Below are 56,719 nucleotides of genomic sequence, written 5' to 3'. Positions count from 1 at the left end.
GTCTCGCCCAGGTCCCAGAGTTTCTGGGTGCGCTGCATCCACCGAATCCGCTCGACCCACTTCTCGCGGTCGAAATGACTTTGCAGAATCAGCTTGCTGCTGTGGCAGACGGTGCATTGGCCTTTCACCAGAATCATGTTCTCGCCCAGGGCTAGCCCCGTTGCTTCATCGACCACCACGCCCTGCGCATTAAGGGCCGTCGCGTCCATCGGGGCCGTTTCGGTGGCTACCACAGCGGCTGCTTTGGCTTTAACGGGCTTTTTTGTCGTCGTGGTTCGGCGGACCGGAGCCGCCGTGTGCGCTTTGGCCGGGGCTTTCTTCGCCGGAACCGGCTGCTGGGCTATCCAGGCACAGAGCAACCACACGCACAGACTGGCCAGTAGCCAGCGGAACTTCGCCGTCCGCCGGGTATTCCCGGTTTCTTTATACATGTCTTTCTGTTTCATAGTATTTTTCCGTTTGTCCCTCTCGTCCTTTCTCCTTTTCTAAACCACCTTCACCGCAATCCGGTGGCAGGCGTTGTTGAGGTAGCCTTCGGGGTTCCACTGCGGCATCACCATCGGCTGCGATACGCCCTTGTCGTCGGTGGCCCGCGCCCACACTTCGTAGTAGCCCTGTATCGGGAAGTTCACCTCGGCGCTCCATTGCTGCCAGGCCAGCCGGTTTTTCGGGGCCTTCAAATCAGCCTTCTGCCAGGTTTCGCCAAAGTCAATCGAGACGTAAAGTTCTTTCACGACACGGTCGCCCGCCCAGGCGTGGCCGCGCAAGGCGAGGGGTTTGCCCATCGGCGTTTCCAGTCCCGTCTGCGGGAAGGTAATTACCGATTTGACGGGCATCGACTCGATAATCTTGAAATCACTATCCGGCGGATCGACACCCGGTACCACCGGATGGATGGGGACGCGGTAGCTTTTGCCCGTCATCTTGGCCCCGTCGTGCACCTTGTTGCGGATGGCAATCGTGTGCAGCCACTTGCCCGACACCGACGCGGGCCAGCCGCCAATTACCAGCCGCAGCGGGTAGCCGTGCACCAGCGGAATGTCCTGCCCGTTCATGGCCCAGGCTACCAGCGTTTCGTCTTCCAGGGCTTTGGCGATGGGGACGCCCCGCGAGATGACCGGCTGATTGGGGTCGCCACTCAGGTGCAGGTCCTGCCCGTAGTAGCCGATGTATACCGCCGTGTCGGTGATGCCGACGTCGGCCAGAATGTCTTTCAGCCGGACACCCGTCCACTCGGCGCAGCTAACGCCCCCTTCGGTCCACTGGTTGCCCGCCGTTTTGGGGAAGTACCCCGCCCGGCCGTTACCCCCGCACTCGACCACCAGTTGGTAGGTGTAGGGCTTGAATTTAGCTTTCAGCTCGGCGAGCGTATAGGTTTTGGGTGCTTTGACCGATTCGCCGTTGATGGTCAGCTTCCAGCCCGCCAGGTCGATGCTAGCCGGAATCTGCCCGTTGTTGCGGATAAACATCTTATCGGCGGGCGTTACGTCGTCGTCGAGCAGGTAAGCGGGTGTTTCGACGTTCCAAGGCTTGTCGTTGAGCACCACCATATTTTTGTTTTTGGTGGCCATCGGGTTGGTAGGGTCGTCCAGCCGGAAAACCAGCGGTAGGTAGTGTTTGGGTAGCCGGTCGGCAAAGGCGATGGGGATACCCAGCAGGCTCGTCAGTGTGGCCAGCGAGGAGGTCTTGAGAAAGCCCCGCCGGTTAAAAAGCGACGCGTCGGATTGATTGGTTTTCATACGAACTAGAGTAAAAGGGTGATGCAATTTACGAGAGAAGTTGAACGAGGAAAGACGCAGGAAGAAAGATAATGGCCGGTCGTCAGGTCTTTCATCTCTCCTCTTGCGTCTCTATACTAAAACGTCAGAATCGCCCAGAGGGACGCGGCCGAGATGAGCATCCAGAGCACCACGCCCTGCGCCAGCGGCTGCCAGCCCACCGCCCGGATTACCTTGCCCGACAGCCCCGCTCCGATCAGAAACAGCGTCAGCGTCAGACCAATATGCGCCAGTCTGACCAGCACGTCGGCTACCGGCTGAATGGCGGGTACGTAGGTGTGGACGATCATCGCCAGGATAAACAGGCCGATGAAGTAGGGCATGGTGATGGTGCCCTTGCCGGTCTTGAACAGAGCCGCCGTACCCAGCGCAACGGGGATGATCCACAAGGCTCGCGCCAGCTTGACGGTGGTAGCGACCTGCAAGGCTTCCGGGCCGAATTTGGCTGCTGCGCCCACGACCGAGCTGGTATCGTGAATGGCCAGCGCACACCACAGCCCGAACTGATTCTGGGTCAGGTGCAGCCACTGCCCGATGGCCGGAAAGACCAGCAGAGCCACCGAGTTGAGGATAAAAATGGTACCCAGTGCGACGGAGAGCTGCTTTTCTTCAGCCTTCATCACCGGCGACAGGGCCGCAATGGCGCTGCCCCCGCAGATGGCCGTACCGGCGGCAATCAGGTGAGCGGTAATCTTATCGATCTTGAGCCATTTGCCCAGCAGAATCCCGACTGTCAGCGTACCGGCGATGGATGCGACGGTAAACAACACGCCTTCTTTACCCGCCTGCACCGCGCTGTGGACGTTCATGCCGAAGCCCAGCCCCACCACCGATGCCTGCAAGAGCCAGTGGGTTGCTTTATGGTTCAGGTGCAGATATGGATGACCGATGAACTGGGCGATTATCAGCCCCAGCAACAGGGCCAGCGGGGGCGACATGATCGGCGTCAGGCAGAGGATAACGGCCCCGATAAACACCAGTTGGCGGGTAGTAAAGCGGTGGTCGAGCAGGTGTTGCGCCCGTTGTTTCCAGAGGTGCAGTTGGGTAGCGGGGCGTTCGGCGGTTGCGTGGGCAGTGTTCATTACGTGTCCTGATTTGTCTACAACAAAGGTACCGCCCCTATACCACCGGGGCCAATCACGGCTACTGATGCCCAATTACCGGGCGTTATACTGCCGCCGGACAAAGCGCATGAACGTATCGGCCAGCCCTTCACTCATCCCTTGTAACTGGATCGCGTAAAAATCGCGCTCGATCGTCAGATCGGCCACATCGAGTACGCGCAGCGTCCCGCTTTTCAGTTCGTTTGGCAAGGCGAAGATCGACACGAAGGCCATGCCCGATGAACTGCTCAGGTACGTTTTGATACCCTCAGTGCTGCCCAGTTGCATCGCCTGTCGCAACTCCGTCGGGCGCAGGCCCGCCCCGCGCAGCGCGTGTTCGACCACCTCCCGGGAGCCCGACCCCGGTTCGCGCAGTACCAGTGGCACCGTCTTCAGCTCGTCCAGCGTGATCTCGTCGCGTCCGGCCAGCGGGTGATCCGCGCGACAGACCAACACCAGTTCGTCCTTCACGAAGGGCGTGTAGCGAACGTCGCTGTGGTGGGTACGGCCTTCCACCAGTCCCAGGTCAATCTCGTCGTGGAGCAGTGCCTGTTCGATCTGCTCGGTGTTGCCACTCAGCAGCGACAGCGTGACGTCCGGGAACTGCTCGCCGAAGCGGGCCAGCACCGCCGGAATGACGTACTGGGCGATGGTGGAACTGGCCCCCAGCCGCAGTCGTCCGCCGGGCTTTCCCTTCAATTCGTTGAGGTCAAACTCGATCTGCCGGTACACGCCCATGATGGTTTCAGCATGGCGCAGTAATACGTTGCCCGCCGTAGTCAGGCTGATCTGATTACCCCGCCGGTCGAAGAGGGCCGTGCCCAATTGACTTTCCAGTTCCTGAATGTGCTTGGTGACGGCGGGCTGGGTTACAAACAGCTCGGCGGCCGCTTTGGTAAAGCTCAGCCGCCGGGCCACGGTATAAAAAACGGTTAGGCGAAAGTCGAACATAAATGCGTATGAGTGAACTAATAAATCAGAAAATGCAACCGGACTTACTCATAGCGTGATGACTGGTCAGCTCGTATCAATAAGAATCTGTCGGCTGTCATTTCTTTGCGATCAGAAACAGCCCGGCGGCGCCAATGACATAGACAATCAGTACCACGAATGAGTCCAGCCCCATGCGGGCGATCTGCCGTTTAGGCCGGAACAGCGCACCGTAGAGATAGGGAATCGTGACCAGTATGCCCAGTCCAGTCAGGTAAATATCGCTCTTCTGGGCTGTCGGCAGCACTGGCTTGCCTGTAATCACGGTTGCCAGCACCAACAACACCGGTAGGAATGCATTACCGCCGAAAATATCGCTGACTGCCAGCGTATAGTCCTTTAGTTTAACGGCGGCCAGACCCGTCGATACTTCGGGCAGGGACGTGGCCGCAGCGAGGATGGTCGCTCCGAAAATGACGCCATCCATGCCCAGCGTTTTCGACATCGCATCCCCGCTTTCTTCCAGTGCTACCCCGCCCGCCAGCGTCGCCAAGGCCGCTACGCCGAAAACAAGGAGCATCTTACCCGTGCTGCGTTTATCAGACGTATCATCGTCTTTCTCGGGAACTTTTTCGGGCGGGTTTGTCCGCCAGGGAAGGCCCTTCTGTGCTTTACCAGTAAGCCAGACACCCACCACCCATGTGCCGACGAGCAGCAGACTGTCGGGCGTGAGCCGAGCAAAAATAAGGTCCTTCGGGAGCTGATGCCCTATAACGACCAGCGTCAGCATGGCAATGACCAGGGCTCCCTCCAGCACCAGTGTCAGCGACGATTGCTTCGCGGTGAGCGTATCCTGCTTGCCTATCCCCACCGCATCGAGCAGCACCAGCACGACGGTTTGCAAGGCAATACCGCCCAGGATATTACCCACCGCTAGTTCGATTTTGTCGCTGAGTGCTGCGCTGACGGTAATAGCAATTTCGGGCAGGTTCGTGACGATGGCCAGGATAATAGTACCGCCTAACGCTTCGCCCAGTTTAAAGCGTTTGTCGAGCGAATCGGTGGTGTTGGAAAGGGAAATGCCCGCCCGCCAGACAACGGCAGCGCCCCCGGCAAAGATCAATAATAAAAGTGGTAACGAGAGCGACTGAAACATAGTCAGGCTGGGGAATGAATCGAACCGCCGATGCGGCTGTAATTTTTGTGATAACCTGCCTAGCCTGACTCATTGGTGCGTTTGCGAATCGGTTCCAGTACATGCATGAGGAACTGTTTTTATCGCCTGTATCGTCGGCCTGACAGGGTGCTTGTCGGGACTACATAAATTAATTGATCAGCTATTTCGGTGACTACCATAACATCACGGCAAACGTCGAGATCATCGGCCAATCAGTACCGCCTGGCCACCTGAAAACAAAACAACATACCGATAATCGGCTGGTTTTTCTGGCCGGACCATCGTCTTGATACTCCCCGTCGACTGCCCGGTAAACATGCCTTTCTCGTCCGTTTTGAATTCATTGATCGGGGTATCGCTCCGGTAAGGGGCCTGTGCCGAGCGGGTCAGCGCCAGAGTATATGTTGTGTTTGGTAACAGGTGCGTAAACGTTTGCAGAGCCAAGTCAGTCAGGCCAATGCTGCGGACAACGACACTCCCTTTCGCTAATCCACCGGCAACCGGCGTCATCGCAATCACCTGCGAGTGGCTCTTGTCGCCAAGGGGGACCAAGCCCGTTACCGACGGGCTGGCTAAGGTCGTTGCCTTAGTCGCGTAAAGCAGGGCCTGCGGACACTGACCAATGGGAATGGTTTTCAGAACCGCCATCGTTTGCAGATCAATAGCCTGAACGGCATCGTCATTCTCCAGGCCAACGTACACCTGCCTGCCGTCGCCTGTCGGCCAGACGCCGTGGGGTAATGAGCCCGTTGATACGCTGTCCGTCAGCGCAAAACCCTGATTGATCCGGTACACCTTCAGTTTGTTTTCGCCACCCACCGTCACCAGCATCAGGGGTTCGTTGTTGAGCACCGTGAACGTTACGTGATTGGAAATCGGGCCGGATGGCAGGACTTTTTCAATCTGCCGGGTCCGGGCATTGAGAACCGTTGTTTTTCCCACGTCTTTGTGCGTAAACGCGACCCAGTTCCCATCCGGGCTGGCAAAAATATTGGGCGAAAACGGACTGACAACGGGCAGCGATTTGATCCGCTTTTGGGTAGACCGGTCAATGATGTCGAGCTGGGGGGTGAAACTGGAACAAACGTAAGCCGTCTTCCCATCGGGACTGAAAGCGACCATCCCCGGTCCGTCGGATACCGCAATGCGTCCGATCTCCTTCAATTGCGTAGCGTCGATCACGCTGAGGTAAGCTTCCCCCCGAACCGACACCCAGATTTGGTTACCATCGGGCGTAAAAGTAGCTTCATGGGGTGCCCGACCCACGTAAATTGTTTTCAGAATACGATTATCCTGCGTTGAGATGAGCGTGACCGAGTTGGACCCAATCGATACGACGGTCAGCATTTTTCGGCGGGGGCTGTAGCCCAAGCCATGTACTAGTGCCTGCCCCTTATAGAGCGCGGAGAGAATGTCCGGCTGGGGTTTGCCCAGCGGAATTTCGCCCAGTAGTTTCTGCGTGGCCGGATCAATGACGGATACGGTATTGGATATCTGATTGGCCGCATAAACCCGGTCCTGTGCATATACCGTTTGCGCCTGGACGCGGTACGAAGCCGCGCCGATGAGGGCAAAAAATAAAAAGGTTCTTCCGTTCATTTAACTTGTTTAGCTTGATTTTTCCTGGAATCGATGAATTCATGTAGTTGATCAATCTCGATCTGTTCCGCCGAAATCAGCCGTTCGGCGTATCGCCTGACCGCCGGGTCCTGACCGTATCGGATGACGATCTGTGCCATCACGACCGCAGCCTGGTGGTGAGGGACCATGAGCCGGGCAAATGCCTGATCCGTATCACGTAACAGACCGGCGGGGGGTAGCTGCTTCATCATGGTCATCATAGCCTGTCCCTGTAGCCGGACGTGATCCGGGTCAGAGGTCTGAACGTGAGTCAAATCCCGTAGCCAGCGGTTCATCCATTGCATGTCGATCTGCTGCTCCGCCCGGATACTCTTCGCCATTTGCACTAGCTGGGTGTTCCGACCGTGACTGATTTCATACGTCGCCATGTCGACCGCTCCCTGATGGTGGGGCAGCATCAGAGCCAAAAAATACTGGTCGGCCGATGGGCTGGCTGGCACCGTATCCATGCAGACCATCATGCTGTCCATCATCCGGTTGAACGGGCTGACCATCGCGGTAGCGGCATGCATCGGGTGGTGCTGGGCGTGGGCCGTGGTAACGGTTAGTAGGGTGAACAAGAACACAAATCGATAGACCATATACGTTGAGTTGACAGGCAAAGAGTCGTGAATCTGGACACGAACTGGTTTGTCCGGGGAACATCCCCGGTGCTCCTGCGGCCGATCAGGGTGTACTCAGCACCACCGCAGCGGCCGGGTTTTTGTCGCCCTGCAGAACCAGCATATACCGGCCCGTCAATCGCAGCTTTATCTGGTAATAGGCATAGGTCTCCACCGCCCCCTGATCGTCAGTGGTGAAACTCAGCACGGCCTCCGGGTTAACCGCCACGGTTTTCTGATCGGACAGGTATAGGGTATACGTCGTCGTGGGAGCCAGTTTCTTGAGCATCAGAATTGCTTCATCCACCCCATCGATGGTGCGAAGCGTTACTCCACCCCCCACCCCTGGAACGGGCGGGGTTCCCACCGGGCTCAGGCGCACGTTAAGGGGCGGCCCACTGGCCAGGGGAACCAGATTCGTCAGGCCCGTGGCGGGGGGCGGCACCGCTTTCACCACGTAGATGAGTGCCTGGGGAGCCTGGCCGCTGGCGATTTCCGTTCGCTTCGTGTTCGTTTTGGTGTCGATCACGTCGACGGCATCGCCGTTCTCCAGGCCAACGTACACCTTACTGCCGTCGCCCGATGGCCAGACGCCGTGGGGATTGGGACCCGTCGGTATGGTGGACACCAACTGCCGGTCCCGGCTATAAACCTTCACCGCGTTTTCCCCGCCGACGGTTACGTAGGCAAACGCACCGGCCGCACTGCCGCTGTAACGGGTACCCCCGTCAGGACCGGCAAAGTTCACGTGGTTGGTGCCGGGCCCGGTATCAATCACGCCTTCAATTTCATACGTTCGGGCATTGAGCACACTGACTTTACCAACGTCCTTGTGGGTAAACCAGACCTGATTGCCGTCGAAGGTGGCCGCCAGGTTGGGCGAAAACGGGCTCACCACCGGAACACGTTTGATTACCTGGTAGGTTTTGGTATCGATGACGTCGATTTCTGCGGTAAACGAATGATTCACGAAGGCCACCAGCCCATCGGGCCGAAAGACGACCATGCTGGGCCCGTTCGCTGTAACGACCCGCCTAATTTCCTGCTGGGTGCTCATATCAATGACGGAAACGTAGTTTTCGCCCCGCACGGCCAGCCAGTACTGCTTGCCGTCAGGCGAGAAAAAACCTTCGTGTGGGTTGCGGCCCACGTAGGTTTTCATGCTGACCAGATTGGTCATCAAATCCACAAAGGAAACCGAATTAGTGAGCGTGGACACCACGGCCAGATACCGATTGTCGGGCGAAACGCCCAGCCCATGCACATTTACCTCGTGGTTGTAGAGTGGACTTAGATGATCGGGGCGACCGGTACCGAATTTGATCTGCCCCAGCAGTTTGTCGGTGGAGGGATCAATAACGGAAACGGTATTGGAACTCTGATCGGCGGTGTACACCCGGTCCAGCGACGAAATCATCACCGGATTGGTGTCTCCCGGAAGAGTGGGGTCCAGTTTGTGGTCGCAGCCAGTCAATAAACTAGTGACGAGCAGCAGGATAAAATAGCGCATGGGTTGTTTTCGGGTTGAGGTGAACCTAAAGATAAGCCAAAACGCCCGGTACCGGGCGTTCTAGACTATGAATTCGGCGTTAATCGCTGTCCATTGACAACGGGACTGATCTGCACGACGCGGGTTGCGGTTCCGGTTTTGCCCGTGTTATCCGTTACCCGCGCGGTAATCGTAACCGACGTTTTGCCCGGCGGCAGCAGTAGCGAGCCACCAACGACCCAACCGAAGGTCGTGCGCACGTACCCGGTTGGATCCAGTTCGCTACCCGCAATGTTGAATACGGGGGCCAGGTTGTCGCCAGCCACGATGATGTTGCCAGTGGGTTGCAACAGGGGGACGTCGAAGGTCACCGTCAGCCCGGTCACGTAGCGATTAGGCCCTTTGGAAGACTGGGTAGGGTCAACAATCGTCCCCCGGGTCGCGTCATCGCGTCCATCCCCGTTTTCATTGACGCCAATGCCCGCCCGGCTTACGTCGAGGGCGGATACCTGGACGAAAAACAGCGATGCGTTGGTGGGTGGGGTCGGGGCGGCAGTGGGGCCGGTTGCTACGCTGGAAGGCGTACGGGGCGCCAGTATCGTCACCACCGGTCCAGCCGGATTATCGGCTCCGGTCGTGTTGAGGGTTGGTAGAGGGAGCGGGGTCAAGGCCTGTCCGCTGGTAGCCACACCGGCACCGCTGGCAACGGCAAGGGTAATTTTATCGGTACCCGTTTTGCCCGCCTTATCCTGAACCGATACTGTGATGGTGAACTGGCTGACATCCACCGGCAGCGATTCCAGGACGTGCCACCCGGTCCACATCGTGACGCCTGCACCGGGAGTGTCGTCGGTACCGGCAATGTTGAACAGGTTCGCCAGATTCGTGTTTTTCGGAATGATCCCCCCGTCGGGCTTGATCAGATCCGTGTCGAAGGTAACCGTGAGTCCCGGCATATTGGGATTGGGATTACCCAGCAGGGCCGTGTTACGGATGTTCAGACTTTCGTTGGTAATAACGTTGACCGAGTCGTGGGTAATTACTTCCACGTTGATCTCGAAACCGCTACCGTTGAAACTACCGGCTCCTGGTCGGCCGTCCCCCCGGGCTACGCGGGCGTTGGCTACGGGCGAGACAATGTGAACCGTCGGCGAGAAGTCGATTGGCGGCTCCCGGTGATCCATACAGGCTGTGGCACTCAGCGCCAGCATGCCAATCAGTAGTGATTTGGGTACAATCATTTTTATGCTTTTTTTAGACGTGATGACATTATGGACTGATACGGACAGACCGGTGCAGAGGTTGCGTCGGCAATGGGCTGGTCCTTACAATTTTGGGGGCATGAAGCCGTACTTTTTGTAGATCGCCTGGCCCGTTGGGCTCATCAGGAAGTTCACGAAGTCGGCACCGGCCTGGGCGTGTGGGGCCGTTTTGACGACACCACCCATGTACTCGGCTACCACGTTGTGGTTGTCGGGAATCGGTACAAGGTCAACCGGGTTCTTTAGCATCTGCTGGTAAAACGCTTCGGTGTACCAGACCGGCCCCGCGTCGGACTGATCGTACAGCACCCGCATGGGCGTCTGCCGGTGGTGAATCTGGGTCAGAAAGGTGGTTTTGTCGCTTACTTTCTGCTGCATGATGGCCGACTTCAGCGCGTCGCCCCCGGCCTTGACGTAGGCTTCCTCGATGCGCCCACCGATACCCTCCCAGGCCGGGTTGGGCATACTTACCCGCAGGTCGGCCCGACCCAGATCGTTGAGCGTTTTCACCTGCTTCGGATTCCCTTTTCTGACCATGATCGCCAGTTTATTACGGGCGTAGGTGACGATGCCGTTGAGTTTGTCGCGGTTTTCCTCGACGCGTTTTTTACCGCCCAGGTACACGTCGGGCTGGTGGTCGATCCGCATGTTGCCGATGACGATGGAGCCGCTGTTCATCTGCTTCGCTAAGATACCCGGCGGCAGCGTTTCCACGAAAATACGGGTGTAGGCCGGGTACTGCTTTTTAAAGGCCGTCAGCAGTTCATCGAGCACCATAAACTGATTGCCGCCCATAAAGACGACAAGTTGGGGGTTGACGATGTCGCCGTAGAGGTCGGGTACATTGTCGACGCCGGGTACGGTAAACGACACGCCCCCGGTGGGCGGCTCGTTCCAGGGTGGGTCGTAGCGGTGGGGTTTATCGGCCATCGGCTGGGCCTGGGTTGACAGAGTGCTCATCAGCAGGGCGGTCAGAAGGGGGAGTTTCATAGGAGTTTATAGTTTTTGAATTTCGGTTTTCAGTTGCGGTTCCCCCGCACCGGCGGACCTGCCGGGACTGGCGCATCGATGTTCCCACGAGACGTACGGCATATCGACTCGTCTGACCACCGTAAGCCGTAACCTGAATACCATAGACTTTTTAAGGGTGTATAATCGTCCAGCCGTCCTGCCCCCGGATGATCAGTTCGCCGTTGCCGCTGGGCACGTAGGAAAGGAAGGGAAACAGCTCATCTTTGGTGATTTTGCGTTCGCGCATGGTGTTTTCGCACATCGCCAGCACCACGCCCTGGTCCTGGAGTTTCTTCACCGTTTCTTCGTAGCCACTCTCTTTTTTGAAAGCTGCAACCCCCGCCCCGAACACCACGAGTTCGAGCTGTAGTTTACCCTTTAGGCGCGGGTCGTTGATGGCATTCTGGATGTTGCGGAGCGTACCTTTGATTCGATCCGGCTCTTCATTGTCGAGCTGATAGACGGCCCGGTAGGTCGATTTGGTAGCGTCGGCACCGTGAAAGGTGGCGGGGTTGGTGATCTGGGCCATTGTGGGTAGCGTTGCGCCGATACAGGCGGTGAGGAGCAGAATTTTCAGAGTCTTCATGCCAGGTTTGTTGTTAAAAAGTTGAGAATTAACGTTGGTTTACCCGCTGGAAACGGGATAACTTTATGCCTTTGTCGCTTTCTTTTTCGCGTCGGCGATAGGCTGGTAGGGGCCGTATTTGTGCTGCTTTTCGCTGAATGAATCGGCGTAAGGCGCGAAGGGAAAATCGACGGGCTTGGCGGCTGGTTTGGGCCAGTCGTGACGCTGGTCCCGGTGGGGCCGGGGCATCGAGTTGATGAACGCGGCCACGTCCCAGGCTTCCGCGTCGGTCAGCATCGGACTTTCGTAGCTGGCTCCAAACGGCATATTGTTCTTGACGTAGCCCGCAAAGTTCGACAGCCGGAACAGGCCCGCGCCGTCGTTGTAGCTGTGGGGACCCCACAGGGGCGGGTAGGTATACTGGGCGTCGCCCGCGACGGTAATACCTTCCCCCTTGGCCCCGTGGCAGCTCTGGCATTTGGTGGTGTACACCAGCTTACCTTTGTCGGGGCTGGCGGCCCGGTCAAGGTAAGCCAGCTTTTCTAGCCCGGCCCCGTTAGGTTTGTCGCCTTTGGGTACACCGGTGCCCAGCCATTTCATGTAGGCTACCATCGCCCGCATTTCGCGGCTGCTGCTGTCGGGCGAGCGTCCGTTGAGGCTGCGCTCGAAACAGTCGCGGATGCGCTTGACGATGGTTTCTTTGGTGCCCGACCGTTCGCGGTATTTGGGGTAGGTCGAGAAAACGGCCGAATAGTTGTTGCCCAGCACCTTCGTACCGGCGTCGAGGTGGCAGTTCTGGCAGTTCATGCCGTTGGACAGGTGCCTCACCGACCCCGCCGGACCGAGGTATTTCGCCGTGTGCGCCACTAGTTCGCGACCGTAGCTGACTCGCCTGCCTGCTTCACCCGCGGGTAACTGGCTGTCGCCGGGCGGGTGCCAGTAGGCGGGTTTAGGCTGCGCGGCCGGGGCAGTCGACGCGGCCGTGCTCACCGGCGTGCGGGTGGCCCTCGCCAGCGCCACCGGCTGCGTGGCCGAGCCGTTCAGCCACAGCATCAGCGTCAGCAGTAGGCCCACGACTAATAGGGCCGTTAGCCCACCCAGGGCCATGAGCAACCGGACGAGCCGACGAAAGGGGTTGGGGGGTGTTGGGTTAGTATTCATCAAAAAGAAATTAGTTAGTGAGCACCACCGAACCACAGTTTCACGGCGATAAAGACGAGCAGCAGGGCAAAGCCTTTGGTCAGCAGGTTGACCGGGATGGCCGTCGCGATTTTGGCCCCGAAGAAGCCGCCGATCAGAAAGCCAGCCGCAATCCAGATGGCCGCGTGCAGATCGATGGCTCCCTCGCGGTAGTACGCGTAAGCGGCTAAAAGGCCAACGGGCGGAATTAGCGTGGCCAGGGCCGTTCCCTGCGCGGTGATCTGTGAGAAGCCGAACAGCAGTACCAGGGCCGGTACGATGATGATGCCGCCCCCGATGCCGATCAGGCCACTCAGCGCCCCGGCCACCAGACCCAGCAGTACTAAGAGCAGGACATGTGTCATGGTGCGGCTTAGTTAACGTAGCGGGTGGCGTCGCGCTGAAGCATCCGGGTGAGGAGTTCCTGCACCAACCCTAGCCCCACCAGAAACAGCCCCACGTAGCCCAGGCTGGCCGTCAGTCCGTCGGGGCGCATGATGAGCAGGAAGGCAAAGCCCCCGGCGATGAAGACGCAAGCAAAGTGGATGACTTCGACCCAGTAGTCTTTGTCTTCGTTGGCGCGGGTACCCAGGAAGTAAAAGTTGGCTTCGATGGCCTGCAAAAAGGCGTAGATGATGGCCCACAGCCCGATGGTGTTGATCATAGCGCCCATCGGCTGATTCATCACCGCCAGCAGCCAGACGCCGAAAATAATGTCGCGGCCACTGGAGAGAATGAACCACAGGTTATCGGTGTCACCCCGCTGCCGACGGTGCATGCCCAGCGTCAGCGTGCAGATGCCCGCCAGCAATAGCAGGCCACCGAGCAGCCCGGTCCGCAGGGGTGAGGTTTCCGTCGGGTGAATGAGCAGGGCGACGCCCATCAGCGCGTAACAAACGTTGTGCAGGTGCATGAGCCACCAGGGCTGAGCAGGGTGATGTAGGGTTTTCATGGTCATAAGGGCAGGTGCCCCGGTTGATTGAAACAAAGGTCATTGTTTAGAGCTAACCCGGCCAATCACAAATGGTTATGCCCGATTCTGAACTAAGCTCAGTTCACGCTCCGCCGACACCAGCGCCTGCTCATGGGGCAGGTTCGATTCGGGCGTCAGCGCATAGGGTACCGTCTGCGGAATAAAATCGTCGGGCGCCCCGGGTTTGCTGTAGTCGTAGGGCCAGCGGTACACCAGCGGCAGCTCGTCCGGCCAGTTGCCGTGGGGCGGCACGATGGGCGTCGTCCATTCGAGTGTATTCGAGTGCCAGGGGTTTTGCGGGGCGCGCTTTCCCCGGAACATACTCCCGAAAAAGTTGACCAGAAAAATGAACTGCGCGCCGAAGGTGACGAATGCTGCCAGGCTGATAAAGGCGTTCATGTCGGCGAAGGCGTGGGTAAAATCGTAGCTGGTGAAGGCGTAATACCGACGCGGAAAGCCCGCAATGCCCAGGTAGTGCATGGAAAAAAAGACCAGGTATACTCCCGCAAACGTCAGCCAGAAATGCACGTAGCCCCAGTTGGCACTCATCATCCGGCCAAACAACTTGGGATACCAATGATAAATACCCGCCATCGTGCCGAAAAACGAAGCCGACCCCATAATCAGGTGGAAGTGGGCGACCACGAAATAGGTGTCGTGCAACTGAATGTCGAGCACCGAATTACCCAGCACGATACCCGTTACGCCCCCGGTGAATAGAAACGATACCAGCCCAATAGCGAATAGCATGGCGGGGGTAAAGCGAATGTTGCCCCGCCACAGGGTGGTGATGTAGTTAAAGCCTTTTACCGCTGAGGGCACGGCAATCACCAGCGTCAGAAACATGAAGATCGACCCCAGAAACGGATTCATGCCCGACACGAACATATGATGCGCCCAGACTACGAACGACAGAAAAACAATGGCTCCCATCGAAAGAATCATAGCCCGGTAGCCAAAAATGGGTTTTCGGGCGTTGGTAGCGATGACTTCGGAGGCAATCCCCAGGGCGGGTAGAAAGATGATGTAGACTTCGGGGTGTCCCAGAAACCAGAACAGATGTTGGTAGAGAATGGGCGAGCCACCCGTTTCGGGCAGCGCCTGCCCGCCCACGTATATCTCGCTGAGAAAGAAACTAGTGCCCATCGAGTTGTCGAAAAATAGCAGCAGAAATGCCGACAGCAGCACAGGAAAGGCCATCGTAGCGATGATGGCGGTGAACAGAAACGCCCAGACCGTCAGCGGCAGGCGGCTCATTGACATCCCCCGCGTACGATAGTTGATCACCGTGGCGATGTAGTTGATGCCCCCAAGCAGCGTGGAGACGACGAAGAAGGCGAAGGCCAGCAGATATAGCACCATACCCAGCCCCGACCCACCCGATGCCTGAGGTAGCGCGCTCAAGGGTGGGTAAACCGTCCAGCCCCCTTCGGGTGGCCCCGTTTCGACTAAAAACACGGAAAACATGACCGCGCTGGCCGCAAAGAAAAACCAGTAGGAAAGCCTATTGATGAAACCGGACGCCATATCCCGGGCACCAATCTGAAGTGGAATGAGCAGGTTGCTGAACGTGCCGCTCAGCCCCGCCGTCAGCACGAAAAACATCATAATAGCCCCGTGCATCGACACCAGCCCCAGGTAGCCGTCGGGGGTGAGCTGCCCTGACTCGGACGTGTAGCGGCCCAGCAGCGCGTGCAGAATGGGCAGGTGCAGACTGGGAAAGCCCAGTTGAAGCCGGATAAGCATGGATGCTCCCCCGCCAATCACGGCCCAGGCCATGCCCGTCAGTAGAAACTGTTTGGCAATCGTCTTGTGGTCGGTGCTGAAGACGTAGCGGGTCCAGAACGAGTGTGGTTCGTGGCCGGTCGCCGTCGGCGCGGTCACGGGAAGTTGATCCGTTGTCATGAGGGAAATTGGTTAATCGGGTTGGTAGCGGGCTGTATCGGCCAGCAGCCGGTCCAGGCAGCCCAGCAACGGCCGCAGCCGACCGGTGACCCGCTCCGGCCGGTTAGCCCCACTCGCGTGGCAGACGGCGTGAAGCTGCCCGAAAAGCCGGTCGAGCAGCCCCAGCCGGAAATCGGTCGGTGGTAACGACCAGCGGCAGGCCGTCGGGTCAGCTGGCTGGTGGCCCGGCGTTGGGCGGACGAAGAGTAGATAAGCGCGGGTGTTCTCATCCATTGTCCAGCCCTGCACCTGGCCGGGTCGCACGTAGCAGAGTTCCCCAGCCTGAAGCAGACAGACCTGCTCATCGACGGTCTGTACGACGGTCCCAGCCACCACCAGCATCAGCAGCTGATAGGGCTGCGGGTAGGCTTCCCGGCGGCTAGGACCTGCCGAGCCGTCGTGTCGGATGAGGTGAACGGCATCGGACGTGGGCTGGTCGTCAGGCGGCAGCAGCCAGCAGCTGAACGGCTGGATTTTCGTGGCTGAAAAAGTCATGGACAAGGAGTTTAATAAGTCAATAATCAACGTTATTTTGATACAACGTTGTTCGTTAGCCGGGGTAAAGGTCCACCAATTTGACTACCTGTGCCAATCACCATTCGTAAGGGGCCATTCAGAAATAGCATGAACATTACTGAGCGGGCGGGCGCACTTTTGCCCCAGAAATAGCGGATAAGTCCATGCCGGATTTAGCCGCCAAAACCACAAATCGCCTATGAAAACTCTGTTAATCGCCCTGCTGATGACGACACCCCTGCTGACCGATGCCCAAACCACGACCGACACGCTGTACGTTTACGGCCCCGGCGGACCACTGGGTCCCATGAATGAATGCGCTACGCTGTTTGGCGAGCAAACCGGCCACCCGGTTAAAGTAATTGCTGGGCCCGAAGCCAACTGGCTCCCGCAGGCGCAGCAGCGGGCCGACCTGTTCTTTGGTGGCTCGGAATATATGCTGACCCAACTGACAGCCGCCCACCCTGACCTCATCGACGCCGGTAGCCGCACGGAACTCTACCGCCGGGCCGCAGCCATCCTGGTCCGTCCGGGCAACCCCAAAGGCATCAAGACCCTGCGCAACCTGACCCGCCCTGGTATTACGCTACTGGACGTCAACGGAGCGGGGCAACTAGGGCTGTGGGAAGATCTTGCCGGGCGGCAGAAGCTGATTGGCGGCATTCAGGCCAACATCGGCCAGTCGTTTGCCAATTCAGCACTGGGCATTGCCGCCTGGAAGCAGGACAGCCGCTACGATGCCTGGATCACCTACTCGTCGTGGCACAACCGGCTGACGGCCGAGACGGACCTAGTGCGGTTGCCCGCTGCGGAAACGGTTTACCGGGGCACGCCCGTTGCCCTGAGCAAAACGACTCGCCAACCCGCTATAGTCCGGCAGTTTGTCGATTTTCTGCGCTCCGAAGCTGGGCATGGAATATTTAAAAAATGGGGCTGGGACTAAGCTGGAGATTTCAGAGGTATTGACCAGTGGATTCCGTAGCATTTTGACCACCAGTGGTGCTCATCAAATTACAGCTAACACTTTGTTGGAAAGGGGATTAAAGTGGTCAGTTTAGAGCGAAACAGGTGGTCAGTCGATTTCGGAATGAGATGATCAGTTTCAGCGAAATCTCCATTTAAGGACGAAAAAAAACAGAATCACTTCTTCGTTTACCTGCATTTGCCCAACTAATCAGCATCCATAAATTCGCTACCAACTCGATAAACCTACTAAAAATTGGTTGAAGCACGAAGCCGTTATTTCATCAAAAGCCAGTACCCGTAGCGTTCTGAGCAATGACCGACTGCCCACTGCTAACCTGAATACGGTAGGCGCTCATCGTTATATTGCGGGCGTTTTGCAACACCAGTCCCGTCTGGGCGCTGATTTGCAGGTTTGATAAAGTCAGGTTCTGGAGCAGGCTATTGGTCAACCCTACCAGACTCCCCGCGTTTTTGGCGCCCGTCACACTTAGTTGGTCGATGGTCAGGCCCGACACCGACGGGATGTCACTCGCGTAGCCATTGTTATTATTGAGCGAATAGGCCAGATCGATGATCAACGGATTAGTCACGTTGGTCATGGTAATCTGACTGTACGACAGGTTCTGAATGGCCCCGCCCAATCCTGGTTGCGACTTAATGCGAATACCATTGGTCGTACCGGTGAACGTGCAGTTGGTTACCGAGACACTCGATACCCCACTGGAGGTTTCACTCCCTACTGATAAGCCATGCCCGTGCAGAAACCGGCAGTTCCGAATCTGGATATCCTGGCAGGGTTGAACGATCTGCCCATTACTGCGTCCGCCTTTGATAGCAATGTTATCGTCGCCATTGTCAATGGTGCAGTTCTGGATCAGGACGTGGGTGCAGTTGGCCGGGTCGATGCCGTCCGTGTTGGGGGAGTCGGACGGGGCGGTGATGGTCAGGTTCTGAATCGTTACGTTCTGGCACTGACTGGGAACCAGATGAAACGACGGCGAATTAATCAGCGTCAGCCCATCGATGGTTACGTTTCTGGAGCGGGTCAGGTAAATCAGGCGTGGCCGGTTCAGGGTTTTACCACTGTCGATAAACCGTTGCCACCAGACGGCCCCATTACCGTCAATGGTACCTGTCCCGGTTAGACTCACGTCGGTCAGGGAATCGCCATTGATTAGGTTGGGTAGTTTAGGAGTATAGTCGGCCGCGTTGGTACTGGCCAGTAGCGTGGCTCCTGAAGCCAGTTGCAAATTAACGCGGCTGCACAGGCTGATAGGACTGATCAGGTATCTTCCGGCTGGTACAATCAGCGTACCACCCCCGGTCGCTCCGCAGGAGTCAATGGTTTGTTGCAGGGATTTGGCCTGATCAGTTGTGCCGTCGGCTAATAGGTGAAGCGTTACCGACGTGGGAGTAGGATTTGATTGAGCCTGCGGACTACAGGCTAACAGCATCCATAACCAACCACTTAGTATGAACGCTGGGAGCCATTTATATTTTATAGTTCTCATAGAACAGACCAATGAAGCTGATTGATTAATACTTTGCTTTCTATAACGGGTGCACAGACATAGAGTTTTTCCAGTCATAAAGCAGTCGCAATAGAGTCGGCAAAACCAGTAATAGCAGCGGCAGCCCCACGACAAAGCCCCCAATGACGGCTACGGCCAGGGGCTGCTGCATCTGAGCTCCTAGTCCAAAACCAAGGGCCAAGGGCATTAAGGCCAGAATGGCACCAATGGCTGTCATCAGTTTAGGTCTCAATCGCAAAGCAATGGCGTAGTTAACCGATGCCTCCACGTCGCCGGTGCGGGCCAGCGTGTGCTCAAACTGATTGACGGTAAAAATGGCGTTCTCCGCAATGATTCCCACGATCATGATAATACCGGTATAACTACTGACGTTCAGGGGAATATTCGTCAGAAAAAGAGCCGCAATACAACCTGTAATTCCTAGTAGCGACAACACTAACACCAGCACTGACAGCCACCAGTCTTTGAATAAGAACATCAGAACGGCCAGCACCAACAGTGAGGCCAGTGTCAGAATCAATAGCAATTCTCTGAAAGATTGTTGTTGTTCCGAATAGGCTCCGCCGTAGCCGATCGTATAGCCTTGTGGTAAGGGTAATTTCTGAGTAAATTGGGTCTGAATCTCTTTAATGGCGCTACCTAGATCACGTGCATCCAGCCGGGCCGTGAGCACAACAGTCGATTTAAGATCCTCCCGGCGCTGCTCTATTTCACCCGCCAGTACGCTCACGGTACAGAAAAACGATAGGGGGCGTGTGGTGCCATCGGGCAGAAAGATCAACACGTTGCGCATTTTATCCAGATCATTCGCAGTAAAGTTGGAAAACCGAAGTACCATCCGACGCATCTGCTCCCCGTCCTGAAACGAACCCACCTGAATACCCGCCGTTAGCGCGGCCTGTGCCGGTGATGGGACTGGCTGGGCAGCATTAGGTCCCAGGGCCACCCCGCCCGTATAGGCTGTTAACTGCGTTTGAAAATCGGTTAGCCCAATCTTATACTGACTTAATTTTTCCTGATCTGGCTCGAAGACCAGTGATGGCCCCGCTTCCACCAGACCATCGTTCACATCGACGATGCCCGGCACCTTTTCGAGTATTCCCGATGCCTGTTTGGATAAACGCTGAAGCAGTGCATAATTATCGCCAAACAGCTTGATCTCAATTGGCTGGGAGGTGCTCATCAAATCACCCAGCAAGTCGGCAATGCGCTGACCAAAGGAGATAGCTAAAACCGGCTCCACGGCGTGAATGCGCGTGCGCAATTGATCAATGACCTCGACCGTAGTTTTCGTACGGCTCGATTTGAGTTGAATGGAATAGTCACCGAAATTGGGGGGGACGCCCTTAAAGGCCATGCGGATACCCGTTCGGCGTGAATAGGTAGCTACATCGGGATGGGTAGCAATGACTTTTTCCGCTTCCCGCAGTATCCGGTCCGTTTCCTGAATGGACGTACCCGGGGGCGTAAAGTAATCCAGTACGATCGTGCCTTCATCCAGATCGGGCAGAAAGCCCGTTTCCAATCGACTGTAAGACCACCAGGTACCAACACCCAGTAACCCCACAAATACGAGGGAGATTAGCGGTTTGGTGAACAGGTTCGTTAGCCAGCTTAGCTGACGAACGTTGGCGGCCTCGTCAATCGGTTTGGCATTTTTCGCCGAACGCGGCCCCGGCAGCTTAAAGCTAATTAGCAGATGCAGCACCGGCAGCAGAAGCCAGGTTACCAGAAATGAGCAAACCATTGTGATCTGCATCGTATCCGACAGTTCCCGGAAGAAACTACCGGCCAGTCCACTCATCAATCGGAACGGAAAGTGAATGACGATGGTACTGAGCGAAGAGCCAACCATGGCCGGAAAAAGGGTATGAATTGCTTCCTGCACGACGGCAAATTTATTCTTCCTGGGTTCCTCTTCATGTCCCCGGTAAATCTGCTCGATAATAACAATGGCATCATCGATGATCAAACCGATTGAGGCTGCTATGGCCCCCAGCGACATAATGTTAATCGTAATGCCCACTACGAACAGTACCAGCACCGTAAAAGCCAGCGTAACAGGAATGGTCAGTAGCACCACCATTGAGGCCCGCCAGGATCGCAAAAAGACGATCATCACCAGAATAGCCAGAATCAACCCTTCATAGATCGTTTTAATTACGCTGTGAATGCTATCGCCCACGAAAGCCGATTGATTATAGTACGGCTTGACGTGCATGCCTTTGGGCAGAATCCGGTTGATTTCAACGGCTTTAGCCTCAGCGTTTTTGGCGAAATCAATCAAATTGATAGCTGGCTGTTTGACCAGATCAATCTGAACTGCCTGATGGCCGTTGGCATTGACTACCAGAAATTCCTGCTGCTGCTCCTGGACTTCGATGCGGGCCACTTCGGACAGATGAACAATCCGGGTGCCGTCATTTTTGACAATCAGTGCCCCTAATGCATCGACATCCAGCACACGGGTATCAGTCAGGGTCAGATAGAGTCGTCGGTAATCGACCATATACCCGTTAGAAAGGACACTGTTGTTGGCATTGATGGCCGTCATCAGCGCCGAAATCGATAGATTGACCGAGGCCATTTTGACTGCATCGGGCAGAATGACAACCTCCTTGGCCTTGCCACCCCGCACCACGACATTGGAAATGCCGGGTACCTGGGAGAAGATAGGCCGGACCAACAGGTTCGCCTTGTCACGCAACGCCACCAGTCCGTGTCGACCTAGCGCGGTCCGATCACTTTCCAACGTGAATCCATAGACCGGAAACAGGGACTGGTTCATGGCTTCGATGGACAGGTTCACCCCGGGTGGCAGAAAATTACGAATCTCGTTGATGCGACTTTCCACCTGCGTCTTCTGGGTGTAGATATTCTGCCCCCACTCAAAAAACACGTCAATGGTGCAACTACCCCGGCTGGTGCTGGTTTTCACGATGGTTACCCCATTGACCTTTTTCACGGCGCTTTCCAGGGGTTTGGTAACCGTAATCATCATCCGGTCGATGGGCTGCTGCCCATTGTCGGCAATGATGGACACGCGCGGAAACAACACTTCGGGAAACAGATTGGTCTGCATCCGAGTGTAGGCGTAGATACCCGCCAGCAGCAGCAACACGCCCGTAAACAGAATGGGGCGGCTAAACACCTCGAAATACGACCGTTTGGGTTGGTCGGGTCGACGAACGGGCTCCGATACGGTTGGTTGTTCGATCATAGCTGCTTAGCGTTTATCTGCACCCGGGCCGTATCAGGCAGGCCATAGTTGCCTTCTGTGATGATCCGATCGCCAGTCCCAAAAATTGGGCTTTTCACTTCGACAGTCGTCGTGGTCTTTTCGCCCAACTGCACGGGGACTTTAACGGCGATACTGTCGTTAATTAGTCTCATGACCCAAAAATGCTGGAGCATTTCATCACTGAGTATGGCGGCTTTAGGCAACAGTTGAGCCTGCGCATTGGCCTGGCTCGTCACATCGACCTGCACGGTGAGGTTTTCGGGCAAGGGTACCGAACTTGTCATACGGGCCAGCACGCTCTGGGTCTGGGCCAGTGCATTGACTGTCGTCAAAGGCGTCTGGAAGATAGCGGTCAGAGCGCGCCCATCGGGCAGTCGAACCCGGCATCTACGTCCTGGTTTGGCCAATGCCTGGTACTCATAGGGAACGTTGACCTGAACAGCTAGCGCATTATCCTCGGCAATAGTACAAAGCTGAGTACCTTCCAGGACATAATCGCCGGTCTGTTGCTTATCGAAAGTACTGATCAGACCACCCGAGGCCGCCTTGACGATGATTCGCCCTAATAGTGCTGAGTCGCCCCCAACGGATAAATTACCCAAGGCCCGACGCTCTTTGGTTTCGAGCTGATAGAGCGGTTGACCCGCTTTCACCCGCTGCCCTAAACTGATATAGACCTTGGTTATAAAGGCGGCTACGGGTGCCGTTACGGCGTTCCGGCGCAGGTAGAGGGTAGTACCAAACAGGGTCAGACTGTTGCTGATACCGCCCCGCTCTATTGATTGTACCGTCACCGGCGTGCAGGGAGAAATCTGATCCTGAGTTGTCGTGGAATTAGTCTGTTCGGAGGAGCTACAGGAAGCCAGCGCCACGAGCAGGGTAAGCCAGAGGCTACCAGTTATAATAATTGAACGCATTGATGAGGAGTTGTCGGTTGGATTCGAGGAGTAGGGCATCCCGGCGGACGGCTACCATATTTTTGACGACCGTGATGTAGTTGATGATGGGAAGTTGCCCCTGCAACAGCTCCCGGCGATAGGAAGCCAATACCGATTGGTACCCCGCGATTTGCTGCTGGTAGACGAGCAGGCGACTCTCCAGCCCCCGAAGCTCTCCCCGTATCCGCTCCCGACGCACGCCATTTTGATTGATCGCGAACCGGCGGTAGTTGCCATAGCTTTGCTGGAGAATGGCCGTTCGCTGGGCGTTCAGGCGTTTTTGGTGACCATCGTAGAGCGTCCAGATGAGCGACACACCCGCGCTAAATCCGAATCGGCGAGGCAAATCAGGTAAGTAGGACGTATTAAGCCCACCGTTAGCGATAAAATTCCATTGTGGCTTATAGCGCAACTCAAAAATGGTTTGCTGAGCCCCTAGCGCTAAACTGTCCAGCGCATACCGCCGGGTAAAGCCGGATTCAACCGGCCCGATGTCAGCATTCATCATCAACTGCAGGGGAGCCAGTTCAACGACCGTCGTATCGGTAAGACCACTCAGGGCATTGAGTTCCAGCACATCGCGCCGATAAGCGGTCTGATAGCCGACCCGTAGATTCCGTTGTGTTTCCGTTTCGATGTCTACCAGCGTCAGATCCGATTGCTTGAGTAGCGACGATTCAACGAATTTTCGCACGATGCCCCGCTGCTCAGCCATCAGTTGCAGTAAACTATCGGTGTATTGCACCTGTAGGCGGTCCTGCAAACAAAGAATATACTGGTCGGTAACGGCCCGTTCGACATCGTGCTGGCCAAGCCGAATTACTGTCTGCCCAATCTGGGAAGCCAGGACAAACGGTTCGGCGTAGGCTTTGGCGCGAAAAAGATTGGAAAGGGGTTGGTTCACGCTAATCAGGCCCTGATAGAGCCCCCCGTTTGAGACGGCCAGATCATACCCAATATACTGGTCAGCCCCGCGCGAGTTTAGCTCCGGCCTGACGCCCCCGTTGTCGGTAGAGACAATGGGGGCGAACTGGGCCGCTCCGGTCAACTGGACTAAAGGCTTTGTGTACAGGGCTTGAAGCCGCTGGGCTTCGAGAGCATTGGCCTGTAGCTGATTCCGGTTGTCGAGCAGGAGCGGGGAGGTCTGCCGGGCGGACTCGACATAGTACGTTATGCCCCGTTGCGCCACCTGCGCCCGTACGACTCCCATGCCCAACTGCAGGGATAGCGCCAGTAACGTCGTTAGCTTGGAAAACCAGGGATGTCTGTCCATGATCAATCTTTCTCTTCTTCGATATATGTACCCGCCTTATCAAAAACGACCTCCATGCCCGTGATCCGAATCTCATAGTGCATGCTCCCGTTCGCTTTCGTCACGGTTTCAGCCGCCTGCATCCGTTCATTCGGGTAATGCTGCTTTATGTACGTTGAGATGACTGGCGGCAGGCTGGTAATGGGTATTCCTACTTCGGTTTCGGCTACTTGGCCCTTCACGTCGAATTTGATAGCCCGGTGGTTCTGGTTGAGGGTAAAAATGGCTTCGTAGTACGGGGCCGCTCGTTCCCACTGGAGATGCTGTACCGCTGGATGAAGTTTTCTAAGTGCCTGTTGAACCGGTATAGGTACCTGTTTTGCCGGAATTAATTGGGCCTGTATTGTACCCGTTAGTGTACCAAGCAAGAGTACTAAAGGAGTTAAATGCCTCATAAAGTTTTGATCTGGTTTACGAAAACAGCGTGAAGACTTGGCAAACCTAGTGGTGAATTCTATCGGAAATCTGATAACAGCGGAGTCCAGGTAGCATTGGTAAGGCATCGTATTCTCCCATCAGGATTGCATCAGATTTGGGTTGTAGGTTTACTGCCATAACCAACAGCAAGGATCGAATCATGAAAACGTATGTCATTGTCAGCGCCCTGCTTTTGGGCGCGACATTCACTGATGGATCAGCCCAGTCAGCGAGTACCAACCGGGTGCCGCGGACCGTAAAAACGGCGTTTACGAATACGTACGCTACAGCCAGGCAGGTAAAGTGGGATCGGGAAGGAAAAGATTGGGAAGTGTCATTCACGTTGAACGGCGAAAAAAAATCGGCGCTTTTCAACCCAGACGGTCAGCAAACCGAACTTGAAACGGAAATTTCGGTAGCGAAGCTTCCCCAATCCGTGCGAAGCTATATGGATGGTCAGAAAAAACCCATTGTCGAAGCGGCCGAAATTACCGATGCGATGGGGAAACGTTATTATGAGGCTGAATCGGGGGGTAAGGATTACCTGTTTACCGCCGAGGGCAAACCGGTGAAAAAGATCGGCCAGTAGATTTCATGAAAGCCTGATGGTCGTTGCCGCGACTATCAGGCTTTAAAACCATAGAGGACACCCGATGATGAAACAGCTTATTTTTTTAGTCATCCTGACGACGTTTCCGCTTTCTGTCACCCAGGCTCAGTCCGATACAACCCGTGCGTCTGCGGCCGCAACCCGCGCGGTTTTTCAACCCTCGGCCTACATCGTACCCGTTGGCTTGATGACGGCGGGGCTGATCACGCAGGGAGCTATCAGCCGCCATGTTCAATCAGAGGTAGTTGGACGGTATCCCGGCTTTTCGTCGCATGTGGATGATGTCGGTCAGTTTGTGCCCACACTGGCCGTGTTGGGTCTGGGTGCTTTGGGGATAAAGGGAAAGCACGCTTTTGGGGATCAGGTGGTTCTTACTATTTTGTCGCACGGGGTCGCACAGGCGATTACGCAGGGACTAAAGTACACTGTTGCCTACCCCCGGCCCGATGGCGTAGGTAACGAGTCATTCCCATCGGGCCATACGTCATTTGCCTTCACGGGTGCCGCCCTGCTGGCTCAAGAATACGGCGAACGTAGTGGTTGGTACAGCGTTGCAGGCTACGGTATGGCCACGACAGTGGGCGCGTTGCGGGTAATGAAAAACCGGCACTGGCTGGCCGACGTTCTTTTTAGTGCGGGGGTGGGTATCGGCTCAACCGAGCTGGTCTATCAACTTTATCCATGGCTCCGCCGGGTCGTCTTTCACAAAAAGAACATGGCCTTAGTGCCCATTTACACAGGTTCCAGCACGGGGGTATGCATGATGGCGGTTTTTTAGGCAGATTCTCTTCCGCTTTCACCTGTTTATTTGATGCGGCATTGATCAATTATTGATGCGTTACTGACGTTTAGAATCATCACCGTATCCGAGAGAAGATCGCCCGGACGGTTTAGCGGTTAATGATGCCACTACTTTTACGGAATGACAAAATCGGCGAGCGGACCGGTTGGCTATAGCTTCTCGACAACACTGTATGCACTGAGGTGTTGCCACAGAGTTTGCAGACTACATACCTGCACGTGCTCCTGTAACCGAAAATCGTCAGCCGACGGCGTGACGACCAACAACGGAATATCGCCTAAATCCCGGCTGGCAATGTAGTTTCCCCGGCTCAGGGTAGGCGCATTCGTGTATTTTATCTCAATGCCTACGACGGGCTTGGTACCCTGCACCAGCAGTATATCCAACTCTGAGCCGTCGGCCGTCCGGTAAAAATAGGGCTGGATATCATAGCCAATTGTCGCCATGACTTGCTGAACAACATAGCCCTCCCAGGAACTACCCACGTATAGACTGCCACTCAGCACCTCCAGTGAGCCAATGGCTGCCAAGGCGTGAAACATACCACTATCCCGCAGATAAAGCTTGGGTGATTTGACCAGACGTTTGCCAATGTTGACAAAATATGGGGGTAATCGGCGAATGAGAAACGCCTGTTCCAGAAAGTCCAGGTAGTGCTGAATGGTGGGCACACTCAGTCCCAGGGATCGGGCCAGTTCGGAAACATTCAACTGATTTCCATGAACACTTACCAGCATCGATAGCAGCGTACGTACCCGGGCGGGTGACGCCCCTAAGCCAAGAGCTGGTAAATCCCGTTCGACATAGGTTTGAATAAAATCATTCATTCGTCGGATGGCAGATCGATCACTATTGGCTAATAGCATATCTGGATAACCGCCCCGCAGCCAGTGGGTTTGATAGGGGAGTTGCTCCTTTACCTCAGGCCAGCTTAATGGCTGCAGTTCCAGGTAAGCAATTCGACCGGCCAGAGACTCCGAACTCTGCTGAAGCAGTTGCGGAGAAGCAGAGCCCAATAGTAAAAAACGGCCCGCGACCCGGTGACGATCAATCAGCGAACGTAGTAGGGGAAATAACTGGGGCATCCGCTGGACTTCATCAATGATAACGAGTTGCCGCTGACGGTCGGACAGATACAATTCCGCATCCTGCAAACGGGCCAGATCCTGACTCGATTCTAAGTCCAGATAAAGCGGCTGCGTTTCAAACTGAGCCGCCAGCGAATTGACCAGGGTTGTCTTGCCTACCTGTCGGGGACCAACCAGGGCCACGGCTGGTCGATCCGCCAGTAGTTCTACTAATTCAGGTGCAATAAGTCGATTAATCATAACCCCGCAAATTTAAAATTAAATTTTAAATTTGCGGGGTTAGTTGTTGAAAAATATGGATGAAAGAACTAGCTTTGAGGTTAAAGAATCAGCACCAGCGTGCCCCCAATGATGAGGCTAGCACCCAGCGCTGTTTTCCAGGTTAAGTCCTCACCCAGAAAAAGCACTGATAGTAAAATCGCAATGGCGACGCTGAGCTTATCGACCGGAGCTACCTGCGACACTTTGCCAAGTTGCAGGGCTTTGAAATAACAGATCCAGGATAGACCCGTGGCAATACCGGATAATACCAGAAACAACCAGTTTTGACGAGTCAGCGTAGGCAACCCATCCAGACCGCCCCGCCAAAAGACCAGCCCCCAAGCCACCACCAGAATCACAAGGGTACGAATGGCTGTCGCCAGGTCAGTATTGACGTTTCTGATACCGACTTTCGCTAGCACCGCCGTCAGCGCGGCAAATAGGGCTGACAGCAAAGCATATGTCCACCACATCGACTTAGCTATTTTTGGTCCATGCGAACCAGTATCCGCTTCATCTGGGCAATTTCCCGCTCCTGCGCCGTGATAATCGATTGGGCCAATTCTTTCACTTCAGGGTCTTTCAACTCCGCCCGTTTGCTGACCAGGATGGCAATCGAATGATGGGGAATCATCGACTGCATAAACCGCTGATCGTTGATTAATACCTGATTCCGAATGCAGAACAAAGCTGTGGCAAATACCAGCACGCTACCGCCGATAATGAGCTGATTCATGCGTCGATCCGTGTACATGGCCCGCATAAAGCCGAGCATAATAAGGGCCATGGCCGAGATCATCAGGAAGGTCACATAAAGCCGGTTTGTGCTTAAATAAAAATGGTCAGCCTGTTCCAGATTGGCGTACGTCAGGGCATTCATGACGACGAACGAGACACCTAGCATGAGAAAAAAGCGGCCGTAATGACCGGACTGCATGGGGGCTTTAGCGGTTGCTGGCATGTTCATAAGGTTGTCAGTTTAAACAGATGAATTGAATTAAATCGGTCCTCGTTTGAATTAGATTATAGAGTCAGCGGCACTGTGACTTGGCTGTAGCCCCAGCTCAAATCGGTGAATGGATTGGTCTGCGTTGAACTGGTAGCGAAGAGGAAGCCCGTATCGGTCGGCAATCTGTTTGACAATCGCCAGGCCTAGCCCCGTCGCATCGGGGAGGGCGGGATTCTTAACGAAACGGTCAAAGAGCTGGCTGGCCGGAAAGGGCAGCGGATCCCCCGTGTTCTCAATGCAAAGCATTGTGCGGGACACCGTACAGGTCAGCATGCCCCCTGGCTGGTTATGCCGGATCGCATTTTTCAACAGATTCCCCACCAGTACGTCCGCCAACTGCGGATTCATCGAAAGGGTGGTGTCCTGGGCCGTCAAATGACGGAACGTCAGTTGTCTGTGGACAATAAAATCCGCGTACCAGTCGAGTAATCGAGCGGTCAACGCCCCTATATCGACGGGACACACCTCGGCATACTGCATATTTTCAATTTTAGTGAGCAGCAATAGCGCCCGGTTAATATGGGACAGTCGATTGACGGCACTGGCAGCTTTCTGCACGTGATCCAGCGCGTCATCGGGCAAGTCATCCGTTTGCGAAAGCACTTCCAGTTCAGCCGACATGATGGCCAGGGGCGTCTGCATTTCGTGAGAGGCATTTTCAGTGAATTGTTTCTGGGAAGTGTACACCTGCTGGTTGCGGGTCAATAGAGTGGTCAGGGACTGATGCAACTCCCGAAATTCATCGATCTCAGTAGTCGACCAGCTGGGCGCCTGGTCACTTTCGAGCCGGAAGTTGCGTATCCGCCGTAAGGCATCCGTGAAAGGTTGCCAAAGTGACCGGGTAATCCGCCGGTTAATCAGTCCCAGTCCTAGTAAGAGTAGCAGGAGTAGGCCCGTTTGCAAACCGGTAATGGTTAGCATAAAATCCTCCTCTTCAACCAGCGACTGACGAATAAAGAGTTGATAGACTTCTTCCCCGGCTTTCAGGCAGGTGACTAATTCCCGATGGGGTTCGAGTTCATGGAGTAAGGGTAAATAGTAGTCCTTATCATGAAAGTAGTCTGAACCAGGACAACTGGCTACCCGTAACAACCGGATGTTGGGGTCCGTTGAGGGTAGATACTGTAGAGTAGAAGCCGGCCGTTTAACTACCAACTGTTGAATCTCCTGCTTGCGGGCCAATAAGGCTTCATCGACATCGACAATCACCAACCACTGAATGATTCCGTAAAAAACGGGGACGCTCAGGGCCAGCACGCCCAAAGCCAGTCCCGCGTAGTACCGGTAGGTCAGGGCTAATAGTTTCATGTATCCAGCGTAAATAAGTAGCCTGCCCCGTAACGGGTCTTGATGTAATCCGGGCAACCAGCGGCCAGCAATTTCTTTCGTAAGTTCTTGACGTGCTGGTAGATAAAATCGTGTGAGTCGGCTAATTCCATCGAATCACCCCAGACGTGCTCGGCGATAGCCGCCTTCGATAATAGCCGGTTTTTATTACTGATCAAGTATAGTAATAGATCATATTGCTTACCCGTCATTTCAACGGGTTGCCCCTGAATCTGCACCTGCTGGGGTTGGGGATCAATCGTCAGCGCACCGAAGGTAATGATCTGACTGCCCGCAAATAAGCGTCGTCGCAGCACAGATTTCAGCCGGGAGTTCAACTCCGATAGGTGAAAGGGCTTAGTCAGGTAATCGTCAGCCCCCAGGTCCAGCCCCGTAATGCGGTCATCGAGCGCGTCCTTCGCCGATATAATGATGATGCCCGTCTGAGGCTGGAGCTGTTTGACCTCCCGGATAATGTCCAGTCCATTACCCCCCGGCAGCGTAATGTCAACCAGCAGACAATCATACTCGTAGTCGTTAGCCCGCCGGGAGCCCTGCAAAAAGGTATCGGCCGTGGTGACCCGGTACCCTTCCCGCTCCAGGTAGGTTCGAATGGTTTGTTGCAATACCGGTTCATCTTCAATCAGCAGCAGTTTCATCGCCTTATTTTTTCAGACTAGTCTAAAGGTAAGGCCCAATTCTGATGCAATCCTGAATCGGCCGTTTGACTAGATAAACACGTGATATTGCCAGGTCAGTTAGCCACGGCGACTAATGGGGGCAATCTGGTTGCCCATTTTCGCAATACCATCGGGTATACATTTCAAAACCAGTTATCTTTGTTTAACGGCCTTTCCGAAAGATAGCAATACATCTTCATAGAATCTGTCCGGTTGCCGGGTATACAACCTGAATGAAGCCAGAAGAGTGGAAAGCGGTAATCGCGGAAGGAATTGGTACGGCCTTGCTGGTTTTCGGAGGCATATCGTTTGTCATTATTGACTTCGGACCTGGAAGTATTGTAGCCAGTTACGTGCCTGACGCGATGGTGCGTCGGTTTGTTACCGGCTTTTTGTTTGGCAGCGTTGGGTGCCTGATCACGTTGTCGCCCCTGGGACGTATCAGCGGGGCGCATCTGAATCCAGCAGTCACTATCGCTTTTTTTGGACGAGGTTTACTGCCATGGCGGGCGTTGTTTGGCTATATTATTGCTCAACTAGCAGGCGCTACGCTCGGTGCGGGAGCGCTGGCGGTATGGGGATCGATGGGTGATAGTCTACGCGAAGGAATAACCGTACCGGGACATAACGTGGGGACGGCATTTGCGGGTGAAGCATTCGTTACGTTTTGTCTGATCTGCGTGATTTTACTGTTCACCAGCCATGACCGACTGAAAGCCTATACCCCTTTCATGATACCACCATTGTTTTCGGTGCTGGTCGGTCTGGAAGCGCCCCTGTCCGGGTGCAGCGCCAACCCAGCCCGTAGTTTTGGCCCCGCCGTTTGGAGCGGTATCTGGACTGACCACTGGCTTTACTGGCTGGCCCCCGTAACGGGTACATTTGGCGCTCTGCTTGTATTTGCTCTTCCTGTGCTGCAATGGCTGCGAACGGATATTGCCAAATTGTATCATTTCCGGCATGACGAAACGGGATTTTTGCGGGGGCAGGAGCAACCAGCCAGTATTTAACGTAATAGGTAGTGCATAACTGACGAATTCGAAAGTTTCGCACAAAACCGAGTAATCGCATTTTTTTGCGAAGCTTTTTAGCCTTTTTGCCGTTCAGTAGAATTGGAATAACTATTAAAACATAAGCAGTTGATCGGTAAGGATTTGCGGTTAAAGTTGTTACCTCCTACGCCCGTTTCAGTGCAGGAGGTAACGGTAAAAGCAGGGCGATCTCTTCGCCTGCTGCCAAGGTCTGACCAAGGATTCATCAGGTCTGAATCGTTCGAATGAGCACGATCAACTGGCCTATATCCTGATCATTGTCTGCTGGGTGCTCATCGGTTGTAAACGCGCCGTACCCTGGCATCTGATCCGAACGGCTGTCCTGTAGATCGACCCAAAGCGACGAGCTTAACGCATTGAGTCGTTGAGACCAGGCAAGCCGACGAGCCGAAAGGCCATATTTGTGCACAAGCTGACCAATCAGGTCTCGAATGGCCTGAATCTGCTGGTTAAGCAACTTTTGCTGATCGGCCGAAAGGGCTGGTTCCAACTGATACGTTAGCCCGTTGGCTCCATTCGTTAAATCAGCCTGCAGCTCATTCAGCCGTAGTTCAATCACGTGCAATACGGTCCCAGGCGACGCTGGTGGTTTGGGAATAAGTGAGTCGTTGTCATCTTGTTAACGAGTTTTGAATTCAATCACTGCCCAAACGCATCCCGGCCCGCAAAGCGAGCAGCCGCCCCCAGCCGATGCTCGATGCGCAAAAACTGGTTAAACTTCTCGGTCCGTTCCCCCCTGCAACCCGACCCGGTTTTAATGGCTCCTGCGCTGGTCGCTACCGCCAGATCGGCAATAAATGTGTCGACGGTCTCTCCGCTCCGGTGCGAGATGAAGATTCGGTACTGATTTTGCTGCGCCAGCCTGACCGTATCGAGTGTCTGGGTCACTGTGCCAATCTGGTTGGGCTTGATGAGCACCGCATTGCCTATTTTCTGGTCGATTCCCTGCTGAACCAGTGCCGGGTTGGTACAGAATATATCGTCACCCACCAGCTCAACCCGGTGGCCAAGCGTAGCAGTCAGAGCTTTCCAGCCCTCCCAGTCGTGCTCACCCAGGCCATCTTCCAGCGAAACGATGGGATATTGACGCGTCCAGTCCTCCCAGAGCCGGATCATGGCCTCCGTAGATAAGATTTGACCCGTGCTTTTACTCAATTGGTAATGACCATTCTGCCAGAGTTCACTGGCCGCCGGGTCGAGGCATAAACTGACCTGTTCACCCGGTTTGTACCCGGCCCGGGTGATGGCCTCTAAGATCAGGTCAACGGCCTCTTCGTTGGCTTTTAGGTCGGGAGCAAACCCACCTTCATCGCCCACGCCGGTGCTCAGGCCGCGTTGCTTGAGCAGCGCTTTGAGGGTGTGGAAAACCGTTTCGCCCATTTGAATGGCCTCCGCAAATGACCCGGCTTGATGAGGGGCAATCATGAATTCCTGAAAATCAACGTTGTTGTCAGCATGGCGCCCGCCATTGATGACGTTCATGCAGGGTACAGGCAACCAGACGGCTTCGGTAAAGGGCCCTTGTAAGTAACGATAGAGCGGCAGTTGCTGTGCTTGAGCCTGAGCACGGGCGAAGGCCATCGAAACGGCCAGGATCGCATTGGCACCCAATCGGGCCTTGTTCGGCGTACCATCCAGTTCAATCAGTTGATGATCCAGTTGCGACTGATCCATAAAATCGCGCTGAATTAAACTGTTCCGAATCTGGGTCTGAATGTTGGCAACGGCCTGCCGAACGCCCTTGCCGCCGTAGCGAAGCGGGTCGTTATCGCGCAGTTCCACCGCTTCGTTTTCGCCGGTTGAGGCTCCTGAAGGAACGATGGCCTGGCCCCAGCTCCCATCTTCCAGGATGACTTGAGCTTCGACGGTTGGATTACCCCGGGAGTCCAATACTTCGAGGGCACTGATGTCTTGAATTTTCATGATGAATTGTTTAGATAATAAATACTAGAGATTAAAACGCTTAGTCCTGCAGATGGGTCGGTACGACCAGCACCGGGACCTTACTGTGCCGCAGGACGTAATCGGTCATACTACCCTGCAACAGGTGAAGTAGTCCACTCCGGTCATGAGTGCCGATCACCAGCAAATCGGCACCTGCATCCTCAACCGCAGCCAGGATCGTTTCCTCGGGTTTGCCCTCGGGCATCAGCGTCTGAACGGTCAGGCCCGAACCCGCGCTTTGTTTCAAGTTATCCAGGAGCGTTTGCCCGGCCGCCCGTTCGCGCTGACGAGCCTGGTCGGGAAACTCACCACCGTCGATGTTACCCATTTCCAGTACGGGGTCAATAACGTAGATCAACGTTACGTCGGCCCCGCAGGAACGGGCCAAATCAAAGCCAGCCTGCGTCGATTTTAGGGAGTACGGACTGGCATCAACCGCCATGAGTATGTTTTGAAAAGCCATTGTCGTATGAATTAAGAGTAGTCAGTGATTAATGAGGGAGTAGGTGTGTCGCGAAAAGACCAGTGTTCAGCAGCTTTATACACCATCGTTTTGTGTTGCAACAGCGCATACTGTTGCTGGCAGAAAGCTTCCAGGGCGTCCTTGTGGTCAATCAGCTCCACGTAAATATTCAAGCGGGGGTTACCCTGTTCGGGATGATCGTCCTGTAAAGCGCCCCGGTTGGTATAGCCATACTGCGAATGATGAATCGTCGCATGGAGAATTCCGGCCGCTTTAGCCCGGTGAATCAGCTCCCGGGCGAGCGGCTTGCCCAGCAGTCGTCCCAGCAAACCCGGTGCGGGTAACTTGTCGGTGGGTGTCAGGTAAATCCGTAATTTTCCCAGTTCCGATTTATGTAAGGTTGGCATTGCTTTGGTTGATTAGTCGATCCGATTTCCGGTAAAGGCCCTCCGGCGTAACGTTTGAATGCGGCTCAAGGGAGCCTGGTGGACAATATCTCGGCCCGTTGATTTAGTCACGCCCAGCCGTTGGGCGGAATAGATGCTGGTATGGCCACTGAAGAAGTAGGCCACAAAGCAGGCAATCGCAAAAAAGATCAAATTGTCGGAGCCAAACAGCTCCAGGCCCATCAGCGTCGAGGCAAGCGGAGTATTAGAAGCCCCAGCGAAGATGGCGATGAAGCCCAGGGCTGCGAATAAATCGACGGGCGCATTAAACCAACCAGCCAGCAGATTGCCTAGGCAGGCGCCGATGAAAAAGAGCGGGGTTACCTCGCCCCCTTTAAAGCCGCTGCTGAGGGTGATGGCCGTAAACAACAGTTTCCAGAACCAACTCCAGGGAGTTATCCCACCTGAATGAAACGCATTGAGAATGGAAATGCCGTTAGGCTGCTGACTAACCACCCCCAATCCTAGATAGTCGCGGGTGCCTACCAGCCACACTAAACCAATTAATAAGACACCCCCAATAATAGGTCTGAGATACGTTGACGGCAAATACGTCTTATAGAGACGTTGCAGTCCGTGCGTCAGTTCCGAGAAGACCAGCGCTGCCAGGCCAAATAAAGCGCCAGCCAGGGCCACTTTAGTTAGTAGCCAGCCATTCGGCACCGAAAAGGTCGGGATGGCCGTATGCGAAAAGGCAACCTGATAATGGATGTGGTGAATGCCCCAGGCCGCGCAGGTAATGTCGCCAAGAATACTGGCCATCAGACAGGGAATCAGGGCCTGATACCGCAGCTTGCCAATGGTCAGCACCTCCAGGGCAAAGACAGCCCCAGCCAGGGGAGTGCCGAATATGGCGCCAAAACCAGCGGCAATCCCACTCATCAGTAGGATGCGCAAATCGGCTTCCGAGAGCCTGAGCTGTCGGCCCAGCACCCCAGCGATACTACCCCCCATCTGAACGGCGGTGCCTTCCCGACCGGCTGAGCCGCCAAAAAGGTGGGTCAACAGCGACGTTAGCAGCACCAGGGGAGCCATACGCCCGGGTACGCCCCCGCCCGGTTGATGAATTTCATCGATGAGTAGGTTGTTCCCCCGTTCCGCATTTTTACCGCCCTTCTGATAGAGCCATAGAATCAGAACGCCAATCAATGGCAGCCCGTAGAGTAGCCAACCATGTTGCCAGCGAAGCTGGGTAACTTCGTCGAGCGCCCACAAAAAGAAAGCGCTGGTCGTACCGCTAAGCAGGGCCACCGGCAAAATCAGCAGAAACCATTTTCCTAAAAATCGCAGGAGGCTGAGGTGATCCTGAACGTAGTGAAGGGTTGTTTTCATTATTGATTCATGAGTTTTTGTCGAACCAGGCAATAGCCAAGCGACTCAAGCCGTCAGAATGGGGTGAGATAGAATTAGGGGGATACAAGAAGGCCTGTCCGAAGCGGGGAACCGCGCGGAAAACTGAACAGCCGTGACGATGAGGGCCAGCCACAGGCAGGCACATCAGCCGGCATAGAAAATGAATAGATTGGGGTGATGAAAAAGCTGAGCATACAAACGTCCTGTTTCGGGGAAACGAATACAGGAGTTATCAGCTTTTTGAGGGCGGTTCCAGGCGAACTCCATCACCTTTGATAGGTCTATTACAATGGATGCGCCGAAATAGTTTCTTAATGATTAAATACTGAACGACAAGTAAGTATTGGAGGTGGTCCGTTTCGTCCGGATTCTATTTGAGTCAACGTCTAAAAAAGTAGTTCGTTCCCTTTCGTACTAAACCCGCTATCATTGTACAAAATCATAGATATCCTTATCTGGTATGCACAATGGGTGACTATCGTTAAACGGTTTCTTTATCTGTTTCGCTGATTTTGTCAACAGATGCATCTGCTTGCTGACGATCTGCCAACGTTTGACTATAAAAGGATTCTAGTTCAGATAGTCGGTCAAGTATAGCTATCGGTACTAAAGCGGCTACCCTCTTTTGTCCTTTTGTCAGCACGAAAGACTTATTTGCATAATAGGTCTGGTTAATGTATTCACCAACCTGCCGACGAAATTCGTTCATGGCTACATTTTCCATTGTGCATAGTTATGTTAATGCAAAAGTGCATAAAAAGTTTTTAAGTCCTTTATGTAATCAGCGATTAATTACATTAAAATAAATTTATAGAAAAGTATTAAAAACTGATAACATATAATATTGTTATACTTGTTATTTATTCAATTACAGTCATTTGTAAAATAGACTTAAATTCATTTTAGTATTGATAAGTAAATGTTATCGATAGTAAAGTGCAAAATGAATGTTTAGCTGCTTTAATGTTTGTGTATCTTATGCGCAATCCGTAGGTTTGTTAACATTGACTGTAATATATGGATAAGCAAACTGTGTCCTTTTTACCTATTACGCAAAACGATCCATTTTCGTTGGTTATTTTGCCTCAGTTGAGTGGGGACCAGCAGAAGTATTTGCTGAAAGGGTTACAGGGAGCGGCTAATACCGAGCGAGCGTACCGAGCTGACCTAAATCATTATACTACCTGGTGCCAGCAGCAGGGGGTGGACGCTTGGCCCGCTACGTCGGCTGTGTTGGGAGAGTATGTCTCAGCCCTGGGTCCGAAGCGCAAGTGGGCAACTATCGCGCGTCGACTTTCGGCCGTGCGCAAATGGCATGAATTGCTTGACCTACCCAGCCCGGTTGATGATCGCTGGTTAAAGGCGACACTGAAAGGTATCCAGCGGGAACATGGTACCCATGCTGAGCAGGCACCTGCGTTTGGCGCTAATCAGTTGAAAGGTATTCTGCGTAAACTTGTCACCGATAGTAAGGGGGTACCCCGGTTTGGACCACTGCGTGATAAAGTCGTTTTGCTGCTGGGTTTTACGGGGGCCTTTCGCCGGTCGGAGCTGGTGGCGCTCAATGTCGAGCAACTTCATTTTGGTGAGGACGGTGTGGTGATTACATACTACGGAAGTAAAACCAATCAGATAGGACAGCGAGAAGAAAAGGCCCTTTTTTATAGTCCCGATGCTCAGATTTGTCCCGTGCGTACATTACAGAAATGGGTAGCTCTGCTGGAACGAACCAATGGCCCCTTGTTGGTAAGAATACGAAAGGGCAACGAACTAACCGAGGAGCGATTAACAGATCAGTCGATTGGAGCCATTGTTAAAAAGCATATGGGTGACCGATTCTCAGCGCATTCGATGCGGGCCTCATTTGTGACAACGGCCAAGCTCAACGGGGCTGATGATTCAGAAATCATGCAACAGACCAAGCACAAAACCAGCGCCATGATCCGAAGGTATACCCGATTAGATTCGATCAAGCAGCATAACGCGGCTAAGAAGTTAGGCTGGTAAAGCGAATTCCGAAAGCCATTACCAATGCTAAATGTTAAACGGCTTGTCATCCGTAAATCAACCGTCTAAATTGCCAACTAATGTAATTTTTTCAACTCTGCACCTTTTTTTCTAATGGAAGCTGTCATTTCAAATAACGAATTTATAACCAACATTGCTGGGAGAGTACGCAATCTGAATCTACCCCTAAAAAAAGCTTTGTGGCCATTATTTGAAGTTGTCAGCAACTCAATACATGCTATTGAAGAGCTAGGCTCAACGAAGAAAGGAAAAATAAATATAACACTAGATCGGGAAGGTCATGACGAAGCCTTAGTTTCTCTCGGCGATGTAAATCAGTATTTTATTAAATCGTTTATTATTACGGATAATGGCATTGGCTTTAATGAACGAAATTATAAATCGTTCCTCACGGCAGAATCAGATTATAAAGAAGATAAAGGATCAAAAGGTATTGGGAGATTTGTCTGTTTAAAAGCATTTAAAAAAATAGAATATAGTAGCACCTATCAGAATAATTTAGGCGAAACTGAAATTAGAAATTTCACATTAAAAGCGTATGGTAAGGGCTTTGATGAAGAGCCCATTGTAAAATCAGAGGCTAGGAAAGAGTCAGGTACTAAAGTCATACTTAATTCATTTTATGATGAATATAAGAACCACTGCCCGAAGTCAATTGATGAAATAGCAGAACTTATAATAGAGCATTTCTTTATCTATTTTATTGAAGGTAAATGCCCGATCATTACGATCATTGATACAAATGGAAATCAGGTTACGTTACAGGAAAAGTTTGGTATAGATTTATTACCTAACTTAATTAAACGAACCTTTAAAATTAAAAATACTGAGTTTACTCTTAATTTATTGTTAGTGGATAAAACCGAAGGTGGTCACCGGGTACATTATTGTGGAAACTCTAGGGATGTTGTCAATGAACCTATCAGCAAATATATTCCTGATTTGAAAAGTAACGTCTACTTAGTTGAAAGTGATCAAAAGAACCTCAAAGTTTACATTACCTCCACATATTTGGACAATAACGTCGGGAATGAGCGGACTCGGTTTAATTTCCCAGACAATGAGGAAGATGCTCCCTATGATTATATTGTCACGTTTGAGGATATAAAAAAACAAATAGAACACGAACTGGAAGAAGAACTAAAAATTCCGTTAGCAGCGCTTAGAGAGCAAAAGATGGCATCTGTTAAAAAACATGTCGAACAATATGCTCCTCAATTCAAATACGTGTTAAAGTATAAAGAGGATGAAGTGAAAAAATTACCAGCTACTCTAACGGGAGAAAAACTTGATGTCGAACTATTTAAGATACAACAGAAACTGGAACTTGATACGAAGATTCTAGGTAATGAAGTGCTAAATGGCCATGACTATAAGAACGTTGAGGAGTATCAGAAAGCTTACGATCAGTATCTGGAACAATCCAATGATATTGGCAAATCGAATCTAGTTAAGTATGTCATACATAGACGAGCAATTATTGATTTATTAAATAAATATTTAGGTGAGGAAGGAGATAAATTTCAGAGCGAAAAAACAATTCATGAAATTTTCTTTCCTATAAAGAAAGAGTCTGATGATGTAAAATATGAACAACAAAACTTATGGCTCATCGATGAACGGCTTGCCTATCACTATTACTTGGCATCCGATAAACCAATGGCTGACATGCCTGTTCTAGAAAATATTAAAACGACTGATCGACCGGACTTATTTATTTTTAATAGCAGCTTTGCCTTTGTCAATGAAGAGGCCCCTTTTAACTCGTTTATTATAGTGGAGTTCAAGAAACCTGAGCGGAATGATTATTCGGACAGGGATGAGAAAAAGAATCCTGTTGATCAGGTGATAGATTATATTGGTAAGTTAAGAAGTGGTTCGGCGTTAGATAGAAGAGGTAAATTTATTCAGGTTTCTGATAAGGACAAAATACCTTTTTATGCCTATGTTATTTGTGATTTCAATCCTAAACTTATTAATATTCTAACTACCAGAGACTATATAATCACGCCAGATGGGATGGGTTATTTTTACTATCACAAACAATTTAATGCCTATATAGAGGTGATTTCTTATCAAAAGCTAGTTAAAGATGCAAGAAATAGAAATCGAATACTTTTTGAAAGGCTAGGAATATCCGTTTGAAGTAGGAAAGTTCTGTAGAAGAGTACGCCATACACAGCCAGTACGGCATCCTTAACGCCTGTTGTAAACTTGAGAATTATTTATACAAATCATCTCTGATAATGTCTGTTTCTGGCAGTAAAAGTGCACTAATTGACGTCTTAAATTAATGGTACGAAGTACATATTTTTAGTAATTTACTCGCTTCTAATGAAACATTCCGTACGAATGTAGGTACCCCCCAATAATGGTTAATTTTAGTTATTTCAGGAATAAAAGAGTTGGTTTATATCAGTTAGCCAGGCCACTTCTCTAAGCCAGCTGCAATCCGTAAGGCTCGTTGGATGTCTTCCCAGTAGTACCCACTGTCGTAACCCGTAGACAGGCGATCACAGATACTTAGAAAATCTGTGGCGTCCTCCACGCGCTGTTTTTGAATCACCGATTGATCGGGCTGAGTGGGCAATTGATCGGGCATGGCTTCCATGCTGCAAAATAAGCCTTAATCAGCTAAAAATGTAAGTAAAAAATTGGCCAAATCGGCCCGCTACACTTGTCATAGTACCGTGTTAAAGCGCTCCAGCAGAATAAAAGTTTGTTCGGTAATGCCCATACTTCCCATACTATACCCATCAACTGTATTTACTAATTCAATGTGTAGTTGAAGTGACGAATTTGCTCCCTTTTTTTAGATTTACCCAATACATTGAAGTCTGGTACAATCGTCAACGGAGGCATTCAGCGCTAGGCTATCTTTCCCCTTTCGACTATTACAAGGGGCACCTTCAACAGGTTGCTTAAAAATTTGTCCAGTATAATGTTGCAAGTCCAGTAAACGTATACTTAGTGGTTTTGTACATAATTCCTTCCTCCAATAAGATCTTACCCAGTTCAATTGTATAGCCCTTTGCGGCCTGTATCACCCTAAACGAGTCAGCTATTGAACTTCCTGCCGGGACTAGGTAAAGCGTGTCAATTTTTTGCCGCTCTTCAGCGCTGACCCCAACTTTCATCCGCACGCGAAGCAGATTGACATCTAACTTTAATTGCTCGACGGATTTCCTGGGTAACACCAGTTTGCCGGTTCGTGATATATAACCGGCGATACAAATTGGCCTGCTTCCAGGTAAATTACTTTGGGCTAGTCTAATGTCATCTGGCGTGTGAACAGTGGGGGCGTAACTAGTAGGTATCATGAGACTCTGAACTATGGCCTTAGACCAATGGAAGCCTGAAATAAAATCATTCCGTCTGCATATAATCAGGGAATGACAATTATTTTTTTTTCGGCCTGCTCATATTTAGTTGAATTCAGTTAGATGAGTGTTAGATAACTTACCTTATTAAACATCTGGTATTAATTAGTCTAACCGAACAGCTTACTTGTTCACAACTACAAATTCGACACGCCGATTCTCCGGACACCCGGTAGGTGGTGGGCAGTTTCGTTGTAATGGCCGTTTATCCCCATACCCTTTTAGTTCGATTCGGCGATGGTCAATGCCCCGGCTAGCCATATACTGTTGAATCGTAGCTACCCGTTCTTCGGATAATTCCTGATTAAGTTTGGCATCGCCGATTACATCTGTGTGGCCTTCGAGTCGAATGCGCAAGGTGGCTTGCTGTCTCATCTGATCAATCAATTTATCCAGCTCCGGAAATGATTCGGGTAACAGATCAGCGGATGAAGCTTTAAAATAAACATTATTAAGTCGCACTACCTGCCCCTGACGGTAAGGGGCTTTGGGTGCTGGCTGATAGACCGGTTGGGTTGGGGATAAGATTGATCGGCGAGCGAACCGTTTTACGGGTATCAGTAGCCTGGCGTTAAGATAAACACCCCCGAGCCGGTAATCGATAGTGTTAATAACCGGGGGTTGATTCGCTTGAAAAAAGGTATGCTTCTCCTGAAATGTAACTTGCAGGGGTAAACTCAATGAGGCAGAAACCTCAATTGATTTGGTTATTGTAAGGCCTATTTCAGGGTCGATAAACAGCGAGCGAGCCGTATAGTTTTGTAATTCAACGTGATCTCCCTGCCCAGTTTGTGTAAAATTCAGCGGATAAGCTGTAGCAAAAACCTGCTTAGGTTCAATGAAACGAAGGTTGAACGATTGGTGCCCGTTCAATCGAAAGAAAAGGCTGGCCGATGGCTGTTTGAATACAGGTAAGGACACTGGTAAGTAGTATCCTATGGCTGCATTTAGCTGCCAGTAGTTTAGGTACACGTTCCATCCGTTGATGGTATAGCCATTGAACGAAAAAGTTGATTTAAACAGAGAACCGTAGAATTGCCTTCCCCAATCGGCTCCTACTACAAACGACCAGCCATATCCTGTTCGACCCGTATGTCTCAGGCCGATGTTCAAACCATACCGAAATGGTTTAATCGATGGTATATTAACAGATTGGCCCTGTGAATTAATTACTTGTTGAGGCAGGGTATTAGGATTCTGAGTAATTTGAAGCAGGCCTTGCGGGTTCGCATATCGGAGCGGGAATGCCAACGCATTGTAGCTAAATGTTGGCGAAAGAATGATCTCCGTCTGAGATTGATCAGCCTGTGCGTTAGCTGCCAATGACTGCAATCCAAGGATACAGATTAACCAGAAACGGCTAGGCTGGTAGAACCGAATGAGAGAGTGAATTACAACAAGCATAAAGTTAGCTTCTATAAAAAGCCTTGAAGTAACATCTTTTCGTATGGCTCCTTTATTGGTTAATTAATTATTTTTTTTTCGGTCACTATAATGTAATATTGTCAGTAATAATACTTTATCAGATCGGCTATGACAGTAGAGCAAATTCAACAGGCTATTGCCGCTTTATCAGCGGAGGAGTATAAACAGTTGTCCACCTGGTTAACGGAACATGACTTCAGTCGGTGGGATGATCAGATTGTAGCCGATCTTGAGGGGGGGCGGCTTGATGGGCTGATTGATGAAGCTAAACAGGAATATCAGGCGGGCTTGACGTCTCCTCTGTAAACTAGTTTACTGATAGAACCGACCACTGTTAGCAGACCCAAACTTTACGACCGTAGACAACTCAATTACCCTCTCTTGGAATAGTTTGGGTTGCCGGTTCCGGCTCCTGGGCCCCAGAGTATCCGCCCTTAACAAGAAACTTTTTCTTAACACTACCTACGTCAGATGAAAAGCCAGAAAATCCAAGAGATGAGCCATGAGGCTTTGCTCAAGCAAAAAAGAACAGTTCAGCTCGTAACGGGAATGTTGGCTGGGGCGCTTTTGACACTGCTCGTTATGGTCGTGCTTTTGGCCAGCAAAAAAGGACTTCAGGCCACGAGCATCAGTCTGGGCGTAATTCCTTTTGCCTTAATGCCGATCTTATTTTTAAACTGGAATTACTTAAAAGCAATCAGGAAAGAACTCAACTCCAGACAAAATGGGGTTTGAGCAATACCTTGGTGATGCTGGCCTGGCTTAGTCTAGGCGTGTTGCGGGCGACAGGCGCACATTAGGAAGTCAAGCCAGTAGCCCACTAAAGAGGTGTGTAGAGGTGCAGGTACGTATGTTTAGTGGCGTTTCGCGCTCACCATTAACATTTATTGCCGAGACAACGTTTTGGTGTGCTCAATAACCGGCCGTAAACGTATTTGGCTTAGGCAAAACTGTTAATCCCTTCTACAATTTTGCGTTCAGATGAATCGATGTGATAGTCTCCAGCGACTATTTCATCACCGTATCGGCTCCAGATTTCTTCAAATGAGGTTGCAATTTCACTTTCAGACCATTTTCGGTTTGCCATTGACATTACAGGACCTTTGTGATCATTACATTGACTAGATATAACAATTTGTCCGTCAACGTTGAAAGCTTGCATCTCCTCAAACATTTGCCTAGTAGCTTCGTACGCTAATTCTTTGGTGGCAAATTTTTTGCCTATTGGAATCTGGGACGCTCCAATTATGAATCTTGGCGTAAGTCCATAGAAATAATTAGGGAATTTGCCATCCCGGTATGCCTCAAGTATTTTTAACCAATCATTCATCGAAATGTGTCATTAGTTAGAGTGCTTAATGGAATCTGAATCCATACACTTACCATACAAACTGATTTTACACGCCGAATAAGCCCCTCAGACGAGTGATCTACTCGAAGTCGCAACAATAGACGCAACAGGATAATAATGCTTTAAATCGCAGTTATGCGCGTCAATACGTTAACTGAAGGAAATAAGAATTACGAACTGTGTAAGCCTAATTTTGAGACAGGAGGCAATAAGAATCAGTGTTTTCGTCATCTGATTGGTTGACGTCTTCTCAGCTGGCGTTTTCTAATTGGATAAATTGTTATAGTAGTATCTAGTTAATCAATGGGTTAGGCTTATTTCCCCATTGCTCTGTATATTGCTTTATTCGAATTTATATTTACCTAAACTGTTGGCTTTCAATAATTTACCCTCTAACTATGGACAAAATCTTAGTGACGCGGGGCTAATCAGGTTATTTGAGGTGATTTTTTTTGCTTTCCCGGCAATTTTGGGACCCTTTTGGGGACTTTTTTATTTTTTTACCCCCATAAACCCCACTATCAAACTACTTTGTGAATCATTTAAATTTTTTTCTTTTGATATTTTAGGGCTTTTGTAACATATTGATAATCATTATGTTATACCCTTAATTTTCGCTTAACTATGGACAAAATCTTAGTGAACTATAGACAAAATCTTCGTCAAATCTATCCACAAAGTAAGATTAACTAGTGACAAAATCTTCGTCTTGCCCTTTAAACTATGGACAAAATCTTAGCCAACTAACGACGTGTCCATTTGACTTTCACAATGTGGATAACCTATCTTTGGTCTATGAAACAAAAGTCATTACCTAGCAATCAGTTGACTCTGCTCCCTCTGTCGCATATCAGTCGGGAAAACGAGATTCTGTTTCAAGCAAATGCGCTCACGAGTGCTTACTATGACATGAGTGCGTTGCAAAAGAATATTCTATACCTGGTGCAGTCTCAGCTCAAAAAGGATGATTCCGACACCCGTCGGTATGTGGTTAGGGTAAAGGATTTGATGGAGATCAAAAAAGGATTGACCAATCCTTACGCAGATCTTCAGAGAGCTACAGAGGGCATGATGCAAAAGATTATGAATATCCCCGTAAATGGTAAACTTTTGCAAGTAGCCCCCTTCTCCTCAGTGCTATACGACTTTGGTGAAGGTACTATGACTTTTGAATTATCCCCTAGTTTAAGGCCATTTTTATTCAACCTTGAAGGGGGACGATTTACAACCTTTGAAAAGGAACCCGCCGTAAACCTGAGCAGTAAATATGCGAAACGAATTTACGAGATGGTATCGCAATGGAAAAAAGCGGGTGTTATGCGCATCACCATTATTGAACTGAAGACTCGACTACGGCTATATGATCCTGTGACCAGTGAAGAGCAGTACGTGGTATGGGGTGATTTCAACAAACGGGTATTACAGGTGGCTATTAGGGAAATCAACGAGTGTTCGGACTTACACCTGAAAATGTATACTCACAAAGATAGTCGGGCGATTAGCGAAATTCGATTCGTCATTAAGGTGAAACAGACCGTGCCTATTCAGGAACAACCGACACCATCGGAACTGCATAAGCGCTTATTGGTTGATTTCAAGCTCCGGGAAGATCAGATTAAATTCATTCTGGATCGGTATGCAGTCGAAGTGATTCATCAGAAACTGTATGATATCACGATTCACAACAACACCAAGAAAATCACGAACATCGGGGCCTACACTGCTAAGGTCTTCGGAGTCCAGTAAAATTTGGGTTGTTTCGTCCAGGTCAATACGAAGTATCGGTCATCAGAGCACCGGTAAAATCAGTCAACAAATTAAGGGATGAGTTGGTAAACGTAGCATTAGTCAGATCGGCATAGGCAAAAGAAGCATCTTTGAGCTGGGCTCCCCTAAAATCAGCTCCGACAAGCGAACTCTGCGAAAAGTTTGCCCGATTTAACTGAGCGCCGGCAGCCAGCAGGCTATCCAGGTTTTGTCCCTGAAAGTCAGCATCTGATAGATCGATGTTGTTATCAATGGCCTGCTGAACAGCCATAGTCAGGGAATTCTCGGCTATACGTACTTCAGCGATTAGGTCGCCATCACAGGTTTGAAGGTAAAAGGTGTGCATTGATTCTTACGGTTTACTGCAGATTATAGTTGAACGTCCAATTCTATTACACGCTAAGCGTTTCTCGCTGGAGATAGTACTGACTGTCGGGAAGGGAGAGCCCTTGCTTTGTTCGCGTTAGTCCAACGTAGAGCATATTGATTTCTTCAAGGATACTACCCGGATTCACCGGCTGACGATTGGGTTGTCCGCCCGCTTCAGCCTTTTGCTGCTGATTCAATAGGTCGATATAATCAGCTAATTTACGCTGATCAATGAAATCGTCGCATAAAGTGACCTGGTCATATTCCAGGCCTTTGCTGCGGTGCACCGTTGAAAAGATCAAATCCGCGTGCGGCCGAAAACGTTGGGCCAGGTGAGCCGTCCGGATCTGTTCGATGAAATGGGGTAAGTCATCGCCATACGTGAGCACGAGTTCCAGGGCCGTTTTCATCTGGCCATCACCCGTTTGATCGATGTAATCACCCAGCTCCTCCAGGGAACCCATGGAGCGTAGGAGTGGATTTTTTATTTCACGCTGCCGGTTTTGCTGCAATAAGACCATATCCAACAATCCCGCTCCGTTATCCATAAAGGTATATGTATCGAAGTTACCTTCGAAATAAACGCTTCCGATCACTTCCTGAATGCATAAGAGATTAATAGCTGCGCTGACCAGCTGCAGATTGGTTCGTCCGATCAAGGCCTGTAGGCAGGTGGGTTCTGCTAAAATTGTCGCATCGTCGACACCCATGCCCTCAATGGCCTGAGGGGTATAGGTTTCACCCAGGAAGGGATGAATATGCTGTTTCAAGGATAAAGCGCGCCGGGCCTGGCAAGCAATACCGGGAGGAAATCGGAAGCTCTGCGTTAAACCATAGGCGTCAAAATCTACCTGATTCAGGCTGTTGACAGCGTGGCGGAACCCGTAGATTTGTTGATGGCTATCCCCTACAATGACCCGGCGCGCGTGCTGCTGCCGGCTGAAGACATCCAGCATCGTTGGAGAGGCATCCTGCCCTTCATCGAAAAGAATGTAGTCGTAGCGCAACTGAGGCGCTAACAACTGATATTTCTTCAAGTAATAATCATGGGTTACTTTCAGGCTTCGCTCATCCATTTGATTCCAGAGCCAGATGGCACCGGCTTGGATAACCGCCCCAAAATAATCAGCGAACCGGCGGGATATCAGGGGATCGTAGCGGAGGAGGTGATTGTAGTTGAGGTCCTCGATCCGGGCAACGGGTTCATTACAGTACCACGCTAGCAGCCGTAAGCTGTGAGCGGCTACAGCTGTCCAGGGTGCTTTGCGACGGGTTGGGGGCATGCAACGGACAACGAGCGATTCCTTTTGCATTCGATTGGCCAGATCAAAAGCCGAATAGCTGCCACTGGCCAGCAATTCGCTGTTTTGTTTGATAACTCGCCCATAGGCTAGGGAATGCGCCGTGTGGATGGTAACGCCCCGTACGCCTTTGCGCGCGAAAGCTTGCTGAGCCTGCTCGCGCACGGTTCGGTTGAAGGCTAGATAAAGGCCGCGGCTACCCGTTTTTTGACGCCTGGCATACTCAATCAATGTGGTTGTCTTTCCCGATCCAGCCACGGCGTTTATCTTCATATCGGTTTGACAGTCGACAATCGCTTCCTGTTCCTGCGTTAGGGCATACCCACTTGCCTGAGACTTCAGCGTTGACCGAGGGGTAGGGGGGCGGCTAACCGATCCGAAGCTTACGCCAGCAAAACGGTCGAGTAGGGACCAGTTCCAAGTATCCATGTCCTTATCGTTTTAAAAGTACCCGGGTCACGCCAGACCGGGTCACGCCAGACCGGTCGTTTGATTATTTTTCGTAATTGACTCCTTAGCGCTTGACATTTTGAAAAAGAATATACATTCACGCCAATTTTCAAATCGTATTACTGGGTTTAAACACCCTTAGCTTTATTTAACTATGCTCAACGTCCTAATTACTAAAGTCAAACCCCATATCTCTCCTCTGCTGGTGTTACTGCTGATCGGTCAATTAACAGCCTGCAAAAAGGGAGGGGTTTCCCCGGACGGCGATCCTGACGCGCTGACGCTGAAAGCCCAGCAGACAGAATTGCTCAATGATGCCAGTCTGCCAGTGGCCGTGTCGGGTACCTATCAGGCAGTCGTCATCCGCTGGGAACGGTTCAATAATTCGGATTATAAGAATGAAGGCTTTGTGACCTACGATACACCATCCATCGAAAGCAACTATTACCTGCAGGTAGATCCTACCGTCGGCAAGGATTCCATCCAGCTTACGTTTTGGGGGAACGGTTACGGCGGTGAGATTGCCAAACGAAATCTGGGTCGTTTTAAAGTATCTCAGGTACTTAGCCGTACCAAATCGGGTGATGAGGCCACCGGGTATACCCTTGATAGTTGGCAGTTTGGCAGTGCCCCCGATTTGAATCAGATCCACATTGCCCGCCTGGCTTATGCCAACAAAACCGAGTTGAGTTACGGCATGACCTTGTGCCGGATACTGGATAAGTCCAGGGCCGACTATGGTCAGATCGCGATGAATATCACGGGTCAATCGGACCCCACGTCGAATCCCCGTAACCTCAACCCGTGGGGCCATTTTACTTTTACGCGCCGATCGACGGGGACGCTGTTGAACCGCTAAAGGAGTCGCGCTGGTCATGCTATGATCGTTCTATCTGGTAGTAAAATACGCACAAAGCAGGAACTTTTTGAAAGGTTTCTGCTTTTTTTTTGGTCGTATTTACGTATGACTTAAACCTCTTTTCCCTGTTATATAGTTTTAATGAATGGGTGAGGTTACCTTCAATTGGGTCAATCCACTATCTCTTCGGATGACGGACGCACGTACACGTGATGCAAGTACATGTCGGTGCGAATAGGAAAGCCTTCCAGGTAGCGATGAATGACTTTGTTTTGATACGGATCAGGCTGGACGATGGATTCCAAATCGATGAAAACGATGTTGTAGCGAATCTGCGCTACGGCCCGGGTTCTGGTTTTACTGCGATCCTTTTCGAACTGGTTCTTCAGTAAGTGAACCGTTTCGTTGGCCATCCGGTATCCAGCCGTCGGGTCACTTACTAAGTACTTGTAGTTCAACGTGTTGTAATAATATTCCTTGTGATAGTTTGACAGGGCTATATCATACGTTTCCGGGTGCTGGGCAATGTGTTTCCACTGATTAAGTTCGTCCTGTACGACTCTGTGCTGATCAGAAGGTACATCGAATAAAGTTTGTGTATCGAGTCTGTCCAGATCCTGCTGCAATTTCTGAATGACCTCCTGAATCGTATCGAGTTTGGTTTGGCGGGTAATTTTCTCGGCTTTTTTGAGAAAATACCGATGTGTCCGGAAGTACGTGAGCCGGCAAGCGGGTTTTCGCAGATTGATCAATTTAATGGTTCGGCAATCAAATTCTTCCCAGGCGTAAAAAAGGGGTGCATGTTCACGGCTAATGTAGCGAAGCTCGCAATCGTCGGGTTCTAGTCCTTCCAGATTCCAGCCTTCGGGCCGCAGGTGTGGTACTTGCTGGATACATTTTAGCAGTTCAGCGCTCGTGTACAGATAATGGTCGCTTTCATAGACTTTCCGTTTTGGTTTCCGCTTTGGCTTTTGTTCCTCGTTTTCCATAACTGTGCAGAATAATCATTTATAGGTTTGTGGCTATCCAATCCTATGCGAAGTTTGTGAATGTAGCAATGTGCGCAATATTACACTTGAAGGTAAATATTACCAAGCAATACTAATCGATGTCTGACAATTTTATCTGATCTCCTCCAACCAGTTGAGTAATGGCCTTACTTATCCACCGATCTTTTAGTTTTTTTTCTAAGCCGCCAGTCTTTTTATAATTTAAACTTACTTTTTACTACTTTTTACTGATTGAATAGATAATACAGGGAAAAAAACATCGTGCTAACTAATTGATGTTGAACGCGATATAATAACTAAATTCATAGTTCAGTGACTAATTCGCTAAGTTTTATCGGGTTCACAAGACAGATCCGCTAACCTCAAGCGACAGTTTCGCTAGCTTCAAACGACAGTTTCGCTAATCTCAGGTGACAAATTCGCTCATTTCACGCGACAGATTCGCTAGAAACTGAATAACTAGAATGACAAATCCGCTAAGCAAAATTCGGTTTATCCACATATTTGTTTGACTTGTTAGGACCCTGGTCTACCGCGATAAAGGCACACATGCTGGTTCCGGGCGCACAGGGTACATCAACCAATTACAAAAAATCCAACCGGAAAAAAAATTATGTAATCTTCATAATGTTAGGTTTCTGAAATATTTATAGTTGGTAAATATTCTAGTTTGTCTTTTATGAACCGAAAAAAAAATTATATTTGACCATATATAAAGGGGTTAAAGAAATATTCTCTTGTGCGTATGTCATCAAAATCTGATATCACATCCCTGCCTTTGCCGCTGAAGCAGATCCTGGCTGAATCCCAGAAGCGTCCAGTTAAGCAAAAGCGAAGCAGTCCCCCGGTGGTGGTTTCCTCAGCGGTTCAGCTGAATCTGTTCGAATTTTTCGAGCAGGGGTATACGCCAAATAATACTAAAGCGAATTACTCAGTCGAATTAAACCAGGCTTTTCGTCAGCAAATGTTTCGGGAACCCATGCGCTTACTCCAGGCGCTGCCCAAGCTCAATGTGCTGGAACGACGATTATACTGGCTTGTTCTGGGGGCCCTAAAGAATTATCAATATCTCCAGCAGGCAACCCCCCAGAGTGAACCACTACTTGAACAACGATTGTCTTTTCAGTTTCACCGATCCCGCCTGCGGCCTTGTAAGGATGAAACCGCAACGGTGAATATTAGCGTAACCGATGTCAAAAAGACGCTGGGTTCTTTGTCTGAGAAGCGAATCAAATGGGTTAATCCCAAAGGCGATCAGGTGTCGGTTCACATCTTTGATACGCAGTACCTGATGGGCGAAGGGCTGATGGTTTTGGAATTGAATCCGAAACTGACGGAGGCCTTCCTGAAGCTGGGCAATGATTTTGCTCAGTTTAATCTCCAGAAAGCGCTCTTACTTAAAAAAGAGTATTCGCAGCTTATGTATAGCTACTTCTCCCGACATCAGTGGCGCGGGAAGTGGACGATCGCTATTGAGGATTTCCGGAAATTGATGGACGTACCCAATCAAAACGACAAAAAAAGTGACTACAAAGGGAGTTACGATCGATTTGCGAACATTAAACGACGGATGATTGAACCGGCCATAGACGAAATACAACTGCTGGGAGATATGAAGATTACCTACCAGGTACAATCAGTCAATCGTCAGGTAACGCACATTCAGTTCACCATCTGCTCAACAGCGGCCAAGAAGGTCAATGTTAACGATCCGGCGGCAAAAGCCCGGTTGGAAAAGCTTCTTGGTGTCATAGATACAATGAGTTATGCTGATAAGCTGACGTTCACCGCCAAGACACTCCAGGAATATTACCCTAAGCTCCAGCCGTGGCAAAAAGATCGTATCCTGGCGGAGCGGAAATTACTGGACTTATTCCTCAGAGCAGACGCTTACGTCGAAGCAGGTTACGTGCAACAGGAAAAGCATGAGGCTTACGTTGCGACCAGTGTATTTGGCCGAACGGCCAACCTAAGCACCTCTTCGACCAGACATACGGCTCTTCTATAGGTCATGCTACTGCGTAGCCCGCACCACGTACTTTATCTCTTCTAAACTTACTGCGTTCAACCTTTTCAAAAGATTAAGTAGTCACGGCTATGGATATAACACCCATCCAGCGCGGAATTATGCTTCTGGTTTTTACTGGCCTGATCATTTGGCTCATCTATTATTGGTGGATGTTAGCCGGTGGCCGGCATCCGTCAAAACGGCAGCCTACTTCCTATAACTTGGATAACCAATCCAACAGCCGCTTAAACCAGGCACTGCTTTCCCTGCAAGAGTTTCAGCAGCAACCTATTCTAGAATCCGCCCGGTTAAATTTTCTGCGTCAACTGGATGCAACGGTTTTACACGACCTGATTCTGCTGGCCCTCTCGGCGGTAAATTACGTCGTTCGCATGGATGAACCGGCTCTGCGCTACGAGCTGCCTCCCCTGAAGGAGACCGAACCTAACAGTGATTTTGTGATACTCGACAACACGGAGGCGCTGCTAACCAAACCATCTTATAAAGGGCGGTTAAGTCGGCCAATGAAAGAGGTCATGATGAATCTTGAACCACTCATTGAGTCGGGTAATGTATTTACGGTAGACGGCCGACCGGTTCTGGTATCAATTCAGATAGAAGGGAATACCTACTCCCGTTATGGTTTTAGTCGGCTAAATGAAGCGTGTGAGCTGGAAAACCTGCTGGGACTTTTAATCTACCTGGGTACCTCACCCTTGACTTCCGCACCCGCGTCACCAGTTGTCATTTTGCCAGGAGGCGAACTGTTAGCCATTCTTGATGGACTTGAGTCTTAGATTAACGAACACCTAAACGAGTAAACAGTATGGTCGCTCAACACAACGTATCAGCTAGCGTAGATGACCGAAAAAAAACAGAGGTGCTGTCGATTGGGGGTGTAGTAGATTACACCTGGACGTTGCTAGTTTTTGGATACATTCTTCTGGGGTTGCTGTGGCAATGGCTTAGCCCATTAATCGATGCGACCTGGCTAATGGTCGAAAAATGGCGGGTTTTACTCCAATACCATTAATGCAAATGTCCGTTTCAAACATCAAAAACTATGAAAGTCGATACGACAAAACTACCTATTGACCTTTATCGTCAGTATTTAACGTTAACGGATGAACAACTGACTAAAGCTGTCCTCGTTATTGAAACGTGTCGTGAGCGTGGAATCTTTTCTTCCCAAACGCGCCCGGTTGACTCATTTAAGCCTGGACTATTTGATTCTGCCTATGCCCGGTATTGGCACGGTCAGTTCATGGAACATACTGTTCGTCACAACTATTTTGTCGAATTTAATATTCGCTGTTTCACGGCCTTCCTGCTAACCTATCTCATGGATAACTGGGGCTTGCACCCTGATGAAACTAGTGAGGAATTCTTTCGTATCCTTTTAGAATCAAAATCTCTATTCGACGCTCACTATAAGAAGCAAATTAATGGTTTGGGGGCTCCTACCTTCGAGGCAGAAATGGATTTGGCTCTGCTCCGCTTTGTTGACTCTACGATTTGCTGTCAATTAATACCCTATAAAAAAATGCCGGCAGATGAAGAAACTGAATGCATCAATGCGGGGAATGTCGAACTGGAACCGACCCTGAGTATACCGCGTGAGCTTTACGAAGACACATTTGATGAGGGTTATGAGTTTAGCCCATTGGCTTCGGCAACTAATGGAAAAATAGATTAGCTCCCACCTGATGTAGAATCACTGCTGGTAGCAAGTAACCAGGTTACGCCCAACAAATTTCTGAAAAAAATCAGCCTAAATTTATTTGGCACATTCGATCCACTTGATTTCAATGCTCCCCTGTCGCCTCCGGAAGAAGATACGTCAATCAAACAGGGTAGCTTAGCGAATATTAACCGATTTACCACGGAAGAGTTGATCAATCGATTAGCTGAATCTGACATCGATTTACTAAGTAGTTTACCTTGGCATTCCATTCAGGCCTGCCCCAACTGTTTTAGCCGAGCGTTAGCTGAACGGAAAAAAGAAACGGATGAAGGCACTCATTACTGCTCAGCGTGCCGCAAACGCGTGAGGCCGGCTTATGTGCCTTTTTATGATGAAAACTACACGGCTGATCCCCATATTGCCGTCACCAAACACCGACGTCACCTTACCCAGCTAATAACTGATAAAATTGCCGGTCTTAAACGACTGGAATCCTTAAAAGTATCTTGCTGGAAAAGGCGCTGCTATTTTATAAGTTTAGATCAGATTGACGAAAAAGCATATAAGGACCTTGCTTTATTGTACGAAGCTTTTTACGCGGATTATACCGCTGACACACCAGATGCCAAACTGCAGATTCATCTCTGCTCTAACGGAGGTAACGTCTTTCAGGCCAAACGAATTAGTGCGCTTATCAATGCCAATCATCACATAACGCATGTTCAGGGGAGTGTGCTGAACAGCGCGGCTTTTACTATTTTCTTTTCGGTGATCTGCACCCGTGAGTTAACTCCGCATGCGCAGGGAATGTATCACTTGGCCCGATCGGCGCAGTTCGTGTTGGAAAATGGGTTAATTCCTGGCTGGCAAGAGACGATTAATGGGGAGGAGTCGCTGGCACTGTGTCAAAAGCTTGGTATGACCGATTTGGAAGTTCTTCGAATAAAAACAGGGGAGGACGTTTACTTTGCATATACACGGTTGAACGATTTTCTCGGACAGCCAACTGCTCACAAACCAATTATAAAAGATATGTCAAATGCTCATCCATACGAGGCTGACATAACAGCTATTGCTAAGCAGTTCACAGCTAGTAATTCAGAGTAATGGCTTTATACACTTTATTTGATCTTCTATGAAACCTTTTGACCGTACTATCATTTACACTCGGCTGGCTCCGCTGCTCAACTTGATTGTCCCGGACATTCCGCTCCGGCCGTTTTTTTCCCGTCTGATTATTGCTTTTCTGACCACTCAGACGATTGGAGCATTAGTTACACTAGGGCAGTCGATGCTGGGCAGTCCCCTGGATGACACCTGGCAATATTACCTGTTTCTGGCGCTGGAAACGATTCAGTACGGTTGTTGGTTTTGGAATGTCTGGTATGGAATTCAGCTGCTGTTTACTTGGGTTATTCCACTCGATGCCAAAGGTGTCCTGACGGCTGAATCTATTGGGTTAGCCGTTTCGCTTGGTTTTCTATTGTTTATGGTTAGTGCGGTTTCTTCACTTCAAGATCAAACGTACTCCTTCACGATCCGATTAGTATTGATTGCTGCCTTTACGATTAGCATCGGCCTGCCAATGATTTGGAAAAAAGCTACATAGTGATGTAGTGCATAGACCGAATAGATAAATGGGATACCGACACATCGGTATCCCATTTATTGTTTTAATGAGCATTAGTTGCTTTTCGGTTAGTCCATACTAGTGGTCAGCGTAGCATTGATAGCTACGCTTTTTTTGTGCGTACGCCCTAACAATGGTTTTTCAATCAAAAACCAGGATAACGTGGCTATACTAATGAGTAGCACCGAGTAAAACATAATTTCTATTAATCTATTCCCTGAATTAATGTGCAGGATGTCAGCCGTTCTCAACCAGGCCTGTCGGCCATAGCTTTGCTGCGGGGCATGAATAGTAAAGATTAGATTATGGTACAGATACAACCCGTAGCTGATCCGGCCAATGTACTGACAAACGGGATTCAAAAGAAGCAGCCGGCCCAGCACGCCAAGGGGTTGATGGCAATAGCCAACCAAATATCCCCCGTAGAGCGATACCGTAAAGCGTAAGCCAGTGGCCATGCCTGGCGAATAGAATAACCCCCGACCGGTAAGCTGCCAAAGCAGGCCAGCCAGAATCACCGATGGCCAGGCGATGAATAAGCTGTTCAGGAGTATCGATGAGTTGAAAAACGATTGACTCTGTTCAGGTCTGTATAGCCAGTACCAGGCAACGAGTAACCCTATGCCATACCCATCCAAACAGCCTGGTAGCAGGCAATAGCTGGCTGGCCACCAGATCGCTTCAGTGAAAAGAAGGTAACTGCTGCCCCGGTAGAATAAACTGATGATAATCAGGATCAATCCGAGCTTGGGCAGCTGCTGGCTGGGCGTCAGCCAGATTAAGAAGGGCATTAGAATATACAACTGTTCCTCAACCGACAAAGACCACAGGTGATCCAGATGAGCTACTGGGTGAGTGACCAGAAAAAAATTGGCGGTATACGTAAAGAAAGGTATACCCTGATGCCGTATCACTGAGTCACCCGTCACCAATAAGACTGTCAAAGCAAGAAAATAAATTGGGAATATGCGCCAGGCTCGTCGTCTTAAAAAGGGAGTTATAAACCTTCGAAAAGAAGCAGGCTCCTCACTTAGATCAACCCGTTGTTTTTCAATTAATAGAATTCGACTTATTAAAAAGCCGCTTAAAACAAAGAATAGCGAAACTCCTGCGTTTCCTGCCATACCATAATCATGCATCCCGTCAACCCAGTGATCAAGGATGACGAGCCCAATGGCCCACGCTCTCAAACCTGTCAACGCAGGGAAATAGCGTACTTTGATTGTCGCCATGGCATTCAAGGGATTATATAGGCACAAGACTATTCATAATACTTTCAATCTGGATAGTAAATTTAGTTTTTTTTCGGTCAATATTTATCAAAGTATGTAAACTATAATTAAAGCTCAATGGGTTAAGAGTACATACCCTAATGGTATACAATGGAGTTTATTCATCTACATCCAGACCATGCGGCTAGAATGCGTTCGCTCAAACGCATACCCTAAGGATCTCACCAGTTTCGTGTTCGGCCTGGAAGAATTAATTGGAAAACCTATTCGCTGAGGAGGGATTGACTTTGTCAATTGAAATTAGTTGACTAGGTATAAGGGTTAATCATTTAGAAGCCCTCGTAACAGTTAAGCGGTTCCGCAGCGGCACGGTTCGGCGTCGCATGACCCACCACCGGAATCCAGTTCATAGCATAAGTGAAATGTTGTAATCTCTTATCTCTCCCTGCATTCTCTTGGTTCTATATCCCTTCAAGATCTACTTTCGCTTCAACCACTCGCTGAATACTTTCCGGCACATTTGACAGGAAGTTATAACCCGTCTGCTTTTCGACCTCATCGATGCTAACTCGGTATCGCGTCCAGGGTTGCAGGCAAGTCGGAGGCCAAGCGGTC

Annotated in this window: 55 protein-coding genes, 1 pseudogene and 1 riboswitch (1 of these 57 cut by a window edge); of the genes and pseudogenes, 17 read left to right on the top strand and 39 right to left on the bottom strand. The window is 51.0% G+C overall.

The features are described 5' to 3' along the window. The 16 genes from ACYVGR_RS29730 to ACYVGR_RS29655 all read right to left on the bottom strand — a co-directional run. Positions 1-446, bottom strand: partial view of a hypothetical protein gene (locus tag ACYVGR_RS29730; protein WP_012931362.1) — the 5' portion only. The gene continues 106 nt to the left of window position 1, outside the view; 446 of the gene's 552 nt are visible here — the first part of the coding sequence; the start codon lies at positions 444-446; the stop codon falls past the left edge of the window. A 39-nt stretch (positions 447-485) separates the two neighbouring features. Further along, a complete protein-coding gene (locus tag ACYVGR_RS29725) occupies positions 486-1,739 on the bottom strand; it encodes a sulfite oxidase (RefSeq protein ID WP_012931363.1) in 1,254 nt (417 codons plus the stop codon). A gap of 116 nt (positions 1,740-1,855) precedes the next feature. Beyond that, on the bottom strand, positions 1,856-2,716 hold the full coding sequence (locus tag ACYVGR_RS29720; protein ID WP_460963789.1) for a YeiH family protein: 861 nt from the start codon (positions 2,714-2,716) through the stop codon (positions 1,856-1,858). Between the two features lie 219 nt (positions 2,717-2,935). After that, positions 2,936-3,832: a LysR family transcriptional regulator gene (locus ACYVGR_RS29715; protein WP_460963618.1), complete on the bottom strand. Its 897-nt coding sequence runs from the start codon at positions 3,830-3,832 to the stop codon at positions 2,936-2,938. Positions 3,833-3,929: 97 nt separating this feature from the next. Further along, positions 3,930-4,967, bottom strand: coding sequence for a sodium:calcium antiporter (locus ACYVGR_RS29710; RefSeq protein WP_106139118.1), 1,038 nt, complete (start codon positions 4,965-4,967; stop codon positions 3,930-3,932). 222 nt (positions 4,968-5,189) lie between these two features. Then, a complete protein-coding gene (locus ACYVGR_RS29705) occupies positions 5,190-6,587 on the bottom strand; it encodes a YncE family protein (RefSeq protein ID WP_460963617.1) in 1,398 nt (465 codons plus the stop codon). Further along, positions 6,584-7,231 (bottom strand): DUF305 domain-containing protein, encoded by a 648-nt coding sequence (locus ACYVGR_RS29700; RefSeq protein ID WP_106139116.1) that lies wholly within the window; start codon positions 7,229-7,231, stop codon positions 6,584-6,586. The genes ACYVGR_RS29705 and ACYVGR_RS29700 overlap by 4 nt, the downstream gene beginning before the upstream one ends. Positions 7,232-7,295: 64 nt before the next feature. Next, a complete protein-coding gene (locus tag ACYVGR_RS29695; protein ID WP_106139115.1) occupies positions 7,296-8,741 on the bottom strand; it encodes a YncE family protein in 1,446 nt (481 codons plus the stop codon). A gap of 65 nt (positions 8,742-8,806) precedes the next feature. Beyond that, positions 8,807-9,961 carry a hypothetical protein gene (locus ACYVGR_RS29690; protein WP_245882370.1) on the bottom strand — a complete coding sequence of 385 codons (1,155 nt, stop codon included), beginning with the start codon at positions 9,959-9,961 and terminating at the stop codon, positions 8,807-8,809. Between the two features lie 84 nt (positions 9,962-10,045). After that, entirely contained in the window at positions 10,046-10,972 is a 927-nt protein-coding gene (locus ACYVGR_RS29685; protein WP_106139114.1) for a molybdate ABC transporter substrate-binding protein, read from the bottom strand. A gap of 151 nt (positions 10,973-11,123) precedes the next feature. Next, positions 11,124-11,579: a DsrE family protein gene (locus ACYVGR_RS29680; RefSeq protein WP_460963616.1), complete on the bottom strand. Its 456-nt coding sequence runs from the start codon at positions 11,577-11,579 to the stop codon at positions 11,124-11,126. 63 nt (positions 11,580-11,642) lie between these two features. Further along, a complete protein-coding gene (locus tag ACYVGR_RS29675) occupies positions 11,643-12,719 on the bottom strand; it encodes a c-type cytochrome (protein ID WP_460963615.1) in 1,077 nt (358 codons plus the stop codon). A 14-nt stretch (positions 12,720-12,733) separates the two neighbouring features. Next, complete coding sequence (locus ACYVGR_RS29670; RefSeq protein ID WP_460963614.1) at positions 12,734-13,102, bottom strand: TSUP family transporter; 369 nt, start codon at positions 13,100-13,102, stop codon at positions 12,734-12,736. An 8-nt stretch (positions 13,103-13,110) separates the two neighbouring features. Beyond that, positions 13,111-13,689, bottom strand: coding sequence for a DUF308 domain-containing protein (locus ACYVGR_RS29665; RefSeq protein WP_460963613.1), 579 nt, complete (start codon positions 13,687-13,689; stop codon positions 13,111-13,113). A gap of 75 nt (positions 13,690-13,764) precedes the next feature. Then, positions 13,765-15,615, bottom strand: coding sequence for a cytochrome c oxidase subunit I (locus ACYVGR_RS29660; protein ID WP_460963612.1), 1,851 nt, complete (start codon positions 15,613-15,615; stop codon positions 13,765-13,767). A gap of 12 nt (positions 15,616-15,627) precedes the next feature. Next, the gene (locus ACYVGR_RS29655; RefSeq protein WP_012931374.1) at positions 15,628-16,149 is read right to left on the bottom strand and encodes a cupin domain-containing protein; all 522 of its coding nucleotides are present in this window, start codon (positions 16,147-16,149) and stop codon (positions 15,628-15,630) included. A 247-nt stretch (positions 16,150-16,396) separates the two neighbouring features. Between ACYVGR_RS29655 and ACYVGR_RS29650 the strand changes: the two genes are divergently transcribed. Beyond that, positions 16,397-17,113, top strand: a complete 717-nt coding sequence (locus ACYVGR_RS29650; protein WP_460963611.1) for a substrate-binding domain-containing protein — start codon at positions 16,397-16,399, stop codon at positions 17,111-17,113. Between the two features lie 304 nt (positions 17,114-17,417). On the opposite strand, the gene ACYVGR_RS29645 is transcribed toward ACYVGR_RS29650, so the two are convergent. From ACYVGR_RS29645 to ACYVGR_RS29625, 5 genes are read right to left on the bottom strand one after another with little or no spacing between them, the layout of a single operon-like run. Beyond that, on the bottom strand, positions 17,418-18,647 hold the full coding sequence (locus ACYVGR_RS29645; RefSeq protein ID WP_425291210.1) for a glycoside hydrolase family 28 protein: 1,230 nt from the start codon (positions 18,645-18,647) through the stop codon (positions 17,418-17,420). A gap of 40 nt (positions 18,648-18,687) precedes the next feature. After that, on the bottom strand, positions 18,688-21,888 hold the full coding sequence (locus ACYVGR_RS29640) for an efflux RND transporter permease subunit (protein WP_460963610.1): 3,201 nt from the start codon (positions 21,886-21,888) through the stop codon (positions 18,688-18,690). Next, positions 21,885-22,826: an efflux RND transporter periplasmic adaptor subunit gene (locus tag ACYVGR_RS29635; protein ID WP_460963609.1), complete on the bottom strand. Its 942-nt coding sequence runs from the start codon at positions 22,824-22,826 to the stop codon at positions 21,885-21,887. Before ACYVGR_RS29635 ends, ACYVGR_RS29640 begins: the two co-directional genes overlap by 4 nt. After that, entirely contained in the window at positions 22,801-24,120 is a 1,320-nt protein-coding gene (locus ACYVGR_RS29630) for a TolC family protein (protein ID WP_012931379.1), read from the bottom strand. Before ACYVGR_RS29630 ends, ACYVGR_RS29635 begins: the two co-directional genes overlap by 26 nt. A 2-nt stretch (positions 24,121-24,122) precedes the next feature. Then, on the bottom strand, positions 24,123-24,554 hold the full coding sequence (locus ACYVGR_RS29625) for a PepSY-like domain-containing protein (RefSeq protein WP_012931380.1): 432 nt from the start codon (positions 24,552-24,554) through the stop codon (positions 24,123-24,125). A 182-nt stretch (positions 24,555-24,736) separates the two neighbouring features. On the opposite strand from ACYVGR_RS29625, the gene ACYVGR_RS29620 reads away from it, so the two are divergent. Beyond that, a complete protein-coding gene (locus tag ACYVGR_RS29620; protein WP_460963608.1) occupies positions 24,737-25,165 on the top strand; it encodes a hypothetical protein in 429 nt (142 codons plus the stop codon). A gap of 64 nt (positions 25,166-25,229) precedes the next feature. Then, positions 25,230-25,964: a phosphatase PAP2 family protein gene (locus tag ACYVGR_RS29615; RefSeq protein WP_012931382.1), complete on the top strand. Its 735-nt coding sequence runs from the start codon at positions 25,230-25,232 to the stop codon at positions 25,962-25,964. Positions 25,965-26,137: 173 nt separating this feature from the next. Here ACYVGR_RS29615 and ACYVGR_RS29610 read toward each other — a convergent pair whose 3' ends face one another. From ACYVGR_RS29610 to ACYVGR_RS29590, 5 genes are all read right to left on the bottom strand, one after another. Beyond that, positions 26,138-27,316 (bottom strand): ATP-binding protein, encoded by a 1,179-nt coding sequence (locus tag ACYVGR_RS29610; RefSeq protein WP_012931383.1) that lies wholly within the window; start codon positions 27,314-27,316, stop codon positions 26,138-26,140. Positions 27,317-27,396: 80 nt separating this feature from the next. Next, the gene (locus tag ACYVGR_RS29605) at positions 27,397-27,810 is read right to left on the bottom strand and encodes an EamA family transporter (protein WP_012931384.1); all 414 of its coding nucleotides are present in this window, start codon (positions 27,808-27,810) and stop codon (positions 27,397-27,399) included. A gap of 8 nt (positions 27,811-27,818) precedes the next feature. Then, on the bottom strand, positions 27,819-28,304 hold the full coding sequence (locus ACYVGR_RS29600; RefSeq protein ID WP_012931385.1) for a DUF305 domain-containing protein: 486 nt from the start codon (positions 28,302-28,304) through the stop codon (positions 27,819-27,821). Positions 28,305-28,355: 51 nt separating this feature from the next. After that, positions 28,356-29,654, bottom strand: a complete 1,299-nt coding sequence (locus tag ACYVGR_RS29595) for a sensor histidine kinase (RefSeq protein WP_460963607.1) — start codon at positions 29,652-29,654, stop codon at positions 28,356-28,358. Next, complete coding sequence (locus ACYVGR_RS29590) at positions 29,651-30,331, bottom strand: response regulator transcription factor (protein ID WP_012931387.1); 681 nt, start codon at positions 30,329-30,331, stop codon at positions 29,651-29,653. The genes ACYVGR_RS29595 and ACYVGR_RS29590 overlap by 4 nt, the downstream gene beginning before the upstream one ends. Positions 30,332-30,585: 254 nt before the next feature. Here ACYVGR_RS29590 and ACYVGR_RS29585 point away from each other — a divergent pair, with 254 nt between their 5' ends. Beyond that, complete coding sequence (locus ACYVGR_RS29585) at positions 30,586-31,362, top strand: MIP/aquaporin family protein (protein WP_012931388.1); 777 nt, start codon at positions 30,586-30,588, stop codon at positions 31,360-31,362. Between the two features lie 247 nt (positions 31,363-31,609). On the opposite strand, the gene ACYVGR_RS29580 is transcribed toward ACYVGR_RS29585, so the two are convergent. The 6 genes from ACYVGR_RS29580 to ACYVGR_RS29555 all read right to left on the bottom strand — a co-directional run bounded on the left by ACYVGR_RS29580 (position 31,610) and on the right by ACYVGR_RS29555 (position 36,334). Further along, entirely contained in the window at positions 31,610-31,963 is a 354-nt protein-coding gene (locus tag ACYVGR_RS29580; protein ID WP_012931389.1) for a hypothetical protein, read from the bottom strand. 80 nt (positions 31,964-32,043) lie between these two features. Then, complete coding sequence (gene eno, locus ACYVGR_RS29575) at positions 32,044-33,327, bottom strand: phosphopyruvate hydratase (RefSeq protein ID WP_012931390.1); 1,284 nt, start codon at positions 33,325-33,327, stop codon at positions 32,044-32,046. Positions 33,328-33,367: 40 nt separating this feature from the next. Then, positions 33,368-33,811 (bottom strand): universal stress protein, encoded by a 444-nt coding sequence (locus tag ACYVGR_RS29570; protein ID WP_012931391.1) that lies wholly within the window; start codon positions 33,809-33,811, stop codon positions 33,368-33,370. Positions 33,812-33,822: 11 nt separating this feature from the next. Continuing rightward, positions 33,823-34,218, bottom strand: a complete 396-nt coding sequence (locus ACYVGR_RS29565; RefSeq protein ID WP_012931392.1) for a DUF190 domain-containing protein — start codon at positions 34,216-34,218, stop codon at positions 33,823-33,825. A gap of 12 nt (positions 34,219-34,230) precedes the next feature. Next, positions 34,231-35,589 (bottom strand): voltage-gated chloride channel family protein, encoded by a 1,359-nt coding sequence (locus ACYVGR_RS29560; protein ID WP_012931393.1) that lies wholly within the window; start codon positions 35,587-35,589, stop codon positions 34,231-34,233. Between the two features lie 237 nt (positions 35,590-35,826). After that, a riboswitch (Fluoride riboswitch) is annotated at positions 35,827-35,890 on the bottom strand. Positions 35,891-36,091: 201 nt separating this feature from the next. Further along, positions 36,092-36,334: a type II toxin-antitoxin system prevent-host-death family antitoxin gene (locus ACYVGR_RS29555; protein WP_012931394.1), complete on the bottom strand. Its 243-nt coding sequence runs from the start codon at positions 36,332-36,334 to the stop codon at positions 36,092-36,094. Positions 36,335-36,627: 293 nt separating this feature from the next. Between ACYVGR_RS29555 and ACYVGR_RS29550 the strand changes: the two genes are divergently transcribed. Both ACYVGR_RS29550 and ACYVGR_RS29545 read left to right on the top strand, forming a co-directional pair. Then, a complete protein-coding gene (locus ACYVGR_RS29550; protein WP_460963606.1) occupies positions 36,628-37,617 on the top strand; it encodes a site-specific integrase in 990 nt (329 codons plus the stop codon). Positions 37,618-37,731: 114 nt separating this feature from the next. After that, positions 37,732-39,783 (top strand): ATP-binding protein, encoded by a 2,052-nt coding sequence (locus ACYVGR_RS29545; protein WP_460963605.1) that lies wholly within the window; start codon positions 37,732-37,734, stop codon positions 39,781-39,783. Positions 39,784-40,057: 274 nt separating this feature from the next. Here the strand turns inward: ACYVGR_RS29545 and ACYVGR_RS29540 are convergent, their stop codons facing one another. After that, positions 40,058-40,249 (bottom strand): hypothetical protein, encoded by a 192-nt coding sequence (locus ACYVGR_RS29540; RefSeq protein ID WP_012931256.1) that lies wholly within the window; start codon positions 40,247-40,249, stop codon positions 40,058-40,060. Between the two features lie 212 nt (positions 40,250-40,461). Here ACYVGR_RS29540 and ACYVGR_RS29535 point away from each other — a divergent pair. Next, positions 40,462-40,563: pseudogene (locus ACYVGR_RS29535) on the top strand (IS3 family transposase); the annotation flags it as partial. Positions 40,564-41,141: 578 nt separating this feature from the next. On the opposite strand, the gene ACYVGR_RS29530 reads toward ACYVGR_RS29535, so the two are convergent. Further along, positions 41,142-42,422, bottom strand: coding sequence for an OmpA family protein (locus ACYVGR_RS29530; protein ID WP_460963604.1), 1,281 nt, complete (start codon positions 42,420-42,422; stop codon positions 41,142-41,144). 129 nt (positions 42,423-42,551) lie between these two features. Between ACYVGR_RS29530 and ACYVGR_RS29525 the strand changes: the two genes are divergently transcribed. Both ACYVGR_RS29525 and ACYVGR_RS29520 read left to right on the top strand, forming a co-directional pair. Continuing rightward, positions 42,552-42,749 carry a hypothetical protein gene (locus tag ACYVGR_RS29525; protein ID WP_460963603.1) on the top strand — a complete coding sequence of 66 codons (198 nt, stop codon included), beginning with the start codon at positions 42,552-42,554 and terminating at the stop codon, positions 42,747-42,749. Positions 42,750-42,914: 165 nt separating this feature from the next. Further along, positions 42,915-43,178, top strand: a complete 264-nt coding sequence (locus ACYVGR_RS29520; protein ID WP_460963602.1) for a redox-active disulfide protein 2 — start codon at positions 42,915-42,917, stop codon at positions 43,176-43,178. Positions 43,179-43,383: 205 nt separating this feature from the next. On the opposite strand, the gene ACYVGR_RS29515 is transcribed toward ACYVGR_RS29520, so the two are convergent. Then, positions 43,384-43,773, bottom strand: coding sequence for a hypothetical protein (locus ACYVGR_RS29515; RefSeq protein ID WP_460963601.1), 390 nt, complete (start codon positions 43,771-43,773; stop codon positions 43,384-43,386). A gap of 816 nt (positions 43,774-44,589) precedes the next feature. Between ACYVGR_RS29515 and ACYVGR_RS29510 the strand changes: the two genes are divergently transcribed. After that, the gene (locus ACYVGR_RS29510; protein WP_460963600.1) at positions 44,590-45,540 is read left to right on the top strand and encodes a replication initiation protein; all 951 of its coding nucleotides are present in this window, start codon (positions 44,590-44,592) and stop codon (positions 45,538-45,540) included. Between the two features lie 22 nt (positions 45,541-45,562). Here the strand turns inward: ACYVGR_RS29510 and ACYVGR_RS29505 are convergent, their stop codons facing one another. Together ACYVGR_RS29505 and ACYVGR_RS29500 are read right to left on the bottom strand one after the other, a co-directional pair. After that, entirely contained in the window at positions 45,563-45,907 is a 345-nt protein-coding gene (locus tag ACYVGR_RS29505; RefSeq protein ID WP_460963599.1) for a pentapeptide repeat-containing protein, read from the bottom strand. Between the two features lie 46 nt (positions 45,908-45,953). After that, positions 45,954-47,660, bottom strand: coding sequence for a UvrD-helicase domain-containing protein (locus tag ACYVGR_RS29500; RefSeq protein WP_460963598.1), 1,707 nt, complete (start codon positions 47,658-47,660; stop codon positions 45,954-45,956). Positions 47,661-47,835: 175 nt separating this feature from the next. Between ACYVGR_RS29500 and ACYVGR_RS29495 the strand changes: the two genes are divergently transcribed. After that, on the top strand, positions 47,836-48,540 hold the full coding sequence (locus ACYVGR_RS29495; RefSeq protein ID WP_297369896.1) for a hypothetical protein: 705 nt from the start codon (positions 47,836-47,838) through the stop codon (positions 48,538-48,540). Positions 48,541-48,710: 170 nt separating this feature from the next. On the opposite strand, the gene ACYVGR_RS29490 is transcribed toward ACYVGR_RS29495, so the two are convergent. After that, positions 48,711-49,529: a hypothetical protein gene (locus ACYVGR_RS29490; protein WP_460963597.1), complete on the bottom strand. Its 819-nt coding sequence runs from the start codon at positions 49,527-49,529 to the stop codon at positions 48,711-48,713. 766 nt (positions 49,530-50,295) lie between these two features. Here ACYVGR_RS29490 and ACYVGR_RS29485 point away from each other — a divergent pair. From ACYVGR_RS29485 to ACYVGR_RS29460, 6 genes are all read left to right on the top strand, one after another. After that, positions 50,296-51,558, top strand: coding sequence for a RepB family plasmid replication initiator protein (locus tag ACYVGR_RS29485; RefSeq protein WP_460963596.1), 1,263 nt, complete (start codon positions 50,296-50,298; stop codon positions 51,556-51,558). A gap of 89 nt (positions 51,559-51,647) precedes the next feature. Continuing rightward, positions 51,648-52,355 carry a hypothetical protein gene (locus ACYVGR_RS29480; RefSeq protein WP_460963595.1) on the top strand — a complete coding sequence of 236 codons (708 nt, stop codon included), beginning with the start codon at positions 51,648-51,650 and terminating at the stop codon, positions 52,353-52,355. Between the two features lie 29 nt (positions 52,356-52,384). Then, positions 52,385-52,591: a hypothetical protein gene (locus tag ACYVGR_RS29475; RefSeq protein WP_460963594.1), complete on the top strand. Its 207-nt coding sequence runs from the start codon at positions 52,385-52,387 to the stop codon at positions 52,589-52,591. A gap of 30 nt (positions 52,592-52,621) precedes the next feature. Next, entirely contained in the window at positions 52,622-53,254 is a 633-nt protein-coding gene (locus ACYVGR_RS29470) for a hypothetical protein (protein ID WP_460963593.1), read from the top strand. 195 nt (positions 53,255-53,449) lie between these two features. Continuing rightward, positions 53,450-54,349, top strand: coding sequence for a hypothetical protein (locus ACYVGR_RS29465; protein ID WP_460963592.1), 900 nt, complete (start codon positions 53,450-53,452; stop codon positions 54,347-54,349). 28 nt (positions 54,350-54,377) lie between these two features. After that, positions 54,378-54,851 (top strand): hypothetical protein, encoded by a 474-nt coding sequence (locus ACYVGR_RS29460; protein ID WP_460963591.1) that lies wholly within the window; start codon positions 54,378-54,380, stop codon positions 54,849-54,851. 89 nt (positions 54,852-54,940) lie between these two features. Here ACYVGR_RS29460 and ACYVGR_RS29455 read toward each other — a convergent pair whose 3' ends face one another. Then, positions 54,941-56,104 carry an acyltransferase family protein gene (locus ACYVGR_RS29455; RefSeq protein WP_460963590.1) on the bottom strand — a complete coding sequence of 388 codons (1,164 nt, stop codon included), beginning with the start codon at positions 56,102-56,104 and terminating at the stop codon, positions 54,941-54,943. Between the last annotated feature and the right edge of the window lie 615 nt (positions 56,105-56,719).

It is taken from the genome of Spirosoma litoris (assembly GCF_054776755.1).
The sequence above is the reverse complement of the archived record's forward strand: the minus strand, read 5'-3'. Positions and strand labels throughout refer to the sequence as shown.

Bases quoted from the DNA above. Each gene is read 5' to 3' on its own strand.
- ACYVGR_RS29630 (WP_012931379.1), bottom strand. From the start codon at position 24,120: ATGGACAGACATCCCTGGTTTTCCAAGCTAACGACGTTACTGGCGCTA.
- ACYVGR_RS29710 (WP_106139118.1), bottom strand. From the start codon at position 4,967: ATGTTTCAGTCGCTCTCGTTACCACTTTTATTATTGATCTTTGCCGGG.
- ACYVGR_RS29560 (WP_012931393.1), bottom strand. From the start codon at position 35,589: ATGAAAACAACCCTTCACTACGTTCAGGATCACCTCAGCCTCCTGCGA.
- ACYVGR_RS29670 (WP_460963614.1), bottom strand. From the start codon at position 13,102: ATGACACATGTCCTGCTCTTAGTACTGCTGGGTCTGGTGGCCGGGGCG.
- ACYVGR_RS29665 (WP_460963613.1), bottom strand. From the start codon at position 13,689: ATGAAAACCCTACATCACCCTGCTCAGCCCTGGTGGCTCATGCACCTG.
- ACYVGR_RS29495 (WP_297369896.1), top strand. From the start codon at position 47,836: ATGCTCAACGTCCTAATTACTAAAGTCAAACCCCATATCTCTCCTCTG.
- ACYVGR_RS29480 (WP_460963595.1), top strand. From the start codon at position 51,648: ATGGATATAACACCCATCCAGCGCGGAATTATGCTTCTGGTTTTTACT.
- ACYVGR_RS29565 (WP_012931392.1), bottom strand. From the start codon at position 34,218: ATGCCAACCTTACATAAATCGGAACTGGGAAAATTACGGATTTACCTG.
- ACYVGR_RS29655 (WP_012931374.1), bottom strand. From the start codon at position 16,149: ATGACTTTTTCAGCCACGAAAATCCAGCCGTTCAGCTGCTGGCTGCTG.
- ACYVGR_RS29510 (WP_460963600.1), top strand. From the start codon at position 44,590: ATGAAACAAAAGTCATTACCTAGCAATCAGTTGACTCTGCTCCCTCTG.
- ACYVGR_RS29715 (WP_460963618.1), bottom strand. From the start codon at position 3,832: ATGTTCGACTTTCGCCTAACCGTTTTTTATACCGTGGCCCGGCGGCTG.
- ACYVGR_RS29675 (WP_460963615.1), bottom strand. From the start codon at position 12,719: ATGAATACTAACCCAACACCCCCCAACCCCTTTCGTCGGCTCGTCCGG.
- ACYVGR_RS29460 (WP_460963591.1), top strand. From the start codon at position 54,378: ATGAAACCTTTTGACCGTACTATCATTTACACTCGGCTGGCTCCGCTG.
- ACYVGR_RS29500 (WP_460963598.1), bottom strand. From the start codon at position 47,660: ATGGATACTTGGAACTGGTCCCTACTCGACCGTTTTGCTGGCGTAAGC.
- ACYVGR_RS29725 (WP_012931363.1), bottom strand. From the start codon at position 1,739: ATGAAAACCAATCAATCCGACGCGTCGCTTTTTAACCGGCGGGGCTTT.
- ACYVGR_RS29490 (WP_460963597.1), bottom strand. From the start codon at position 49,529: ATGGAAAACGAGGAACAAAAGCCAAAGCGGAAACCAAAACGGAAAGTC.
- ACYVGR_RS29475 (WP_460963594.1), top strand. From the start codon at position 52,385: ATGGTCGCTCAACACAACGTATCAGCTAGCGTAGATGACCGAAAAAAA.
- ACYVGR_RS29590 (WP_012931387.1), bottom strand. From the start codon at position 30,331: ATGAAACTGCTGCTGATTGAAGATGAACCGGTATTGCAACAAACCATT.
- ACYVGR_RS29455 (WP_460963590.1), bottom strand. From the start codon at position 56,104: ATGGCGACAATCAAAGTACGCTATTTCCCTGCGTTGACAGGTTTGAGA.
- ACYVGR_RS29720 (WP_460963789.1), bottom strand. From the start codon at position 2,716: ATGTCGCCCCCGCTGGCCCTGTTGCTGGGGCTGATAATCGCCCAGTTC.
- ACYVGR_RS29485 (WP_460963596.1), top strand. From the start codon at position 50,296: ATGTCATCAAAATCTGATATCACATCCCTGCCTTTGCCGCTGAAGCAG.
- ACYVGR_RS29600 (WP_012931385.1), bottom strand. From the start codon at position 28,304: ATGAACATGCCAGCAACCGCTAAAGCCCCCATGCAGTCCGGTCATTAC.
- ACYVGR_RS29660 (WP_460963612.1), bottom strand. From the start codon at position 15,615: ATGACAACGGATCAACTTCCCGTGACCGCGCCGACGGCGACCGGCCAC.
- ACYVGR_RS29570 (WP_012931391.1), bottom strand. From the start codon at position 33,811: ATGGCTTTTCAAAACATACTCATGGCGGTTGATGCCAGTCCGTACTCC.
- ACYVGR_RS29610 (WP_012931383.1), bottom strand. From the start codon at position 27,316: ATGATTAATCGACTTATTGCACCTGAATTAGTAGAACTACTGGCGGAT.
- ACYVGR_RS29515 (WP_460963601.1), bottom strand. From the start codon at position 43,773: ATGAATGATTGGTTAAAAATACTTGAGGCATACCGGGATGGCAAATTC.
- ACYVGR_RS29685 (WP_106139114.1), bottom strand. From the start codon at position 10,972: ATGAAACTCCCCCTTCTGACCGCCCTGCTGATGAGCACTCTGTCAACC.
- ACYVGR_RS29705 (WP_460963617.1), bottom strand. From the start codon at position 6,587: ATGAACGGAAGAACCTTTTTATTTTTTGCCCTCATCGGCGCGGCTTCG.
- ACYVGR_RS29505 (WP_460963599.1), bottom strand. From the start codon at position 45,907: ATGCACACCTTTTACCTTCAAACCTGTGATGGCGACCTAATCGCTGAA.
- ACYVGR_RS29645 (WP_425291210.1), bottom strand. From the start codon at position 18,647: ATGAGAACTATAAAATATAAATGGCTCCCAGCGTTCATACTAAGTGGT.
- ACYVGR_RS29530 (WP_460963604.1), bottom strand. From the start codon at position 42,422: ATGCTTGTTGTAATTCACTCTCTCATTCGGTTCTACCAGCCTAGCCGT.
- ACYVGR_RS29620 (WP_460963608.1), top strand. From the start codon at position 24,737: ATGAAAACGTATGTCATTGTCAGCGCCCTGCTTTTGGGCGCGACATTC.
- ACYVGR_RS29550 (WP_460963606.1), top strand. From the start codon at position 36,628: ATGGATAAGCAAACTGTGTCCTTTTTACCTATTACGCAAAACGATCCA.
- ACYVGR_RS29585 (WP_012931388.1), top strand. From the start codon at position 30,586: ATGAAGCCAGAAGAGTGGAAAGCGGTAATCGCGGAAGGAATTGGTACG.
- ACYVGR_RS29625 (WP_012931380.1), bottom strand. From the start codon at position 24,554: ATGAGGCATTTAACTCCTTTAGTACTCTTGCTTGGTACACTAACGGGT.
- ACYVGR_RS29540 (WP_012931256.1), bottom strand. From the start codon at position 40,249: ATGGAAGCCATGCCCGATCAATTGCCCACTCAGCCCGATCAATCGGTG.
- ACYVGR_RS29650 (WP_460963611.1), top strand. From the start codon at position 16,397: ATGACGACACCCCTGCTGACCGATGCCCAAACCACGACCGACACGCTG.
- ACYVGR_RS29695 (WP_106139115.1), bottom strand. From the start codon at position 8,741: ATGCGCTATTTTATCCTGCTGCTCGTCACTAGTTTATTGACTGGCTGC.
- eno (WP_012931390.1), bottom strand. From the start codon at position 33,327: ATGAAAATTCAAGACATCAGTGCCCTCGAAGTATTGGACTCCCGGGGT.
- ACYVGR_RS29555 (WP_012931394.1), bottom strand. From the start codon at position 36,334: ATGGAAAATGTAGCCATGAACGAATTTCGTCGGCAGGTTGGTGAATAC.
- ACYVGR_RS29615 (WP_012931382.1), top strand. From the start codon at position 25,230: ATGATGAAACAGCTTATTTTTTTAGTCATCCTGACGACGTTTCCGCTT.
- ACYVGR_RS29470 (WP_460963593.1), top strand. From the start codon at position 52,622: ATGAAAGTCGATACGACAAAACTACCTATTGACCTTTATCGTCAGTAT.
- ACYVGR_RS29640 (WP_460963610.1), bottom strand. From the start codon at position 21,888: ATGATCGAACAACCAACCGTATCGGAGCCCGTTCGTCGACCCGACCAA.
- ACYVGR_RS29520 (WP_460963602.1), top strand. From the start codon at position 42,915: ATGAAAAGCCAGAAAATCCAAGAGATGAGCCATGAGGCTTTGCTCAAG.
- ACYVGR_RS29545 (WP_460963605.1), top strand. From the start codon at position 37,732: ATGGAAGCTGTCATTTCAAATAACGAATTTATAACCAACATTGCTGGG.
- ACYVGR_RS29680 (WP_460963616.1), bottom strand. From the start codon at position 11,579: ATGAAGACTCTGAAAATTCTGCTCCTCACCGCCTGTATCGGCGCAACG.
- ACYVGR_RS29690 (WP_245882370.1), bottom strand. From the start codon at position 9,961: ATGATTGTACCCAAATCACTACTGATTGGCATGCTGGCGCTGAGTGCC.
- ACYVGR_RS29635 (WP_460963609.1), bottom strand. From the start codon at position 22,826: ATGCGTTCAATTATTATAACTGGTAGCCTCTGGCTTACCCTGCTCGTG.
- ACYVGR_RS29525 (WP_460963603.1), top strand. From the start codon at position 42,552: ATGACAGTAGAGCAAATTCAACAGGCTATTGCCGCTTTATCAGCGGAG.
- ACYVGR_RS29605 (WP_012931384.1), bottom strand. From the start codon at position 27,810: ATGTGGTGGACATATGCTTTGCTGTCAGCCCTATTTGCCGCGCTGACG.
- ACYVGR_RS29595 (WP_460963607.1), bottom strand. From the start codon at position 29,654: ATGAAACTATTAGCCCTGACCTACCGGTACTACGCGGGACTGGCTTTG.